This is a genomic window from Geodermatophilus sp. SYSU D00742 (assembly GCF_054049935.1).
Genome location: NZ_JBJGYJ010000008.1, coordinates 1 through 55,714 on the forward strand (window position 1 = coordinate 1; position 55,714 = coordinate 55,714).

Sequence of the window (55,714 nt, forward strand, 5' to 3'; positions counted from 1 at the left end):
CGCCGCCCCCCCCCCCCCCCCCCCCCCCCCCCCCCCCCCCCCCCCCCCCCCCCCCCCCCCCCCCCCCCCCGGCCGCGCCCCGCGCCGGCGGGAGTCGATCAGCACCGGCGCGGGCGCCCCGACCGGCGGCGGACAGTCCGGTCCGGTCGACGCCGGTCGGGCCGACCCGGTCGGTGCCGACCGGCGCCGACCGGTCCGGCCTGGGAGGCGGGGTCCGCCCGGGTGTGACAGGGCCGCCGCGGCCCGTGCCGGGCGACGCGGTGCCCCCGTCGCCGGGCCGTCCCGTGCGGGGGGGTTGCGGGAGGGCGGGCCGGCGAACGCGGTCGGGGCTTCGGCTGACCGCGCGAGCCCGCCGCCTCTCGGTGGTCCTGGCACTGGGCGTCGGGCTGGCCCTGGGGGCCTGGCTCGCCCCTCTGCTCGGCGGGGGATCCGACGACCTGCGGCTCGTGGGTGAGCGCAGCGTCGTCGTGCAGTCGGGGCAGACGGTGTGGTCCATCGCCGGTGACGTGGCCGGTGACGACCAGGACGTCCGTGCCGTGGTGGACGCGATAGAGGAGCTCAACGACCTCGAGGGCGCCGTCGTCATCCCCGGCCAGGTGCTGCGGCTGCCCTGAGCCCGCGCTGCCGGGTGTGGGCGTCGGCACCGAGCCGCGTCGATGCGACCGCCGGGCCAGGGAGCGACAAGACCGGCGCCTGATCTTCGTCAAGCCTGCGCGCCCCGTCGATGACGCTGGGCGCTTCCCTGGCGACCTAACGTCAGTGGCGTGTCAGGGATGTCGGCCAGCCGATCAGCGGTCTTCACGGAGCAGTCCCCGGGCGTCGAGGTGCACGTGGACGGTGCCTGGCGACCCGGCGTGATCCTGGGGTGGCGGCACGACTCCGGCGGCACGTGTGAGGTCTGGGTGCGCGTCACGGTCGCCGACAGCGAGCGGGAATCGTGGACCGGTCTGGCCGACCTCCGGCTGCCCGAGCCGCACCCCGGGCAGGCGGCGTCCCCGCGTGTCGAGCCGCGCGTCGCGACGGCCCCGCCGACGGTGTCGTGGAGCCGGGCCGCCGCCCGCGAGCGCCTGGTGGCGGGAGTCGCCTCCAGCCCCCGGTTGTCCGACACCGGGGAAGGGCCGACCGGCTCGGAGTCGCCGCGTCGCCGCCGCCGGCACGGCGGCGACGTCACCGCCGAGCAGCCGGTGGTGCGCGCCGACGTCACGGGCCGGCACCGGGCGCCGGCGGTCACGGGACGGCATCGCGCCACCGACGACCGGGCCGCCGACGACCGGGCCGCCGACGACCGGGCCGCCGACGACCGCGCCACCGACGACCGGGCCACCGACGACCGGGCCGCCGGCGAGGAGCCCCGCCCGAGCGCCGAGGCGGTGGCGGCGCCCACCCAGACGATGGTCGCACCGGTCCAGCGCCCCGAGCTCGACTGCCTGACCCGCCCCCTGCGATTGGGCGACCGCGTGCCGCGCCCGCGCCTCCCGCGTCCCGGCGACTCGGTCCGCGCCTGACCCACGGGTACGACGGCGGTGCGGGGACGCCGCCTGCGCCGCCCGCGCCGCGATCGTGTCGCGGCGTCGCGAGGACGGCCCTGCCGTCGACACGCCGTACACCCGTCCCACGGCGTCGCGCGACCGCGGCAGAGCGTGTCGCGTCGTGTCCCGGTGACCCGTGGGACAGGAGCGCGCTGCTGGTCACGGGCGGGTCTCGGTGGAACAGCTGCCGCGTGTCCCGGCTTGCAGATGTAGTGGGGGCCGTCCTAGGGTTCCCCTACATCTAGTAGTTGCACCGATGTAAGCCCGTCCACAGGCCGGTCCTCAGGTTCTCCCCGCGGCGTCCACCGGATGTCCCCAGGAGGGTCCACAGGCGGCCGGTGGAGCCGGCGTCGCCGACCGCCACGGTCGTCGCGCGGCGGGTGCGGTCGGGGCGGAGGGAGGGGAGACGCGGTGCGCTGCCCCTTCTGTCACAACCCCGACAGCCGCGTCATCGACTCGCGCGAGGCCGACGAGGGCGCGACCACGCGTCGTCGTCGCTCGTGCCCGGCCTGTGGCCGGCGGTTCACCACGGTGGAGGAAGCCGTCCTCGCGGTGGTGAAGCGGAGCGGCGTCAGTGAGCCGTTCAACCGCACCAAGGTCGTCGCCGGCGTCCGTCGGGCCTGCCAGGGCCGACCGGTCGACGAGGACCAGTTGCAGAAGCTCGCCCAGCAGGTCGAGGACGCCATCCGGGCCACCGGGGCCGCCGAGGTGCCCAGCAACGAGGTCGGCCTGGCCATCCTGCGACCGCTGCGGGAGCTGGACGAGGTGGCCTACCTGCGGTTCGCCAGCGTCTACCGCGCCTTCACCTCGCTCGAGGACTTCGAGAAGGAGATCACCGAGCTGCGGGCCCGGCACATCGCCGCCGGCACCCTGCCGCTCCCTGGGATGCAGCACGACCCGCCGGTCGTCCGCCGGCGGGGTGGGGGGCGGAGCCAGGCCGCCCCTGACGGCAGCGTCGCCGGCACCTGAGAACTGTCAGCACCACCCGTTAGAACAGAGTGCGGCTCTCTTCCCCAGCCGCCTTCTCCACCAGCACCACCCACATCAGAGGAGAGCTCCGTGACCGAGACCGAGGATCGCCTGTCGGGCCGCACGCGTCGCGCCACCAAGGCGCCGACCCGGGGGAAGGGCCTGAAGGTCAAGCGCGTCTTCACCACCGCCGGGGTGCACCCGTACGACGAGGTGGCCTGGGAGCGTCGGGACGTCGTCATGACCAACTGGCGGGACGGCTCGATCAACTTCGAGCAGCGTGGCGTGGAGTTCCCCGCCGAGTGGAGCATCAACGCCACCAACATCGTCACGACGAAGTACTTCCGCGGTGCCGTGGGCACCCCCCAGCGGGAGAGCAGCCTGCGCCAGCTCATCGACCGGGTGGTGCTCACCTACGGCCAGGCCGGCCGGGAGTACGGCTACTTCGCCACCGAGGGCGACGCGGAGATCTTCGAGCACGAGCTGACCTGGATGCTGCTGCACCAGTACTTCAGCTTCAACAGCCCCGTCTGGTTCAACGTCGGCACCAGCGCGCCGCAGCAGGTCAGCGCCTGCTTCATCCTCGCCGTCGACGACACGATGGACTCGATCCTGAACTGGTACCGGGAGGAGGGGCTGATCTTCAAGGGCGGCTCCGGCGCCGGTCTGAACCTCTCCCGGATCCGTTCCTCCAAGGAACTGCTGTCCTCCGGCGGCACCGCGTCCGGCCCGGTCTCCTTCATGCGTGGCGCCGACGCCTCCGCCGGCACCATCAAGTCCGGTGGCGCGACCCGGCGCGCGGCGAAGATGGTCGTCCTCGACATCGACCACCCCGACATCGAGGAGTTCGTCGAGACCAAGGCGCGCGAGGAGGACAAGATCCGCGCACTGCGCGACGCCGGGTACGACATGGACCTCGGCGGCAAGGACATCACCAGCGTCCAGTACCAGAACGCGAACAACTCCGTCCGCGTCTCCGACGAGTTCATGCGCGCGGTGGAGGACGGCACCGAGTTCGGCCTGCGGGCCCGTCTCGACGGCACGGTCATCGAGACCGTCGACGCCAAGTCGCTGTTCCGCAAGGTCACCCAGGCCGCCTGGGAGTGTGCCGACCCGGGGATCCAGTACGACGACACGATCAACGACTGGCACACCAACCCCGAGACCGGGCGGATCAACGCGTCCAACCCCTGCTCGGAGTACATGAGCCTGGACAACAGCTCGTGCAACCTGGCGTCGCTGAACCTCATGAAGTTCCTCAAGGACGACGGCACGTTCGACACCAAGAACTTCGTGAAGGCCGTCGAACTGGTCATCACCGCGATGGACATCTCGATCTGCTTCGCCGACTTCCCGACCGACCCGATCGGTGAGACCACCCGCGCCTACCGTCAGCTGGGCATCGGCTACGCCAACCTGGGCGCCCTGCTCATGGCGACCGGCCACGCCTACGACTCGCGCGGTGGTCAGACGCTCGCGGCGGCGATCACCTCGCTGATGACCGGCACCGCCTACCGCCGCTCGGCGGAGCTCGCCGGCATCGTCGGCGCGTACGAGGGCTACGCACGCAACGCCGACGCCCACGCCCGGGTCATGCGCAAGCACGCGGCGGCCAACGACGCGATCCGCCCGGTCGGCGCCGACGACGCCGACGTCCTCAAGGCCGCCACCGCCCAGTGGCAGGAGTGCCTGGAGATCGGCGGGGACGTCGGCTGGCGCAACGCGCAGGCCTCGGTGCTCGCCCCCACCGGCACCATCGGCTTCATGATGGACTGCGACACGACCGGCATCGAGCCGGACTTCTCGCTGGTCAAGTTCAAGAAGCTGGTCGGCGGCGGGTCCATGCAGATCGTCAACCAGACGGTCCCGCGGGCGCTGAAGAGCCTGGGCTACCAGGACGAGCAGATCGAGGCCATCGTCGAGTTCATCGCCGAGCACGGCCACGTCGTGGACGCGCCGAGCCTGCGCCCGGAGCACTACGAGGTCTTCGACTGCGCGATGGGGGAGCGGGCCATCTCCCCGATGGGCCACGTCCGGATGATGGCCGCGGTGCAGCCGTTCATCTCCGGCGCGATCAGCAAGACGGTCAACATGCCGGAGACGGCGACCGTCGAGGACGTCGAGAACATCTACTTCCAGGGCTGGAAGCTCGGCCTCAAGGCGCTGGCCATCTACCGCGACAACTGCAAGGTCGGCCAGCCGCTGTCCGACGCCAAGGCCAAGAAGGCCGAGGCCAAGGCGGAGGTCGCGGCGGCCGCCCCGGCGCCGCTGTCGCACCCGGTGCGCAAGCGGCTGCCGAAGAAGCGGACCAGCGTCACCACCTCCTTCAGCGTCGCGGGCGCCGAGGGCTACATGACCGCCGGCATGTACGAGGACGGCAGCCTCGGCGAGGTCTTCCTCAAGCTCGGCAAGCAGGGCTCGACCCTGGCCGGTGTCATGGACGCCTTCTCCATCTCGCTGTCGATCGCGCTGCAGCACGGTGTGCCGCTGGAGACCTACATCCAGAAGTTCACCAACATGCGCTTCGAGCCGGCCGGCATGACCGACGACCCGGACATCCGGATCGCCCAGTCGGTGATGGACTACATCTTCCGTCGCCTCGCGCTGGACCACCTGCCGGTGGACAAGCGGGCCAACCTGGGCATCTTCAGCGCCGAGGAGCGGGCCGCCCAGGTCTCCGGCTACGACACCTCGGCGTCGACCGCCACGGTCGTCGAGGAGGAGGAGGTCGACCTGGAGGCGCTGCGCGGCTCCGCGCCGACCGAGGGTCCGGCCAAGCCCGAGCCCAAGGCGGAGAAGCCGGTCAAGGAGGCCCACTCCTCGGCGGAGCTGCTCGAGCTCGTCACCGGGACGGCGACCGACGCGCCGCTGTGCATGACGTGCGGCACCAAGATGCGCCCGGCCGGCAGCTGCTACGTCTGCGAGGGCTGCGGCTCCACCAGCGGCTGCAGCTGACGATGACCGTCGTCCCCTCGGTGTGACTGAGTCAGAACGGCCCTCGAGGCCCGGTCTGCGACTCTGACCACCACCCGTGTCCCCCCGGAGTGCATCGCTCCGGGGGGACACGTGGTGACGCCCCGCCGAGTGGGTGGATGCAGTCCTCGTCGTGTCGGTGAGTCGCCGACCGTCACACGATGGCCCCTTCGCGTGGTTCTCCGCGCGGACGGTGACTCGCACCCCAAAGGGGACGTCACCAGGCCGAGCGGTTCCACCGCACTCTGCCCACCGAGTGGGCACACGTCCCGGCTCGACCCGCCACCACCCACGCACCACTGCTGGACGGCCACTCGGCGGCACACGGTTCCCCGCCGGTGAGGAACCGGCCGGGGCGCCGATCGATGGGCGCTGGAGAACCCCCCGCCGACCTCCCGGTGACGGCGCGCGCCGCTGCCCAGAGCCTCAGCGTTGCGTGGGTAGGAGACCCAGCTGCTGCATCAGGGTGAGGCGGTCGCTGACGTATCGGAGCTCGGTCACCCGTCCGTCCGACACCGTGGCGTGAGTGGCCCCGATGATGTCGACCGGACGCCCCGTCGGCTCCTGACCTTGCCAAGGGCCCGTGTTGGTGCCTGTCAACCGCCATCGCCAGGCCACCCGACCGGTGCCGTCCTCGACGAAGTGATCCCGCGTGAAAGTCGCATCCGGGAACGCCTCCGTCACCATGCGGAAGGTCTGCAGTTCCGCGTCCGGGCCGTGCAGCGGCCCCGGCATGGTGTTGAACTCCCACACCAGGTCCGGCGCGAGAAGTGCGGCGTATCTCGAGAAGTCCTTGCCGTCGTAGGCCTCGAACAGTTGCTGGAGGACCTGCATCGCCTCGGAGCCGGCCACGCGGTGAGTGTCGCGGGGCTCGGCGTCACCTGTCCACGGTCCCGGGCAGCCGAGCCGGCCCCCATTCGACCCCGGCTCCTGTCCGCTGCGCGGGCCGTCCACGACACGTCTGCGGCACGGCCTCCACGCCGTGGGTCCAGGGATCGTCGGGACGCCCCCAACCGACCGGGAGTCACGCATCGGGAACGTTACCGGCGCAGGGGTGCGGGACGACGACGCCACCGTGCCGTCCTCGCCAGGCGATACGGCTCCGCGGAGTCGCCCGGCCGGCACTCACCGGTCACTGCACTGGTCATGGACGCCGGAGGCCAGCACCTTGTCCCCGGTGGCCGGGTGCCGGCCCCGGCGCCCCGTGCCCGCCCGACGCGGGGAGGGGCGCCGACGCCTCCGGGTGGGGAGCCCGGACCCGTGGAGGAGCGGAGAGACACCTGCGGGCGACGCAGGAGCGGTGGGGCGGTCAGCCGACGGAGTCGGTGTCGTCGTCCGGCGACCGCCCCACCGTCGCTCAGACCACGACGGCGGCCAGCGACTCCGGCGCGAAGAGCTCCTCGGGCTCGTACCGCCGCGGCGAGAGGCCCTGCTCGTGGTGGTAGCGCAGGAAGGTGTCGAGCGTGGCGCGGTTGGCGTCCAGGCCGTAGGGCCACCAGTCCTCGCCCAGGGCCGACCGGGTGCGCTCCACCTCGGCCCACAGCCACGGCAGGGCGTACCGCAGCGCCGCCGTCTCGCCGATGCCGGCCAGCCCGGCGTCCTTGGCGGCGGCGCAGGCCTTGACCAGTTCCCGGGCCAGCCAGCGGTGCTGCTCGTGGACGTCCCGGCGGATCACCAGCGTGTGCATGATCGGGAAGATGCCGGTCCGGGCGTGGTACTGCCGCTCCACCTCCGCGGCGTCACCGAACAGCCGCCGGATCCCGCCCCCGCCCGGGGTGTTGAACGGCCCCGGGTTGCGGGCGCTGTAGACCGCGTCGAGCTCGCCGTCGAGCAGCAGCCGGGAGAGCGTGTCGGTCGGGCCGATCGGCGCGACGTCGACGTCCGGCGGGAGGTCGAGGCGCACCTTCTCCGTCCGGCCCGGCTCGTCCAGGCCGCCGGTGCGGTAGCGCACCGACTCGACCGGCAGGCCGTGGTGCTCGGCGAGGATCCCGCGGATCCACACCGACGCGGTGATCTGGTACTCGGGCACGCCGACGGTCCTGCCCGCGAGCTCGGCGGGGTCCTTGATGTCGGAGTGGGCCCGGACGTAGATGCCGCTGTGCCGGAAGGCCCGGGAGGGGAAGACCGGGACGGCGACGTAGGGCGCCCCCTTGCTCAGCGTCATGACGTAGCTGGACAGGGACAGCTCGGCGATGTCGAACTCGGCGAACTTGAGCATCCGGAAGAACGTCTCCTCGACCGGCAGGTCCAGGAAGTTCAGCTGCGCCCCGCCGACCTGGACGGTGCCGTCGCGCAGCGGCTGCATGCGGTCGTAGGCCTGGCAGGCCATCGTGAACACGGGCTTGGCCACTGGGGCTCCTTCGGTGGGGTCGGGTCAGCCGAGCTGGGCGGGCAGGACGAAGAGCAGGACCGCGGCCAGCGGCGCCACCACGATCATCGCCAGCCCGAAGGTGAGCAGCTTGCGCGAGACCGAGCGCTGCTGCTCCTCCGGGGCGCTGGCCACGACCAGGGCGCCGACCGAGGAGAACGGGCTGGCGTCGACGACCGTCGCCGAGAGGGCGATCGCGATGAGCAGCGCCGTGGGGGAGAGGTGCCCCAGGGCCATGAGCGGGATCGCCAGCGGCACGATCGCGCCGATCACCCCGGTGCTGGAGGCGAATGCCGACACCAGCGCGGCGACCCCGCACAGCAGCAGCGCGCTGACCACGGGGGAGCCGACGCCGGCGACGCCCTCGCCGATGCGGGTGATCGTGCCCGCCCGGTCCAGCACCTCGATCAACGTGACCAGGCCGCAGACGAGCAGGATGACGTTCCAGCTGATGTGCGCGGTGTTCTCCTTGCGCGGGAACACCGTGTGGACGACGACGGCGGCCACGATGGCGAGCATCCCGATGTCCCAGCCGAGGACCAGCGAGCCGAGCGCCACGAGGGCGATCGCCGCCAGCGTCGTCACCCGGGCCGCGTCCAGCCGGGGGCGGGCCGTCACCGGCGCCGTCGCGACGACCGTCGCCGCCCCGCCGCCGCCGGTCCCCGCCGACGGCGCGGACTCCAGCGGGCTGCCGCTGCCGTCGGTGGCGCGGACCGCGTCGTCCAGCCGGTCGCCGGTCGCGCGCAGGCCGCCCAGGACGAGGTACACGACGACGGCGAGGACGACGTTGAAGCCCAGGGTGGCCAGCCACAGGACGACCGGGCTGACGTCGAAGCCCTCGCCGGCCACGCTGGCGTTGGCGATGATGCCCAGGGTGGACAGGGGCGAGAAGGTGCCCGCGCCGACCCCGGTGACGACCATCAGGCCGGCCAGGAGCGGGCGGATCCCGAACTCGCGGGCCAGGCTGATGCCGATCGGCGCCATGATCCCGGCGGCGGCCTGACCCGGTGCGCCGGCCGAGGTGACCGCGGCGGTGACCGCGAAGAGCAGCAGCGGGACGACCCGCGCGTTGCCGCGCACCAGGCGGGCCATCGACATCACCAGCCACTCCGTCGTGCCGTTGGCCGCGGCGACGGAGAACAGGTAGGTGATGCCGAACAGCAGCATGAACAGGTTGGCGGGGAAGCCCGAGAGGACCGTGGGCAGATCCTCACCCAGTACCAGCGTGCCGAGGCCGAAAGCCCCGACCAGCGCGAGTGCGCCGATGTTGACCGTGCTGACGGTGCCGACGAGGAACACGGCGAGCAGCACGACGACAGCGAGGACGTCGATGGACACGTTGCCTCCGCAGACAGGCGTCCGGGTGCTCCGGACAGCAGGGGGGAGACGGGGCAGGCGGAGTGCCCGCACCCGCGGGAGGTGCCGGGGGTCGACTCCCCGGCCGCTGCTCCCATGGGACCCGGGTCACTGTGTCCCGGACAACACGTCTCCCTATAGTCGGGAGGATCGGAGGTGGTCCAGGTGGCCGGCACGGGGTCGCGCAGCGTCGCGTCGAAGGTCTGCGCGGTGCTCGACGCGATCGGTGGCGCCCCGGCCGGCCTGTCGGCCACCGAGGTGAGCCGGCGGACCGGCATGCCGTTGTCGACCGCGCACCGGCTGGTGCAGACGCTGGCGGCCTGGGGTGGCCTCGAGCGGCAGCCCGACGGGCGGTACCGCGCCGGGCTGCGCCTGTGGGAGGTGGCGGCGACGGCCCCGCGGGCCAGCGCGCTGCGGGACACGGCGCGGCCGTTCCTCGAGGACCTCTACGAGGCGACCCAGCAGAACGTCCAGCTCGCCGTCCGGGACGCCGGCGCCGCGCTCGTCGTGGAGCACTTCGCCACCCGGTCGGCCGTGCCGACGGCGACGCGCATCGGTGGCCGGCTGCCGCTGCACGCCAGCGGGGTGGGGCTGGTCCTGCTGGCGTGGGCGCCCGAGGAGGAGCAGGACGCCGTCCTCGCCGGCCCGCTCGAGCGGTTCACCGAGCGCACGGTGACCGACCCCGCCCGGTTGCGCCGCGTCCTGGCCGAGGTCCGCCGGTCCGGTGTGTCCGTGGCGACGAGCACGATGCCGCTGCCGGCGCTGGCGGTCGCCGCGCCGGTGGTGGGCAGGGGCGGGGTCGTGGTGGCCGCCGTGTCGGTCGTCGTCCCGCCCGAGGACACCTCGGCGCCCAGCTACGTCCCCGCGGTCATCGCCACCGCGCGCGGTGTGTCCCGGCAGCTGGCCGGCGTCCCGGTCGCGCTGCCGCGGTGACCGGCCCGGTCAGAGGCGGTCCTTCTGCCGGCCCCAGCCGAAGGCCGCCGTCGCCACGAAGAACAGCAGGCCGACGACGGCCAGCCAGAACAGGCCCTCCACGACGGCACCGATGACGGTGATGGCCAGCCAGACGACCAGCAGGAGCCCGAGGAAGCGGAGCACGGTCATCTCCCGGAGGACGGCGACGGAGACTGTCGTCCCCGACCCTAGGCCCTGACGGGCGCCCCACCAGGGCCGACCGGCCCCGTACGAGAGGAGTCCGCAGCGTGCCCGACGACCTCGACGCCCTGCTCGCCGCCGTCCCCCCGGAGGTGGCCGACCTCGTCCGGGCCTCCGACGAGCTGGTCCGGCGCACCGACCCGGACGTCGTCCGCAGCGTCTGGCCGCACCAGAAGACGGTCGGCTACGGCGTGGGGCCGAGGAAGGGGACCGAGCACTACGCCTACCTCGCCGTCTACGGGCAGGTCCTCAACCTCGGGTTCAACCACGGCGCCGCGCTGAACTCCGGCGGCCTGCTCGACGGCGCCGGGAAGTCCTTCCGCAAGCTGCGGGTCCGCGGCGTCGAGACGCTCCAGGACCCGCGGCTGGCCGACCTGCTGCGCGCGGCCCGGGCCGAACGACTCCAGGCCCTCGGCCGCCCCTGAGGCCGGGCGGCCCGGTCGCTGGTTGGATCGCGGGCATGGCCTTCCGCGCGTCCGATGCCCGCTACGACTCCATGACCTACCGGCGCACCGGCCGCAGCGGCCTGGACCTGCCCGCGATCAGCCTCGGGCTGTGGCACAACTTCGGCGACGACGTCCCGTTCGACCGGCAGCGCGACATCCTCCGCCGCGCCTTCGACCTCGGGATCACCCACTTCGACCTCGCCAACAACTACGGCCCGCCCTACGGCTCCGCCGAGGCCAACTTCGGCCGGCACCTCGCCGACGACTTCGCGCCCTACCGGGACGAGCTGGTCATCTCCACCAAGGCCGGCTACGACATGTGGCCGGGCCCCTACGGCCAGGGCGGGGGATCGCGGAAGTACCTCACCGCCAGCCTCGACCAGTCGCTGCGCCGGATGGGGCTGGACTACGTCGACATCTTCTACTCGCACCGCCCCGACCCGACCACGCCGCTCGAGGAGACGATGGGCGCGCTGCACAGCGCCGTCCGGGCCGGCAAGGCGCTCTACGCGGGCATCTCCAGCTACGGCCCGGAGGACACCGCGAGGGCCGCGGAGATCCTCGCCGACCTCGGCACGCCGCTGCTGATCCACCAGCCGTCGTACTCGATGCTCAACCGCTGGATCGAGACCGAGGGCCTGCTCGACGTGCTCGAGGACGCCGGCGCGGGCTGCATCGCCTTCTCCCCGCTGGCGCAGGGGATGCTGACCACCAAGTACCTCGACGGCGTCCCGGCGGGGTCGCGGGCCAGCCAGGACAAGTCGCTGTCCACCGACCTGCTCACCGACGAGGCCCTCACCCACGTCCGGGCGCTGGACGGGATCGCGCAGCAGCGCGGCCAGAGCCTGGCCCAGATGGCGCTGGCCTGGGCACTGCGCGACCCGCGCGTGACGACGGTGCTCATCGGCGCCAGCAGCGTCGGTCAGCTCGAGCAGAACGTGGGCGCCCTGGCGCAGCTGACGTTCTCCGACGAGGAGCTGGCCGCCGTCGACCAGCACGCCGTCGACGCCGGCATCGACATCTGGCAGGGGCCGCGCACCGGAGCCTGAGTGCCGGGTCGCAGCAGGAGGAGCGCCGGCACTACTTCCAGCGGTCGACGAACTCGATCGTCGCGGCGTCGACGTCCCCGGGGTCCGAGGCGCTCAGGAAGTGGCGGCCACCCTCGACGACGCGGAGCCGGGCGTCGGGACTGTTGACGAAGAGCTCGATCTCGTCCTGGGCATTGGCAACCGAGTAGACCGGGTCCGCCGTGCCGTGCATCCACAGGACCGGGCACCGAACGCCGTCCAGCCGGGCGTGCAGGCCGTCGCGGTCACGCAGGTTGATGCTGCTGATCCGCAGCCGCGCACGCCCGGCGTCGCCGGCGTAGTTCTCCTGATGCGTCCGGTGCCAGAACGTGCGCTCCCCGGCCGGCACGTCCTCGCCGAGGCCCTCGGCGAGGACGGCGTCGACCAACTCGACCGGGATCACCCAGTCGTCGCCGACGCTCGGGGCGAGGGCGTCGATGGCCGGTGTGCAGAACCCGATCCCGTCCCAGCACCCCAGGTCGCGGCTGCGCTGGCTCTCGTAGTCCATCGAGGTGCCGAGCGGGATGATGCCCTTCACGGTGCGGGGAGCCAGCATCGCCATGCGGGCCGCGATCCACCCACCCTGCGACGTGCCCAGGACGAACGCCTCGGGGATGCCGAGTGCGTCGAGGACCTGCAGGTTGGCGATGGCCGAGTCCCAGTAGGTGAACTGTTCGTACGCGGCGCGGGTCCGGCCGTGGCCGTAGGGCTCGAGCGCGAGCAGGTTCGCGGTGGCGGTGAGCTCCTCGTCGGCGAACTGGGGCCGGTACAACTCGACGGAGGTGCTGAACGAGTTGACCATGACCAGCGTCGGGAGCGAGGCGTCGTACGCCCCGCCGAGCCGGTAGCCGATGGTCGAGGTGCCGAGATGGGGCACCGTGATCGTCTCTGCGCTGCTCATGATCTCCCCCGGTCTCAGGGACGGGCGCACGGCAGGTCGGCCGGAGCGGGCTGGCGCTGGTCATCGTGGCCTCGGGGCTCGCGACCGGTCAACCGCCCGGCCTCCACGGGGACGGTCAGTGCGGCCGACCGGTGGTGCCCTCCTCGTCGCGGCCCACCCCCGGGTCGAGGGTGCGCTGTGCGATCGGCTCGGGTCCCTCGTCGAGCACCTCGGACGGGACGCCGAGGGCGGCGGTCGACGACTCCGGCGCGGGCTGCGAGGCGTGGGCGGCACGCCGCTCCGCGGGCGGGATCTCCACCGGCCCGGGCTTGTCCTCGGTCTCGTCCGAGCCGCTCGCGGCCACCGCCGCACCCACGGCCGCGGCGCCGGCGGCCACCGCGGCGACGCCGGCCGCGACCGCGGTGCCCGACACCCCGGCCCTGCCGCTGTCACCCCGCGAGGCCGCGGCGTCCTCGACGCCGGGGGTCCCGACGCCGGCGCCGGCGTTGATCGACCCGCGCCAGACGCCGGTGGGGTAGCCCTCGTCCTCGACCAGCGCCTTGAAGCGCTCGAGGTCGGCGCGGACCTGCCGCTCGACGACGCCCAGCGTGTCGCCGACCTGCTCGACGACACCCTCGGGCTCGTACTCCAGTGTCAGGTGGACCACCGTCGCGTTCGGCCCGGCCGCCTCGAAGCGCACGGCACCGGCGTTGGTCGCGCCGCTGGTGGCCGCCCAGGCGATCCTCGTGTCCGGGACCTGCTCCAGGATGGCGGCCTCCCACTCGCGGCGGACGCCGGCGATCTCCGCGACCCAGTGCAGCCGGCGGTCGTCGAGCTGGCGCACCTCGGTGACCCCGCCCATGAAGTGCGGGAAGTCCTCGAACTGCGTCCACTGCCCGTAGGCGGTGCGCAGCGGGACATCGGCCTGGATGGAGCGCTCGACCCTCGTCGTCATGGGGACCCCCTCGTCGCCGGACCTGGACCCCGGGTACCCCTCCCGCCCGCGCTGATGCGCGCCTCAGCGGCGGCGGCCGGCCACCACCGCGACGACGACCACGCCGCCGAGCGCGACCAGCTGCAGGGCCGGTGCCGCCAGCGGCGCCACCAGGAGCAGCCCGCCTCCCGCGGCGGCCCCGGCCACGAGACCCAGGATGATCTCCACGCTGGAGCGGACCTCGCGGAAGCCGCGTCCGGAGACCAGGCGCATGACCACGGTGGTCAGCGTGCCGGTGAGGTAGGTGGTGGACATGCCGGAGACGCCGAAGCGCTGCACGACGCTGCTCTGCACGCCCAGCGCCGCGGCCATCGCGAACAGCAGGACCTGGGTCAGCACCGGCCCCGGCTCCGCGCCGGTGACCCACCAGCCGACCGCGTAGCCGGCCAGCAGGACCAGCTCCACCACCAGGCCGACGGTCACCGGCCGCGGCCACACCGCGTCGTCCGGCCGCGGGGAGCCGGCCAGCCGGGCGCCGAGGGCCGCGCCGGCGCAGAAGGCGAGGATCGCCCCGCCCGAGGCGATGGCCAGGGCGCCGTCGGCGGAGCTGGCCGACACCCCGAGGATCACCAGGTTGCCGGTCATGACGCTGGTGAAGGCACCACCCAGGGCGAGCAGGCCGATCGCGTCGGTGGCGCCGCTGACCACGGCGAGGGCGACCACCAGGACCTGGCGGAGCCCGGTGCCGACACCCCCGGCCGGGCGCAGCGGCGGTGCGGACGACGGGGCGGTGGAGACGGCGGACACGTCGGTTGAGTCTCCGCACGGACGACGTCCACCGCGTTGGACGAACTGCCCACGGAACCGCTGCATCCATGTGCACTGTGACCCTCATGTGAGGGGGTGTGGCGCTCCTAACTTCGTCGTCACACAGCCACCGCTGGAGACCGACCGGAGAAGGCGAATCACATGACCCAGATGCTCGACCGCACCGAGCTGCTCAGCCCCGAGGACTTCCGCGTCGCCCTGCAGGACGCGATCAAGGGCCGCGAGGCCAAGAACGCCTCCTTCAGCAAGGCCTGGGCCGACGGCAAGCTGGAGCGCCACCACTTCGCCCGCTGGGCCGAGAACCACTACACCTACGTCGGGCCGTTCGCCGACTACCTCGGCTACATCTACGGCAACACCCCCGACCACATGACCGACGCCAAGGACTTCCTCCTCCAGAACATGTACGAGGAGGAGCTGGCCGACATCCGCCACACCGACCTGCTGATCCGCTTCGGCGAGGCGTGCGGCACCACCCGCGAGGCCATCGAGGACCCGGACACGGCCAACGCCGTCACCCGCGGCCTGCAGGCCTGGTGCTACGCCACCGCGATGCGCGAGCACTACGTCGTCGCCACCGCCGCGCTGGTCGTGGGCCTGGAGTCGCAGGTCCCGAGCATCTACAAGAAGCAGATCGTCCCCCTGCGCGAGGTCTACGGGTTCACCGAGGACGAGATCGAGTTCTTCGACCTCCACATCACCTCCGACGAGGTGCACGGTGAGCGCGGCTTCCAGATCGTGCTCGAGGGCGCGACCACCCCGGAGCTGCAGCAGCGCTGCCTGCAGTTCGTCCGGTGGGGCGCCGAGATGCGCTACGCCTACACCCGGTCCCTCTACGACACCTACGTCGCCGAGGACCTCGGCGCCGCCTGAGCGACCGCCGAGCGGAGTGCCACGCGCGCGGGATCCGCGCCGTGGCACTCCGCTCGACCGCCCCGATTCCCACCGCGCCGCCGGCCGCACCCGGCACCCTCCCCGCACGCCCTCGACCGGAGGCCCTCCGTGAGCCAGCCCACGAGCCCCGCGACCGTCCCCGCTCCCTCTCCCGGTGGGTGGGTGCACGTGGCCGAGATGACGGACCTCGCCCGCCGCAAGCGCAAGCAGGTCACCGTCGGCGGTTGCCCGATCGCCCTGTTCCTCGTCGACGACGAGGTGTTCGCGATGGACGACGTCTGCGTCCACAAGGAGCGATTCCTGACCAAGGGCACCCTGCTCAACGGTCAGGTCATCTGCCCCGGCCACCAATGGCGGTTCGACCCCCGCACCGGTGAGGCCGAGGACCAGGACGGCCGCCAGGCAACCTACGCCGTGCAGGTCACCGACGAGGGCGCGATCCTCCTCGACCCCGAGCCCGTCACCCCGCGGCGCGAGAGCGCGCCCGACGCTCCCGCCTGAGGTGCATCCCCATGACTGCTGAACAGACCCTCGTCGTCGTCGGCGGCGGCCACGTCGCCGCCGCCACCGCCAAGGCGGTGCGCCGCCGCGGCTTCGCCGGCCCCGTGGTCGTCCTCGGCGACGAGCCGGTCGGCCCCTACCAGCGCCCCATGCTCTCCAAGGAGCGGCTGACCGGCCCCGGTGAGGCCGGCCTCTGGTTGCTGGACCCTGCGTGGTGCGCCGCCAACGACGTCGAGATCCGCACCGGCACCCCGGTCGAGCGCATCGACGCCGCCACCGGCCAGGTGCTGCTCACCGGCGGCGGGGCCGTCCGCGCCGACCTCGTGGTGCTGGCCACCGGTGGCCGCCCGCGGCAGCTGCCCGGCCTCGACGGGGACCGCGTGCACACCCTGCGCTCACTCGCCGACAGCGACCGGCTGCGCGACCGGCTCGTGCCGGGCCGCCGCATCGGCGTGCTGGGCGGTGGCTTCCTCGGCACCGAGGTCGCCGCGGCCGCCCGCAGCCGCGGCGCCGACGTGGTCGTCCTCGACCGCGACCCGGTCCTGCTCACCCGTGTGCTCGGTGCCGACATCGGCCGCGCGCTGACCGACCTGCACGCCCGCCGCGGGGTGGAGTTCCGGCTCGGGCAGCCCATCGAGGCGGTCACCGCTCGCCCCGACGGCGTCTCCCTCACCCTGCCGACCGGCACCGAGACCGTCGACGACCTCGTCGTCTGCATCGGCATCGACCCCAACATCGAGGTGGCGCTGGCCTCCGGCCTGGCCGTCGGCAACGGCGTCGAGGTGGACGCCTACGGCCGCACCGGCATCCCGACGGTCTTCGCCGCCGGCGACGTCGCCGCCCACGACCACCCCCGCTACGGCCGGGTCCGCGTCGAGCACGCCGACGTCGCCCAGCAGCAGGCCGCCGCCATCGGTTCCACGCTCGCCGGTCGGCCCAGGACCTTCGCCGACCCGCACTGGTTCTGGACCGACCAGTACGACGTCAACGTGCAGGGCCTGGGCCTGGGCGGCATCCGCCCCGGCGACGAGGTCGTCGTCCGCGGGGACGTCGCCGCCCTCGACGGCAGTGTCTTCTGGCTGCGCGACGGGGTGGTCGTCGCCGCGGCCGCCGTCGAGCGCGGCGAGGACGTCTCCGTCGCCCGTGAGCTGGTCGACCTCGCCGTCCCCGTGGACGCGCAGCGGCTGGCCGATGAGTCCGTCGAGCTCGAGGAGCTCCTGGAGTTCGAGGAGGTGCCGGCCTGATGGACCCCCGCACCGTGCGCAACCTGGTCGACGGCCAGTGGGTGGAGTCGGTCACCGGCCGGGTCCGCGAGCGTCGCGACCCCGGCGACGACCGCCGTGTCGTCAGCGTCTTCCCCGAGTCCGACGCCAAGGACGCCGACGCCGCGGTCTCCGCCGTCCTGGCCGGCTGGTCGGAGTGGGCCGACACCGCCCCGGAGAAGCGGGGCCGGGCGCTGGAGCGGGCCGCCGACGTGCTGGAGTCCCAGCGCGACACGCTCGTCGAGGAGCTGGTCCGCGAGGAGGGCAAGACCCGCGCCGAGGCCACCGTCGAGGTCACGCGCACCCCGCTGAACCTGCGCTTCTACGCCGGCGAGGCGCTGCGGACCGCCGGGCAGACCCTGCCCACCGGCGACGGCAGCCTGGTCTTCACCAGCCGCTCCCCGGTCGGCGTCGTCGTCGCGATCACGCCGTGGAACTTCCCGCTCAACATCCCCTCCCGCAAGCTGGGCCCGGCCCTGGCCGCGGGCAACGGCGTCGTCTTCAAGCCCAGCGAGGTCACCCCGCTGCTCGGCCAGCGCCTGGTCGACGCGCTGCTCGAGGGCGGGGTGCCGGCCGGCGCGCTCGCCGTCCTGCACGGCGGGGCCGAGGTGTCGCAGGCGCTGGTCGCCGACGACCGGCTGGGCGCCATCACCTTCACCGGCTCGACGGCGGTGGGGGAGTCCATCCACCGGGTGGTGCGGGCCAGCCGGCGCACGCAGCTGGAGATGGGCGGCAAGAACCCGGTCGTCGTCCTGGAGGACGCCGACCTCGACCGCGCCGCCGGCCTCATCGCCAAGGGCGCCTTCGGCCTCTCCGGCCAGGCCTGCACCGGGACCAGCCGGGTGCTGGTCCACCATGCGGTGCACGACGCGCTGCTCGAGCGGGTCGCGGCCGAGGCCGCCGCGCTGCGGCTCGGTCACGGCCTCGAGCCCGGCGTGGACGTCGGTCCGCAGGCCACCGCACGGCAGAAGGAGACGGTGCTCGGCCACGTCCACCGGGCGGTGGACGACGGCGCCCGGCTGGTCGTCGGCGGCCCCGGCGACCCGGCCGAGGACGACCCCGCCCTCGCGCACGGCCACTTCGTGCGGCCCACGGTCTTCGCCGACGTCGACCCCGCCTCGGCGCTGGCCACCGAGGAGGTGTTCGGCCCGGTGCTGGCCTTCCTGCGGGTCGGCTCGTTCGACGAGGCGATCGCGCTGGCCGGCGCCACCCGCTACGGGCTGTCGGCGGCCATCGTGACCGCCGACGTCGGCCGCGCCCTCCGGTTCGCCCGGGAGGTTCCCGCCGGTCTCGTGAAGATCAACCAGACCACCACCGGGCAGGCGATGAACGCACCGTTCGGTGGGCTCAAGGACAGCAGCACGCAGACCTCGAAGGAACAGGCAGGAGAAGCGATGATGGCCTTCTACACGGTCGACAAGACCGTCTACCTGAGCGCATGACCGAGAACCGGCCCCTCGCGGCCACCGACGAGGAGCTGGCGGCGGCCAGCACGGAGTGCGCCTTCGTGCGCGTCTGCCGCGCCGGGCAGGTGCCCAACGGCTACGTGCGCCGCTTCTACGCCGAGACCGAGCACGGCCAGGTGGAGCTCGCCGTTGCCCGCCTCGACGGCAAGGCGTACGCCACCAGCAACTACTGCACCCACCTGGACTGCCTGCTCAGCTCGGGCAAGCTGCAGGACGACGGCATCCGCTGCTCCTGCCACAACAGCGTCTTCGAGCTCGAGACCGGCAAGCCGATCGCGCCCCCGGCCACCGAGGCCATCCGCACCTACCCGGTGCGCGAGGAGGAGGGCCAGGTGCTCGTCGGCCTCTCCGAGCGCGACGTCCTGGAGGGCGGCCCGCGGCGTCGCCGGCCACCGGCGGCGGAGTAGATGGCCGGCGCGGGGGGCACCTGGTCGCCGGAGGACGAGGCCGGGCGCGGGCCGACGATCGCCGCGGACGGCATGGTCACCAGCAGCTCACCGGTGGCCAGCCAGCTCGGTGCCCGGGTGCTCGCCGACGGCGGGACGGCGGTGGACGCGGCGCTGGCGATGACCGCGATGGCGTGGCTGTCCCTGCCGGGGCAGTGCGGCATCGGGGGCGACGCCTTCGCCGTCGTCCGGGAGCCCGACGGCACCGTGTGGACCGTCGGCGGCAGCGGCTACGGCCCGGACGGCGCCACCGCCGAGAGGTACCTCGACGAGGGGCTGACCGCGCTGCCGATGGGTGGCGCCCGGGCGGTCGCCACCCCCGGCGCCCTCGCCGCGCTGCACACCCTGCACTCCCGCGGTGCCACGCGCTCGCTGGCCGAGCTGTGGGCGCCGGTCGTCGCCGCCGCCCGGGCCGGCCTGCCGTGCACCGTGAAGAACCGGGCCGACATCGCCGAGCACGCCGGCTCACTGGCCGCCGACGAGGGGCTGCGCCGCTGGCTGCTGCCCTCCGGTCGGGTGCCGGCGGTCGGCGACCGGCTGCCGGCCCCCGAGCTGGCCGACAGCATCGAGCTGCTGGCCGCCGACCCCCTCGCGCTGTACTCCGGGTCGCTGGCCGAGCAGTCCGTCGCCCTGCTGCGCGCCGGCGGGGCGCCGTTCTCCGGGGAGGAGTGGGCGCTGGGCGCGCACGCGCCGGCGGAGCCGTCGATCACCGCCCGCTACGGCGATCTGGTGCTCCACCAGACGCCGCCGCCCTCGCCGGGGTGGATGGTCCTGCAGCAGGCCGGCCTGCTCGACGGCCGGCTGCTCGACCTGCCGACGCTCGGCGTCGACGCCGTCCACCTGATGGCGCTGGCGGCCCGGCGGGCCTTCCGGGACCGCTACGAGTCCTGCGCCGCCGACACCGACACCTGGCGCTCGCTGCTCACCGCCGACGCCCTGGCCGCCGCCCGTGCCGGGCTGGAGCACGAGCCGCTGGTCGCCGGTGGGGTCGGCATGGCGGGGGACACCACCAGCTGCGTCGCGGTGGACGCCGACGGCCGGGCGGTCAGTGCCATCTCCTCGCTGGCGTTCACCTTCGGCGCCCGCATCTCCGTCCCGGGCACCGGCATCGCGCTCAACAACCGGCTCGGCCGCGGCGCCTACCTCGTGCCGGGCCACCCCAACGCCCTCGCGCCCCGCCGCAAGCCCCTGCACACGCTCAACGCCTGGGTCCTCACCGACGAGGCCGGCCGGCTGCGGCACGCCGGCAACACCCCCGGCGGCGACGGCCAGGTGCAGTGGAACACCCAGGTCATCTCGCACCTGGTCGACGGCGGCCTCGACCCGCAGGCCGCGGTGGCCGCGCCCCGCTTCACCGTGCACCCGGGCAGCGACGCCGACGCCCTGGGTGCCCCGGAGACGCTGCAGTGCGAGACCCGGCTGGGTGCGGCCACGCTCGCCGGCCTGGCCGACCGCGGCCACGACGTCCGCGCGAGCGGGGCGTGGGACGCCGGCGGCAGCGCGCTGGTCGTCTCGCTGGACGAGGCCCGCGGCGTGCTGGCCGGCGGCGCCGACCCGCGGCAGGACGGGGTGGCGCTCGGTGTCTGAGCCCGGGCGGACCGCCGTCCCGCCGCAGGGGGACTACGTCCCGGCCGTCGTCCACGGGGACCTCGTGTGGACCGCGGGGATGACGCCGCGCCGGTCCGGGGAGCTGGTGGTGCGCGGGGTCGTCGGTGCCGACGTCGACCTCGCCGCCGCGCGCGAGGCCGCCGGCCTGGCCGCCGGCAACGCGCTGACCGCGATCGCCGAGGCCGTCGGCGACCTCCGCGGGGTGCGCGCGCTCAAGCTCACGGTGTTCGTCGCCGCCGTCGACGGCTTCACCCAGCACCCGGCGGTCGCCGACGGCGCCTCGGCGGTGCTGCGGGAGCGACTCGGGGAGCGGGGCGTCGTGGCCCGCAGCGCGGTCGGCGTCCGCACGCTGCCCTCGGGCGCCCCCGTCGAGGTGGAGCTGGTCGCCGCCGTCGGTGTCCCGGCCTGACCGCTGCACCTCCACCGATGCGCGGGAAACGCCCCATCCGGACGTCCGGACGGGGCGTTCCCCGCGCGATCGCGCGTCAGACGAGCGCGGACTCCTGCGCCACTCAGACCAGCGCCGGGTCCTGCGCCACTCAGACCAGCGCCGGGTCCTGCGCCACTCAGACCAGCGCCGGGTCCTGCGCCACGTGCTCGGCGAAGGCCTGCAGCGCCGCGGCGCCCACCGCCTTGTCCTGCTCGCCGTTGCCGCCGCTCACGCCGACCGCACCCACGATCTGGCCCTCGTGCACGATCGGGAAGCCGCCGACGAAGACCGCGAACTTGCCCGGGAGCATGTGCGCGATGCCGAAGGCCTCGTTGCCCGGCAGCGCCGGCCCGTTCGGCGGCTCGTTGAACAGGTGCGTGGCCCGCTCGTGGCCGGCGGCGGTGAACGCCTTGGCCATGGAGATCTCCACGCCGGTCAGCCGGGCGCCGGGCAGCCGGTGCAGCGCCAGCACGTTGCCGCCGTCGTCGCAGACGCAGATCGTCTGCTTGACGCCGATCTCCTCGGCCTTCGCCCGGGCGGCCGCCAGCATGGGCAGGGCGTCATCGAGGGTGATGCGGAAGACCTGGTGCACGGGGTTCTCCTCCTCCGGCCCGCGGGCCGGGTCGACGGCTGCCGTCCCCCGCGGGAGTAGGGGCGGCGGAACCCCACCCTCCGCGCTGGACGGCGGTACCGGCAATGGTGAGACTGCCGTGGCAACCCGGTGCGAGCTTGTGCACTCTGACCGAAAGGACCCGTGGTGCCGCACGCCCACTCCGACGACGCGCTGACCCTCGCCCGGCTCCTCCAGGAGCCGGCGCTGCGACGGGCGCGCATCCACGCCGGGCGCGCCGGGGCGGTCACCCGGCTGGACTGGGTGACCCCGTGGTCGGTCGCGCTGACCCAGGAGGAGCCGCTCACCGGGGTGCTGGTGCACGCCCACGCCCGACAGCTGGCCGAGTCCGGCTCCTCGCTCGCCGACGCCGCCGCCCGGCTCGCGGAGTCGGGCGCGGCGGCGCTGCTGGTCGACGGGCACGCCGCCGAGCCGGCCGACGCCGCGGCCGCGGCCCGGCTGCCGCTGGTGACGATGGCCGACGCGGTGCCCTTCGCCGTGCTCAACCGGCTGGTCGCCGACCTCACCCTGGCCCGCGAGACGCACGTGCTCCGGTACGGGCTGGCCGTGCACCGCGCGCTGGCCGAGCTGCTCTACCGCGGCGCGGAGCTCTCGGCGCTGTGCAGCCAGATGGCGCGGATGTCGCAGCGCCCGGTCGCCGTCTTCGACACCCAGGGCCAGCTGGCCGCCCTGGAACAGCGGCAACCACGCACCGTGGAGGCCCCCGAGCTGGTGGCGGCGTTCACCGCGCAGGCCGAGACGCTGGGCACCGCCGCTGAGCCGACCGAGCTGCACCCCCGGCTGGCGCCGTTCACCCTCGGCGGGCGGGAGCTGTCCTGCGTGCTGACCCCGATCGTGCTGGGCGGCCGGCACGACGGCTGGATCCTGCTGCTCGAGGAGACCGACGACCCGCACCCGCACGACCTCGCCGAGCACCGGGTCCTCGTCGAGCAGGCCGCACCGATCATCGGCACCGAGATGCTGCGGCTGCGCAGCGTGCGGCGGGCCCAGGAACAGGCCCGCGGCGACTTCGTGCACGGTCTCCTGCACGGCCGGTTCGGCACGGTCGAGGACATCAGCGCCCGGGCCACGCACTACGGCTTCCCGGTGCGGTCGTGGTTCGGCGTCGTCGTGGCCTCCGGAGTCACCACGCCGGCCGACGTCGACGCGCCGGGGCGGCTGCAGGCGCTGGCCGGCCAGGCCGCGCGCCTGCTGCCCGAGCAGGAGCGGCACACGCAGGCGGCGATGGTCGGCGACGTGCTCGTGGTGGTCCGCGAGGCGGCCCGCCGGGGCTCCATGAGCACCCCGGACGCCGCGATGGACGCCGTCGCCGAGTACGCGGCCGCGCTGCACCGCTGGCTCGGCGGGCGCAAGGACCAGGGCGGTCGGCCGGTCCGCGTGGCCTACGGCCGCCCGGTGGTGGGCGCGCTGGCCATCCCCGACAGCTACCGGGAGGCCCGCCTGGCCCACGGACTGCAGGGGCGACTCGGGCTGCGGCCGGTGTGCGGGTACCAGGAGCTGCGGGTGCACGCCGTCCTCGAGGACGTCGCCGCCAGCCGCACCGGGAGGTCCTTCGCCTCCGACGTCCTGGCGCCGCTGCGGGACGCGAGCGCCGGTGACCTGGAGGCCACGGTGCTGGCCTACGTGGCCGCCGGTGGCAACGTCAACGCCGCCTCCCGCGACCTGCACATCCACCGCAACACGATGCTCTACAAGCTCGACCGGGCGTCGCGGCTGCTCGGCATGGACCTGCGGCAGGCGGAGAACCAGTTCACCGTCTGGCTGGCGCACACCCTCGACCTGCTGGCCGACACCAGCGCCGAGGTCGACCGGGTGGTCGGCCCCGACTGAGGCGGCGGGGTCAGCCGTGCTCGACGAGGGCGGCGAGCCGGTCCAGCGACAGCCGCCAGCCGGTCTCGTTGTCCGCGGGGGAGACGCCGCCGGGCAGCCCCTCGTGCACGGCGACCAGCTCGGTGCCCCCGTCGGCGTCCCGCAGCGTGATGGTGGTCGTCATCTCGCCCTGCAGGGCGGGGTCGTCGGTCTCGAACTCGTCGACCTCGACGACCAGCTCGTCCGGGACCAGCCGCGTGAACCGGCCGCGGTAGGTGTCGGTGTGCGCGGTCGTCTTGCCCACGGCGTCGGGCGCGTCGTAGGTGAGCGAGATCCGGAGGGCGCCGCCCTCGGCGCCGGTGAACTGGTGGACGGTGGAGGTCATCCCCGGCGGCACCTTCCACCGGGCGACGGCGTCGGCGTCGACGAGCGCGCGGTAGACGGCCGGACGCGGTGCGCGCAGGTGGCGGCTGACCCGGGTCGTGCTCACGGGCTGCATGGTGCCCGACGCGGCGGCCTGGTGGTGACCGATCTGACCGCCCGGCGCGGCACCGGTGTGCGAACCTGGAGGTGGGTCCGCAGCCGGACTCCCGGACGAGTGACGCCGTACCCGGACAGCGACAAGACGGCGTTCCAGGAGATCCCCGTGTACTGGTTCGTCCTCGTCCTGTCCGGTGTCCTCGAGGCCGTGTGGGCCACCGCCCTCGGCCGCTCGGAGGGCTTCACCCGCCTCGCGCCGACCGTCGTGTTCGCCGTCGGCCTCGCCGGCAGCATGGCCGGCCTCGCCTACGCGATGCGCGGCCTGCCGATCGGCACCGCCTACGCCGTCTGGGTGGGCATCGGTGCCATCGGCACCGCGGGCTACGCCATGTGGACCGGACAGGAGCCGGTCTCGGTGGTCCGGGTGCTGCTGCTCGCAGGCATCGTCGGCTGCGTCATCGGGCTCAAGGTCACCCACTAGCGCCCCCCGGGCCGGCGCCGCGCGACGCCGGCCCGCTGGGCGCCCGCTCAGCCGGCCGCGGCCGCCGCGGGAGCCAGGGCGGGCACCCGCAGGTGGTGGTCGGTGCGTGCCTGGTACCGGGCGGCCACCCCCAGCACCGTGGGGACGTCCCGGCCGGCGACCTGCAGCCCGACCGGCCGGCCGTCGGCGGTGGACCCGCACGGGACGCTGACGACGGCGGACCCGCACCAGCTGAACGGTCCGCACAGCCGCATGAGGGTGCCCACGACCGGCGAGCGCCCGGCGTCCCCCGGCCGGAAGGCGCACTCCTCGACGGTCGGCGCGGGCACCGCCGTGGTGGGCAGGACCAGCACGTCGACGTCCTCCAGCGCCGCACGCAGCCGCGACTCCAGGCCCTCGAGCGTCCGGACGGCGGCCTCCCGTTCGCGCTGCGTGATCCGCTCGGCGAGGGCGAGGTAGGAGGCCACCTCCTCGCCGTAGTGCTCCCGACGGCCGGGGTACCAGCCCGCCGCCCGGTGCACGGCGAGGAAGTCCGACAGCACGTACACCGTGCGCGGCGCGCTCCACGACGGGAAGGGCGGGACGTCCACCGGCACGGGGACGGCCCCGTCCTCCTCCAGCACCCCGACCGCCGCCTCGACCGCGGCCAGCACCTCGGGGTCGACGTCCCCGAGCGCCGCAGGCGGCACCGTGCCGACGCGCAGTCCGGTCACCGACCCGGTCAGCGGGCACGGCGTCGCCCCGAGCACCGAGAAGAGGACGGCGAGGTCCTCGGCGTCGCCCGCGATGGGCCCGCAGGTGTCGAGCCTGGGGGAGAACGGCAGGCACCCGCCGGTGGGGACGTCGGCCGGCCGCGGCCGGAGCCCCGACACCCCGCACAGTGCCGCCGGGACGCGGATCGAGCCGCCGGTGTCACTGCCCAGTGCGGCCGGGACCTGCCCCGACGCCACCGCCGCCGCGGAGCCGCCGCTGGAGCCGCCGGGGATCCGGGAGAGGTCCCACGGGTTGCGCGTGGGCGGGGTCGTGACACCGTGCGCGAACTCGTGGGTGGTCGTCTTGCCGAGCACGAGCGCGCCTGCCGCACGCAGCCGGTGCACCGCCGGGGCGTCGCGGGGCGCCGGCCGGTCGTCGGTCACCAGCGAGCCGCCGCGGGTGGGGTGCCCGCGCACGTCGATGAGGTCCTTGACCGCGATCGGCACGCCGTGCAGCGGCCCCCGGAACCGGCCGCGGGCCGCCTCCTCGGTGAGGGCCGCGGCCTCCTCCCGCGCCCGCTCCTCGTCGACCGAGACGAACGCCCGGACGGCCGGGTCGACGGCCCGCACCCGGGCCAGCGACGTCTCGAGCACCTCCAGCGGCGACACCCGCCCGGCACGGACGTCCCGGGCGGTGCCGCGGACCGTCGCCCGGCTCACCAGATCACCGCGGCGACGACGACGCTGAGGACCAGGCCGGTCACGACGGGGACGAAGAGCTTCCTCGCCAGCGTGGTGACCGGGACCCCGGTGAGGCCGGCGACCGCGATCAACGACGACCAGATGATCAGCGTGCCGCCGCCGGTCCACCCCGCTGCGTTCTGCGCGATGGCCGCGAGGGTCGCGGCGTCCGCGCCGGTCGAGGCGGCGAACGCGTCGGCCATGGACCCGGTGAACGGCAGCCCGGCCCAGCCGGAGCCGTCGAGGCCGATGAGCATGCCGGCGATCAGCATCGCGAACATGACCACCACGGAGTTGTCCGGGATGAAGCGCTCGCCGCTGGAGATGACGTCGAAGAGGAAGCCCGGGGCCTCGGCGTCCTCGGGCAGCAGCATGATCCGACCGGCGAAGTCGGAGATGCCCACGAGCACGAACCCGGCCACCGGGATCACCACGCCCATCGCGCGGAAGGCGAAGAGCAGGCCGTCGACGAAGTGCTCACCGGCCCGCTCCAGGCCGTTGCCGCCCGAGGAGGTCGTGACGCCGAGCATGAGCAGCAGGGCCAGGCCACCGACCAGCGCGGCACCCCAGCCGGGCTCGACCTCGGGCACCAGGTCGGTGACCTTGCCGAGCAGCAGGTAGGCCACCAGGGCCGCGAACGCCAGCGGGACGGCGACCGCGTACAGGCGGGCGTGCCGGGTCCGCAGCGGGGCGGCGGTGCCGCCGTCGTCGTCCCCGGCGGAGTCGCTGCCGCCGAGCGGCCCGTGCCCGTTGCCGCTCGCGGGGCCGTGCCCGTTGCCGCCGAGCATCCCGTGCCCGTTGCCGCCCGCCGGCCCCGGACCGTTGCCCGAGCCGGTGCCGCCGACGACGTCCGTCGCGGTGGCCGTGCCGCCCGAGGCCACCCGCAGCGGCTCCCCCTTGGTCGTGAGGGCGGCCCCGACGGTCGCCGGGATCTCGGCGAGGCTGACCGTCCGGGTCCTCGGCGTCGTCGCCGTCGGGCTCCCGGCCGCCCCGTCACCGGGCAGCACGCCGCTCCGGGAACCGCGACGCACGTGCAGGAACCAGGTCATCGTGAGGGCCACGACGCCGACGACCAGGCTGAGCACGAGCGCCTTGTCGGCGATGTCGCCGGCGGGTACCCCGGCGCCGCCGGCCGACAGGCTCGGTGCGACGCCGATGACGTAGTCGGAGGCGAGCGCCATGCCCTGCCCGGCGATCGCGATCGCCATCGCCGCGCCCAGCGGGGAGAGCCCGGCGGCGATCGCCGCGGGCAGCAGGGTGGCGGCGACGAGGGCCAGCGTCGGCGTCGGCCAGAAGACCAACGAGAGCAGGTAGGTGACGACGAACAGGGCGACGTAGGAGACCGGCCCGTTCTTCATGAGCCGGGCCAGCGGCGCGATCATCCGCCGGTCGGCCCCGACCGCCCGCAGCGCGCCGAGCAGCGCGGTCACGACGGTCAGCACCAGGAAGATGCTCAGCAGCTCGGTGGTCGCCACCATGCTGGCGCTGAACACCGAGCCGAGGCCGTTGAGGAAGTCCCCGGTGAACAGCCAGGTCGTCACGAACGTGGCGATGATCGCGGGGACGATCACGTTCTTCCGCAGCAGCATCACGACGATCAGTGACGCGACTCCCGCCATGTAGACCCAGTGAGCGGCCGTCAGCTGCATGGTGCCTCCCGGTTCGTGCACGAGGCCCGGCCGCCTGGAGTGGCCGACCGTGCCGGACGGTGGACAGGGCCACCGCGACTCCGGTGACCGTTCGCCGAAAGCTAGCGGCGTCCGTGACCTAGATCACCAGCACGGTGCCCAGCGCTGACCACGCAATTTGTGCAGGGTGCCCACCCGGAGCGCCCGGCGGCGTCAGCCTGCGGTGAGCTGCGGAGCCGGTCGGCCGGCGGGCGCGTCGGGTACCTCTCGTCCGGCGAAGCTGAGCGCCAACCCGGCCACGGCGACCGCCGCGCAGCCCCCGAACAGCCAGCCGAGCGCGTGGGGGTAGGTGGCGGCGACCCCGGCCGCGCCGACCGAGGCCCCGACGAACCGCATCATGTTGAACAGCCCGAGTCCGGCACCCCGCTGGCCGGCCGGCGAGCGCGTGGCGCCGCTCAGCGACGGCGTCTGCACCAGCGCGACCCCGAGTCCGGCCACCACCAGGACGACCGCGATCGGCGGCACCGCCGTCGCGCCCGCGCCCAGGAGCACGCCGAGGACGACGGAGACGGCGAACAGCACGCCCAGACCGGTCCGCAGCACCGGTCGTGGACCGATCCGGTCGGCCAGCAGGCCGACCAGTGGTGCCGAGGCCGCCCACACCACCGGCAGCAGGAAGACCAGCAGACCGGTCGCGGTGCCCGACAGCCCGGCGACGCCGGTCAGGTGCAGCGGCACGGCCACGAGGACGGAGAACAGCGTCACCTGCTGGACGAAGACACCGGTGGCGCTGCGCAGCCAGCGGATCTCGACGAGCAGCCGCGGGTCGATGAACGGCTGCGCACGGCGCAGCCCGGAGACGACGAAGGCGGCCAGCGCCGCGACCCCGAGGGCGACCCCGGCCAGCGGCACCCACCCCGGGACGCCGTCCTGGGGAGCCGCGGTGACCGCCGCCATCAGCGCGGCCACGCCGAGGGTGAGCGAGCCGACCCCGGGGACGTCGATGGGGGCGCGCGCCCCGCCGTCCCGGGGGACGACGCTGACGGCGAGGACCAGCACCGCCACGGTCACCGGCACCAGCGCCCAGAAGATCGACCGCCAGCCCCACGCGTCGGCGAGCAGGCCACCGACCGGCGGCCCCACGGCCTGGCCGATGCCGTTGGCCGTGCCCCACGCGCCCATCACCCGGTTGCGCCGACTGGCCGGCCAGCACCGGGCGAGGGTGCCCATGACCGCGGTGGGGACGGCGGCGCAGCCGAGTCCCTGCACTGCCCGGCTGGCCACGAGCGTGGGCAGCGTGGGCGCGAGCGCGGCGCCGACGGTGCCGACGAGGAGCACCGCCAGGGCGAGCACCAGGGTGCGGCGGCGGCCGAGCCGGTCACTGATCCAGCCGGTCAGCGGCATGGCCACGGCCAGCACCAGCACCGACGCGGAGGCGACCAGCACGCCCTGGCTGACCGGGGCGCCGTAGTCGTCGGTGATCTGGCGCAGCGGCACGTTGACCACGTTGTTGCTGACGGTGCCGAGGAACGTGGCGCCGAGCAGCGCGGCGAGCAGCCAGCCGGCCCGTGGGGGTGCCTCGGACCCGGCTGCCGCGGTTCGGTCGTGCTGCGTCGCGGTGCCGGTCACAGACGTCCTCCCCGTTCACGTACGGGGAACAGCCTGCCAACGTGCCTTGAACGCGGCCACGGCAGGCTGCACATTCGGAGGTGGGGCGAGTGTGCACTTCGTTCATGGACGGCGTCTGCGCGGTCGGGGAGCTTTTCCCACCAACACATTGGGCTCACCCGTAGGGGCGTCGATGCAACTCACAGCAGCGCACTGGGTCTTCCTGGCCGGGGTGGTCGTCATCCTCGCCACGATGATCATGCGCAAGAACATCGTGGTGCCGGCAGTGGTGGCCACGTTCCTCACCGCCCTCGTGTGGTCGGGGAGCCTCGCGACCGGTCTGTCGTCGGTCTTCAACGCCAGCCTCACCGCAGCCACCAGCCTGTTCAACATCTTCCTGATCATCGCCATGGTCACCGCGATGCTGCGGTCCCTGGAGGGGCTCGGGTCGGACAAGCGGATGGTCACGCCCTTCCGCCGGGTCATGCGCAACGCGCACCTGTCCTGGTGGACGCTGGTGATCGTCACGTACTTCATCTCGCTGTTCTTCTGGCCCACCCCCGCGGTGCCGCTGGTCGGGGCCGTGCTGGTGCCGGTCGCCATCCGTGCCGGCCTGCGGCCGCTCGCGGTCGGCTTCACCATCGCGATCGCCGGGCAGGGCATGGCCCTGTCGTCCGACTACGTCATCGGGGTCGCGCCGCAGCTGTCGGCGACGGCGGCCAACGCCGACCCGATGGTCGTGGCCGACCGGGCCTTCGTGCTGTCGTTGATCGTCGGCGGTGTCGCGCTGGCCATCGGCTACGCGATGGAGATCCGCAAGATGCGGCGGCCCTCCGACGAGCTGCTCGCCGAGTGGGAGAGCACGGCAGACCGGCGCAGCGGCACGGCCGACGCCGAGGCGGTCGAGGCCGCCGCTGAGGGGGGCCCGGCTGACGGCGCCGGCGGACCCGGTGGTGGGCTGCCGACGGACGGCACCGGTGGCGGCGGACCGTCGAGCGGCGGTCAGCGGGAGCTCGTCGGCGTCGGCGGCACCGCGCCCACGGCGCCGCGGGATGAGGCCCAGGTCATCGCCCAGCGGCTGAGCAAGGGGCGGGCGCTGATCGGCACCCCGGCCGGGGGCCCGGTTCCGCCCGAGCAGCACACCATCACCCCGGTCGAGAGGCCGCTGGCGTCCAAGGCGTTCGCCCTGCTGGTCCCGCTGGCGTACCTGACCCTGATCGTCTACCTGGTCGTGGCCAGCGTCTCGGAGTCCGTGCCGGATCTCCAGGGTGGTGACGCGGCGGCCCTGGTCGGCGGTATCGCGCTGCTGGTCATGTTCGGCGCGGCGTACGCCCGCAGCGGGAACAAGTTCCTGGAGACCTCGGCCGACCACATCGTCGACGGCCTGGTGTTCGCCTTCAAGGCGATGGGCGTCGTCCTCCCCATCGCCGGCTTCTTCTTCCTCGGCAACAGCGAGTTCGCCGCCTCCATCCTGAGCATCCCGGAGGGCCAGACCGCGCCGAACCTGCTGTTCGACCTCGTGGTGGCCGGTCAGGACCAGCTGCCGGCGAACGCCCTCCTCACCGCGTTCGGCGTCATGGTCGTCGGCGTCGTCGCCGGTCTGGACGGCTCGGGCTTCTCCGGCCTGCCGCTCACCGGCGCGCTGGCCGGCTCCCTCGCCGAGGGGGCGGGGGTCAGCAGCCCGACGCTGGCGGCCATCGGGCAGATGGGCAACATCTGGTCCGGCGGCGGCACACTGGTCGCATGGTCGTCCCTGCTCGCGGTCGCCGGCTTCGTCCGGGTACCCGCGGTGGAGCTGGCCCGCCGCTGCTTCCTGCCCGTCATGGCCGGCCTGGCGGTCGCGACGGTGCTCGGGGTGCTCGTCTTCGGCTAGCGCCCGGCCGCACAGCAGCCCCGGACCGCACGCGGTCCGGGGCTGCCGTGCGTCCCGGGGTCAGGCGTGCAGGTGTCGCGACGAGGTGCTGAAGACCTGCCGCCACACCACGGCGAGCGCGCGGACGGCGTAGACCGCGGCCACCAGCGGGCCGAGCACCTCCCACACGAGGGGGGCGTCCCACACGAGGGGGAGCACCCCGAGCACCGCGACGATCAGGGCGGGGCCGGCGAGCGTCTTCGCCAGGGGCGTGCGTTCCTGCATGACCGCAGTGTTCCCCGGCGGTGACCGGCGTGTTGCCGCGGAGGCCGCTCTCCCGCCCGGCTGTGGGCACTCTCACGCCCGCGCGGGCAGCAGCCCCGTCAGCGATGCCCCGCTCGCTAGCCTGCGGACACCGAGCCCCGGTGAGGGGAGGGGACGCTCCGTGCACACCCCAGCGCTCGTCGGTCCCGCGGTGGTCTCGGCGGTCGAGCTACCGGCCCTGACGTTCGACCGGAGCGTCGACGTGGGTGCCTTCCTCGCCTTCGTGACGTTGGTCGCGGGCTTCCTCGCCTGGGTCTACAAGACCGTGAAGGAGTGGCGGAGGGACGCCATGAGGGAGGCGCAGAACGGAGCCCTGAGACTGCTGCTGAAGATCCTCAGGGAGCGCTACGCGCGCGACGGCGAGCCGGTCACCTTCCTCGAGCTCCGGGCGGACTTCGAGCGGCCGGAGCGGAAGGCCGAGCGCAAGGCGTACACGGGTCGGGACTTCCGGTTCACCGGCGATCCCCACTTCGAACAGGCCGTCTACGCGCTGCACTGGGAGTTCAAGGTCGACTTCGCCCCCGGAGACAGGATCCTCTTCCGTGCCCATCGGGACGAGCCCGTGGCGCACCCCCGCCTGGAGGTGCAGCTGCCTGCGACCACCGTCCTGCAGACCTTCGAGAACGCGCTGGCGGACCCGGGCGTGAGCGGGTTCGAGCTCGAGACCCTCGGGCGCCTGGCCGCTGCGGCCGATCCGGATCGCACGGTCCGGGTCATCCGGGACGAGATCGCGGCAGCCGACGGTGACGCCGGACGATGCCGGCACCTGCTCGGCCTCACGGCGCGTCTCCGGGGGTGGTGACGGGCCGGACCCGGAGGTCGAGCCGGCCGTCACGCCTGCGCGGGCAGCAGCTCCGTCAGCAGTGCCCGCACCCGGTCCTCGATCTCGTCCCGGATGGGCCGGACGGCGTCGACCCCCTTGCCGGCCGGGTCCGCCAGCTGCCAGTCGAGGTAGCGCTTGCCGGGGAAGACCGGGCAGACGTCGCCGCAGCCCATGGTGATGACGACGTCGGAGGCCTCCACCGCCGCAGGTGTCAGCACCTTCGGCCGCTGGTCGGTGATGTCGATGCCGACCTCCGCCATGGCCGCGACGGCCGCGGGGTTGACCTGCTCGGCGGGCAGCGACCCGGCCGAGCGGACCTCGACGGCGTCCCCGGCGAGGTGCCGCAGCCAGCCGGCGGCCATCTGGGACCGGCCGGCGTTGTGCACGCAGACGAACAGGACCGACGGCGTCATGGGGTGACCTCGGGGGGAACGGTTCCGGCGGAGGAGGAGGTGATCTCGGCGAGCAGGCCGCGCACCCGGGCGTCGAGGTCGTCGCGGATCGCGCGGACCTCGTCGAGGGGTCGGCCGGCGGGGTCGTGGACCTGCCAGTCCAGGTAGCGCTTGCCGGGGTACACCGGGCAGGCGTCGCCGCAGCCCATGGTCACCACCACGTCGGCGGCGCGGACGACGTCGTCGGTGAGCGGCTTGGGGAAGGCGTCGGCCAGGTCGACGCCGACCTCCGCCATGGCCGCGACGACGGCATCGTCGATGTCGGGGGCCGGTCGCGACCCGGCGGACCGGACGTGCACCTGGTCGCCGCCGTGGTGCGCCATGAGGCCGGCGGCCATCTGGGAGCGCCCCGCGTTGTGCACGCAGACGAACAGGACCTCCCAGACGTCGCGGGCGATGGCGCCCTCCGCCTGGGCGAGCGCGGTGAGGCGCTCGGTGGCCAGGCGCGCGGTGAGCAGTGGCAGGTGCGCGCCCACGGTGGCGGTGGCCGCCAGGGCGACGAAGGACTCGTGGACGTAGCGGTCGATCGTCTCCCGGGTGAAGACGCCGGTGAGGCGATCGGCCAGCTCGTCGGTCAGCCGGGTCAACGTGGCGTCCGCGGCGAGCAGGCCGCGCAGCCCGTGGAGGTGGCTGGTCATGCAGGGGTCCGATCGGGTCGAGTGGGCTCGTGGCCGGGGGGGAAGCGGCGCGCGGCCCACAGGGCCACGTAGACGAGGGCGACCAGGACCGGCACCTCGATGAGCGGCCCGACGACGCCGGCCAGCGCCTGGCCGGACGTGACGCCGAAGGTGCCGATGGCCACCGCGATGGCCAGCTCGAAGTTGTTGCCGGCGGCGGTGAACGCCAGCGTGGCCGTCTTGGCGTAACCCAGGCGCAGCCGCATCCCGAGCAGGAAGGAGCCGCCGAACATCAGCGCGAAGTACGCCAGCAGGGGGAGGGCGATGCGGGCGACGTCCCACGGCCGGGAGGTGATCGCCTCGCCCTGCAGGGCGAAGAGCATGACGATCGTGAACAGCAGTCCGTAGAGCGCGACCGGCCCGATGCGCGGGAGGAAGCGGCCCTCGTACCAGTCCCGGCCCTTCCGGCGCTCGCCGACCGTCCGCGTGAGGAAGCCCGCCAGCAGCGGGATGCCGAGGAAGACCAGCACCGACAGCACGATCGCCCAGACGCTGAACTCCGCGGACGTCGTCGGCAGGCCCAGCCAGCCGGGCAGCACCTGCAGGTAGAACCAGCCCAGCGCGGCGAAGGCCAGGATCTGGAACACCGAGTTGACCGCCACCAGCACCGCGGCGGCCTCGCGGTCGCCGCAGGACAGGTCGTTCCAGATCAGCACCATGGCGATGCAGCGGGCCAGGCCGACGACCACCAGGCCGGTGCGGTACTCGGGCAGGTCGGGCAGCAGCAGCCACGCCAGCGCGAACATCAGCGCCGGGCCCACCAGCCAGTTGAGCACCAGGCTGGCGGCCATCAGCCGCCGGTCGCCGGTCACCCGGTCCAGCTCGGAGTACCGGACCTTCGCCAGCACCGGGTACATCATCAGGACCAGCCCGACGGCGATCGGCAGGCTGACGTTGCCCACCTCCACCGCCGACAGCGCGTCGTCCAGGCCCGGCACCCAGCGGCCGAGCAGCAGGCCGAGCGCCATCGCCGCCACGATCCAGACCGGCAGGAACCGGTCGAGGGTGGACAGCCGCCGCAGCACCGGCGCCTCGGGCGGCGCCACTGCGGTCTCGCCGACGACGTCGCTCACGCCGGCACCGCCGCGGTGTCGAACAGCCCGGCGACGGCGGCCAGCGCCTCGCGGCGCACGGCGTAGTAGACCCACACGCCGCGCTTCTCGCGGTCGAGCAACCCGGCGGAGTGCAGCACCTTGAGGTGGTGGCTGATGGTCGCCTGGGTCAGGTCGAAGGCGTCGTTGAGGTCGCACACGCAGGCCTCGCCGGTGGCGCTCGAGGCAATCAGGCTGACCAGGCGCAGCCGCACGGGGTCGGCCAGTGCCTTCAGCAGGGGGGCGACCTGCTCGGCCTGCTCGGCGGACATGGCCGTACCGGTGAGCGGCGTGCAGCACGCCAGGCCGGGGTCACTCATCGGGTCTCCTCCGGTGGACATCGCCGCCCATCGTAACGACATCCGTCATATTGACAAACGTCGATGTCTGGTGGTCCCCTGGACCGGGACATCGACACCTGTCGATGTCCGCGCCTTGAGGAGGTCTCCCGTGTCCCGTGTCCAGCTCGCCCTCCGCGTCGCCGACCTCGACGCCGCCGTCGACTTCTACTCGCGGCTGTTCGGCACCACCCCAGCCAAGCGTCGCCCCGGGTACGCGAACTTCGCCGTCGCCGAGCCGCCGCTGAAGCTGGTGCTCCTCGAGGGCGCCGCCGGTGAGCCCACCCGCATGGACCACCTGGGCGTCGAGGTCGCCTCGACGGAGGAGGTCTCCGCGGCCACCACGCGGCTGGCCGGGGCGGGACTGGCCACGCGGGTCGAGGACCGGACCACCTGCTGCTACGCCGTCCAGGACAAGGTGTGGGTGACCGGACCCGGCGGCGAGCCCTGGGAGGTCTACACGGTCACCGGTGACGCCCGCCCGGACCTGGAGGGGGAGAAGGCCCTCGAGCTCTCCGCCGTCGGCGGCGACGGCAGTTGCTGCGTGCCCGGCGAGGACGGAGCCGGCGTCGCCACGTGCTGTTGACCGGCCACCCCCCGGGGCCGGCCGTGGCAGGGTCGGCCCCGTGGACCTCGACGACGTCGCCGACGAGCTCTACGAGGTGCCGCCCGAGGAGTTCACCGCGCTGCGCAGGCAACGCCAGCACCGGGCGAGGGACGACGGCGACCGCCCGCTGGCCAAGGCGATCGGCGCGCTGCCCAAGCCCTCGGCGGCGGCCTGGGTGTGCAACCTGCTCGTGCGCGAGCACCGCGCGGAGATCGAGGGCCTGGTCGAGCTCGGCGGGATGCTGCGGGTGGCGCAGGAGAACCTCGCCGGCGACTCGCTGAAGGCGCTCAACCGGCAGCGTTCCCAGCTGCTCACCGCCCTCACCCGGCAGGCCAGTGCCCTGGCCCGGGAGCGCGGCCACCGGGTCAGCAGCTCCGTCGAGGCCCAGGTCGAGGACACGCTGCGCGCGGCCATGGCCGACCCCGAGGCCGGGGAGGCGCTGCTGTCCGGCCGGCTCACCGCACCGATGTCCTACAGCGGCATGGGGACGACGGGCGTGCGGCCGGCACTGCGGCTGGTCGCCCCACCCCGCCCGGAGACGCCGGCCGCGCCGACCCGGGCCCGCGGGGGAGACGCCGCCGAGCGTCGGCGGCAGCGGGAGGAGGCCACCGCGGTCGCCGCGGAGACGCGCGCCGCCGCCGAGGAGCAACGGCACCGGGTCGACGACCTCGACGCCCGCCGGGCCGACCTGCAGGCGCGCGTCCAGGAGCTCGCCGACGAGCTGGCCCGGCTCGAGCGCGAGGCGGCGGAGACCGGCGAGGAGCTCCAGCGCGCCGAGCGGCACCGCCGGACCGCCGAGCGCCGGGCGACCGAGGCCGCCGCCGCCCGTGACCGCGCGCTGGACCACGTCGCCGAGCTGGAGGCGGAGGGCTGAGTTCCCCCGTGCCGCCGTCCGGGAGGACCCGCCGAGACGGGCGGGCCGGCGCTGTCAGCCCATCGTCTTCTGGCCGTCGAGGGACTCCCGCAGGATGTCGGCGTGCCCGGCGTGCTGGGCGGTCTCCGCCACGATGTGCAGGAGGACCCGGCGGGCCGACCGGACCGCGCCCGGCTGGAACCACGGCGCCTCCGGGAGCGGGTGGGTGGCGTCGAGGTCGGGCAGCGTGCGCACCAGCTCGTCGGTGCGCCGGGCCACCTCCTCGTAGTGGGCGAGGAGCCCCTCCAGCGTCTCGTCCGGCCCCATCCGGAACTGCTCGGCCCACGCCGCCATCTGCTCCGCGTCGTCCGGACCGGGCATGGACGAGGGGCCCTCCAGGACGAACCGCACCCAGCCCGCCTCCTGCGCGGCGACGTGCTTGACCAGCCCGCCGAGGGTGAGCTCGCTGGCCGTCGTCCGCTGCCGGGCCTGCTCGTCGGTGAGCCCTCGGACCGTGTGGCGCAGGAAGTGCCGGTGGGCGGCGAGGGTCTCCAGCAGGTCCGCCCGCTCGCCGGTGAGGGTGCCCGTCGTGCTGGTCATGGTGTCCGCCTTCCGTCTCGGGTCGTCGGTCACGGACGACGTTAGGGACCATCGGTGCCAGTTCCTGTCCGCGATCGACGGGATCCTGGCGGCATGGCGGACACCGGGAACCGCACCCTGCGGCTGCTCTCCCTCATGCAGAACCGGCGGCACTGGGCCGGCGCCGAGCTGGCCGAGCGGCTCGGGGTCTCGCTGCGCACCCTGCGGCGCGACGTCGACCGGCTGCGCGACCTCGGCCACCCGGTCGAGGCCCGGCCGGGGGTCGACGGCGGCTACCGGCTCGCGCCCGGCGCGGCGCTGCCGCCGCTGGTCCTCGACGACGAGGAGGCCGTCGCGCTCGTGGTCGGCCTGCAGGCGGCGGCGCAGAGCGCGATCGCGGGGACGGCGGAGTCGTCGGTGCGCGCGCTGACCAAGGTGGTGCAGGTGCTGCCGCCCCGGCTGCGCCGCCGAGCCGACGCGCTGCGGGCGGTCACCGAGCCGGCCGGGTGGCGGGACACCCCGGCGGTCATCGACCCGGAGGTGCTGACCACCGTCGCGCAGGCCTGCCGCGACACCGAGCGGCTCGCGTTCGGCTACACCGCGGCGGACGGGACCCCGACCGAGCGCGAGGTGGAGCCCGCCCGGCTGGTCCCGCTCGGGCGGCGCTGGTACCTGGTCGCCTACGACCTCGACCGCGGCGGCTGGCGGAGCTTCCGGCTGGACCGGCTGAGCGGGCCGCGGCCCACCGGGGCCCGTTTCGCGCCGCGGCGGCTGCCGGCCGAGGACGCCGCCGCCTTCGTGCGGGCCGGGATGGGGCCGTGGGCCGCGCCGGTGGCCGTGGAGGCGGTGGTCGCGGCCCCGGCCGACCGCGTGCGGGCCCGCATCGGCCGCTGGGCGCGGGTGGTCGAGGAGGGGCCCGCGCGCAGCCGGGTGCACCTGGAGACCGACAGCCTGGACTGGCCGGCGTTCGCCCTCGGCTCGCTGGGGGCGGAGTTCACCGTGGTCACCCCGCCCGAGCTGCGCGGACTCCTGGGGGAGTGGGCGGACCGGTTCGGCCGGGCAGCGGTCGGTATCGATTCGGTCTCGGCTGGCCCCGGTGTCGAGGGCCCCGTGACACGGGGCTGACAGGCTCCCTCAACCCGACCGTGCGACCGAGGATGGTGCCCGTCCATGCGACCCGCCCGCGTGCTGCTCCGCTCCACCGCCCTGTGCTCCGCCCTGCTGCTGACCGTGACCGCCTGTGGTGGTGGCGACGACGGCGGCGGTGGCGGTGGCGGAGGCGGCACCGACGGCGAGGCGCCCCGGATCGCCGCGGTCTTCTCCGGGACGACGACCGACGCCGACTACACCTTCCTGGGCCTCGAGGCGCTGCAGGCGGCCGAGGCCGAGTACGGCGCGGAGACCACCTACTCGGAGAGCGTGGCGGTGCCCGACGCGCAGCGGGTCCTGCGCGAGTACGTCGCCGACGGCTACACAGTCATCTGGACCCACGGCAGCCAGTTCTACGACGCCACCGTCGCGGTCGCCGAGGAGGCGCCGGACGTCGTCTTCATCGCCGAGCAGGACACCCAGCCCGAGGACGTCCCCGAGAACGTGTGGGTGCTCGACCGGAACTTCCACCTGGCCTTCTACCCGCTGGGCGTGCTGGCCGCGGCGACCACGCAGAGCCAGCAGATCGCCTACCTGGGCGGGGCCACCCTGCCGTTCAGCTACTCCGAGGTGCACGCCGTCGAGCAGGCGTTGGAGGACGTCGGGTCCACCGCGACGCTCACCCCCGTGTGGACCGGTGACCTCAACGACCCGACCCGCGGCCAGCAGTTCACCAGCCAGCTGATCGCCGGCGGCGCCGACGTCGTCCTCGGCTCGCTGAACCTCGGCATGGTCGGCGCCTTCGAGGCGGTCAAGGCCGAGCCCGCCGGCGCGGTCCGGATCACCGCGAAGTACACCGACAAGTCCGACCTGGCCCCCGACCACTACCTCACCTCGGTGCTCTACGACTTCAAGGTGATGCTCGACGAGATCCTCGGCCAGGTGCAGGACGGCGAGACCGGCGGCTACCTCGGCATGACCTTCGAGCAGGGCATCTCGCTGCAGCCGCCGGCCGGCGTCGACCAGGCCGTGGTGGACCAGGTCGACGAGGTGATCGCGGGCCTGAGCAGCGGCGAGATCGAGGTCGAGCGCGACGTGACCCCGGTCGAGTGACGACGGCGGAGCAGTCGCGGGCGGGGGGACCACCCCCGCCCGCGGGACGGGTGCCGCTGTCGATGAGCGGCGTGACCAAGTCGTTCGGGTCGGTCCAGGCGCTGGTCGACGCGGACTTCGAGCTCGCCGCCGGTGAGGTGCACGGCCTCGTCGGCGGCAACGGCGCCGGCAAGACCACCCTCATGAACGTCCTGTACGGCCTGTACCGGCCCGACGCGGGGACCATCCGGGTCGACGGGCAGGAGGTGCACGTCCGCTCACCGCGCGACGCGATCGGGCTGGGCATCGGCATGGTGCACCAGCACCTGCTCCAGGTGCCCGCGTACACGGTGGTGGAGAACGTCGTCGTCGGCACCAGCGGTGGCTCGGGCGGGCTGCGCGGGGCCAGCCGGCGGATCGCCGAGCTCTCCGACCGCTTCGGCCTGGCCGTCGACCCGCGGGCGCGCACCGACCGGCTGTCGGTGGGGGCGCGGCAGCGGGTCGAGATCCTCAAGGTGCTGTACCGCGGGGCGCGGATCCTCGTCCTCGACGAGCCCACGACCAACCTGACGCCCCAGGAGGTCGACGCGCTGTTCGCCTCGCTGCGCGAGATCGTCGCCGAGGGCACCAGCGTCGTGTTCATCTCGCACAAGGTGCGCGAGGTGCTGGCCATCTGCGACCGCATCTCCGTCATGCGCGACGGCCGCCGGCTCACCACGGTCCGCCGGGAGGAGACCGACGCCGCGGGCGTGGCCGGCCTCATGGTCGGGGAGCTGGCCGACGAGCAGTCCACGGAGGTCGCCGCCGCGCTGGGCCTGTCCCCGGTGGGGACCGCCGTGGCGGACGCGCCGGAGCACCCGGCCACCGGGTCGGCGGTGCGGCTGGCCGTCTCGGCGCTGGAGGTCGACAACGACCACGGGGTGCCGGCGCTCCACGGACTGGACATCGCCGTCCGGTCGGGGGAGGTCCTCGGCGTGGCCGGCGTCGCCGGCAACGGCCAGGTCGAGCTGGCCGAGGCGCTCGCCGGCGTCCGCCCGGTGCGCTCCGGCAGCGTGACCGTCGACGGCACCGAGCTAGCCGGGCGGCCGACGTCGCGCTGGCTGGCCGCCGGCGTCGCCTACGTCCCCGAGGACCGCCACCGCGACGGCATCCTCGGCGCGGCGTCGGTCACCGACAACCTGCTGCTGGGCTCCCAGCGCGACCCCGCGTTCCGCCGTGCCGGGCTCATCGACTGGCGGGGCGTGCGCGAGCACGCCCGGCGCACCATCGAGCGCTACTCGATCCGGACACCGGGGCCCGACGCCCCCGCGGCCAACCTCTCCGGCGGCAACATCCAGCGGCTGGTGCTGGCCCGGGCGTTCGAGCGGGAGCCGTCGGTGCTGGTCCTGCAGAACCCCACCCGCGGGCTGGACCTCCGCTCCACCCGCTTCGTCTACGACCGTGTCGAGGAGGCCCGCGACCGCGGCTGCGCCGTCGTGCTCATCTCCGAGGACCTCGACGAGCTGAGCCTGCTCGCCGACCGCATGGTGGTCCTCTACTCCGGCCAGGTGGTCGGTGAGCGCGCCCGCGGGGACTTCGACGCCTACGCACTCGGCCGGCTGATGGCCGGCGTCCGGGAGGACGCATGAACGCACCCCGTCACGGCGCCCCGCCGGCGCTCCGCGTCCCCGCGGGGGGCCCGGCATGAGCACCCCCACCGTCCCGGTGCAGACCGACGCACCACCTGTCCCGCTGCACGGCGGCCTGCGGGTGCTGCGGGACCTGCTGCCCTACGTGCTCGCCCTGGTCCTGGCCTTCGTGGTCTCCGGGGTGGTCATGGCGGTGCTCGGGTACGACGCGTTCGGCGCGTTCACCACGATCCTGTCGACGTCGTTCAAGACGACGTTCGGCTTCACCGAGACCCTCACCAAGTGGGTCACCGTCGTCCTGCTGGCGCTGGCGTTCACCATCCCGCTGGCCGTGGGGCGGTTCAACATCGGCGGCGAGGGCCAGCTGCTCGTCGGCGGCACCGCCGCGGCCGGCGTCGGCATCGTCTACGCGGACCTGCCGGCGGCGGTGCTGCTGCCGCTCGTGCTGGTCGCCGGCGTGCTCGCCGGGCTGGTGTGGGCGGGCATCGCCGCGCTGCTCATGGGCCGGTTCGGGGTCAACGAGATCCTCAGCACGGTGCTGCTGAACTTCGTCTCCTTCCAGGTGCTCGACTACGCCGCCACCGAGGTGTGGGCCGACCCGGCCGCCGGCGTCGCGGCCACCCAGACGGTCGGGGAGCCGGCCGAGCTGCCGGTGCTGGGCGGCCCGCCCGGCGTGCACGCCGGCATCCTGCTGGCACTGGTGGTGAGCCTGGCGAGCATCGTCGTCACCCGGCGGACGGCGGCCGGCTTCGAGCTCCGTGCCGCGGGCACCAACCCGCGGGCAGCGGCCATCAACGGCATCCGCGTCGGCCGCGTGGCGGTGGTCGCCCTCGTGGTCGGCGGCGCGCTGGCCGGGCTGGCCGGTGCCATCGAGGTCTCGGGCGTCCACGGCCGGGCGATCGAGGGCATGCAGGCCAACTACCTGCTGCTGGGCATCATCGTCGGGCTCATCGCCCGGGGGAACGCGCTGTGGGTGCCCGTCGTTGCCTTCGGGATCTCGATCCTGGAGGTCGGCGCGAGCTCCATGCAGCGCACGGTCGGGGTGCCGGCCGAGATGGTCCTCATCATCGAGGCCCTGATCCTGATCTTCCTGCTCCTGTCCGACGTCATCGCCGGGCGACTCGCGCGGAGGGCCGCGGCATGACCGAGTTCGAGACCCTGGCCCAGCTCACCGTGATCGCCACGGTGCCCTACCTGCTGGCCTCGCTCGGCACGATGCTGGGCGGGCTGGCCGGCGTCTTCAGCGTGTCGCAGGAGGGCGTCATGGTGCTGGGCGCCTCGGTGGGCTTCCTCGTCAGCTACGGCGTCGGCAGCAACACGGTCGGCATCCTCTGCGCCGCGGCCGTGGGCGCGTTGTTCGGGCTCGTGCTCGGCTGGGCGACGACGTCCCTGCGACTGGACCAGTTCGTCATCGGCCTCGCGCTGTTCTTCGCTGCGACCGGACTGGCGGGGCTGCTGTTCCGCGTGGTCGTCGGGGAGACGGGGTCGCAGCCGCTGATCCAGACGCTGCCCCGGCTGGAGATCCCGCTGCTGAGCCAGATCCCGGTGCTCGGCACCGTGCTGTTCTCGCACAACGTGCTGGTCTACCTCGCCGCGCTGGTCGCCGTCGGGCTGTACGTCTTCCTGTACCGCACCCGCGCCGGCCTGGACCTCCGTGCGGTGGGGGAGAACCCCAAGGCGGCCGACAGCCTCGGCATCGCGGTGGCGCGCACGCGCATCTGGACGGCGACCGCCGGGGGTGCGCTCATGGCCGTGGCGGGCGCCTACCTGCCGATGGTCTTCACCGGGACGTTCACCGAGGGGATCATCGGCGGCCGCGGCTGGCTGGCCATCGCGCTGACCTTCTTCGGCGGGTGGCGTCCGCAGTTCATCGCCGCGGGTGCGCTGTTCTTCGCCGCGATGGACGTCATCGCACTGCGGGCCGAGGTGGGCGACGTCGGCATCCCGAGCCAGGTGCTGCTCGTGGTGCCGTACGTGGCGACCCTGCTGGTGATGATCTTCGCGTTCCGCTGGGCGCGGGTGCCGGCGTTCCTGGGTCGCAACTACGACCGGGAGAGCCGTACCGCCTGAGCCCGACGTCCGGCCCGGCCACCCTCCCGGTGCGCCGGGCCGGACCGGCGGGGAGTGTCGTACCCCCGGCCTAGCGTGCGAGGCGTTCCAGCACAGAGGGAGCGTCCCGGGGAGGCCGCCATGACCCGCACCGTCACCGACCTCGACGACCTCGACCTGGCGATCGCCGTCGCCTCCATCGCCCTCGGCGTGGCCCGCAGCGCGGAGGCGCACTGCCCGTCGGCGGAGAACGCCCGGCTGGTCGAGGAGGCCCGGGCGTCGGTGGACGCGCTGCTCGACGAGCGCCTCGCCACCGCCGCCTGACCCGCCGTGCCCGGCGTGTGCCCACCGGACCGGGGAGCGTGAGCGCCGCACCGGGTCCTGGGCCCGTGCCCACACGCCCGTCGCGGTCGCCCCGCGCGCTGCGGCCCGAGCCGGCTGTTCCTAGCCTCGGGCCATGAGCGAGAGCGCGAGCACGTCCAGGGTCGCCATCATCACCGGTTCCGAGTCCGGCATCGGCCGGGCGACCGCGGTCGCGCTCGCGCAGGCGGGCTGCGACGTCGGCGTCACCTGGTACCGCGAGGAGGCCGCCGCGGAGGCGACCGCCGAGGAGGTCCGGGGCCTGGGCCGGCGGGCCGAGGTCCGGCACCTCGACCTCACCCGGCTGCCCGGGGCCGCCGACGTCGTCGACGACCTGGCCGAGGCCCTCGGCGGGGTCGACGTCCTGGTGAACGACGCCGGCACCGGCCACATGTCGACCGTCCTCGACACCGACTTCGCCACCTGGCGCGAGGTGCTGGCCACCGACCTCGACGGCGCGTTCCTCTGCCTGCAGCGGGCCGCGCGCCGGATGGTGGCCGCCGGCCGCGGCGGGCGGATCGTCAACATCACCAGCGTGCACGAGCACCAGCCCCGGGTCGGGGCGGCCGCCTACTGCGCGGCCAAGGGCGGCCTCGGCCTGCTCACCCGGGTGGCCGCGATCGAGCTGGCCGAGCACGGCATCACCGTCAACGCCGTCGCCCCCGGCGAGATCGCCACCCCGATGACCGGCCAGGAGGACGAGGACCCGACCGCGCCCGGGCACGAGCGCCCCGGTGTCCCGCTCCGGCGTCCCGGCGACGCCCGCGAGGTCGCCGCCGTCGTCGCCTTCCTCGCCTCGCCGGCGGCCGGGTACGTCACCGGCGCCTCGTGGGCCGTGGACGGCGGCATGCTGCAGATGGGCCCGATGGCCGGTTCACACATGGACGGCGACGACTGGCGCCGCCCCTGACGCTCACCCGGCGAGCAGGTCCATCAGCTGTCGCCGGTCCGGGCCCGGCGCCGGCGGGGGCGGTGGCGCGTCCGCGTACCGCGAGAGCCGCTCCTGCATGCCGGGCCGTGACAGCACCTCCTGCGGGAGCGCGAGACAGGTGACGATCTCCACGAGTCCCCGGAACACGTCGGCATCGTGCATGGCGGCGGTGGTCAACAGCAGCTGCCGGGGGTCGGGAGGCGGGGGTTCCTGGCCCTGACGGAGGGCGTCCATCTCGGCGATGCGCGCCCGGTCGGCGGCGATCTGGTTGCGGTAGAACGGGGTGACCTGCCGCTCGGTGGTCGTGTCGAAGGCGCGCACCAGGCCACCGGGGTCGTCGAGGTGGTCACGGACCGCGGCGCGGAGCACCTGGGCGTGCACCGAGCCGACCGACAGGCCCCGGCCCGCGGAGGGGTTGGTGCAGGCCCACGCGTCGCCCACGGCGACGAAGCCGGTCACCACCGGCTCGTCGTCGAGGACGAAGCGGCGGTAGCAGTCGAGGACGCCGGCCATCGCCAGCACGTCGGTGATCGGCCGTCCGTCCAGCCAGTGGGCCTGGAGCGGGCAGGCGGCCACCACCCGGGTGAACGCGGCCGGGTCGCGGAGCGCCTTGAGCGCGGCGTCGCGGGTCGCGGAGAACACCGTCACCGACCAGGTGTCGTTGTCCCCGGGGAGGGTGAGCAGCGAGACGCTGCCCAGAGGCACGAGCGCGCGGCCGATCCGCCGCGGCCGTTCCGGGCCGGTGAAGTACCGCGTGTAGTAGACGAAACCGCTGTCCTCGCGCTCCAGGTACGGAGGACGAGCGCCGACCTCGGCCAGCCAGTCCGCGCTCGGCGTCCGGCGTCCCATCGCGTCGACGACCAGGTCGGCGTGGATCTCGTCCCCGGCCGACGTGCGCACGCCCGCCGCGTGGGGGACGCCGGGCAGCGCGGAGGGACCGGGCAGCAGGCCGGTGGCCCGGACGCCGCGGCGCACGGCGACGCCGGGGTGCTCCCGGCCGGCTGTCGCGACGGTCGCCTCGATCACGGGGCGCCGGCCGGTCACAAAGCGGATCCGCTCGTCGTCCTCCCGCGGGGTGCGGTCGTCGATCGACGGGGGGAGCGGGTCGAGGTAGTCCTCCCACGTGCACCCGGCCGCCAGCAGCCGGTCGGTCAAGCCGGGCAGCTCGGCGTCGGCGACTGCCCGGAACCGGGAGAACAGGTTGTGCGGCTGGCGGAACTGGGCGACGCCCGTGCGGCGCCAGTCGTCCCAGGCGTCGACCGGCGTCTCCGGCGGATCGCGGGGATCGGCCTCCAGGACGGTCACCTCGTGGCCGTCGTCGGCGAGCATCATCGCCGTCGACAGGCCGATGACGCCTCCGCCACAGACCACGATCGCTGCCATGCCGGCCTCCCAGGACGGACCCGGCCACCGTCTCCCGCAGGCGGCGGGATCGACAGGGCCGGAGGGCCCCGAGCCGGGGCTGCCTCAGGCGGAGCGGCGGCTGCGCCGCTTGTGCCGGTAGAGGTCCGCGTCGGCGCGCAGGAGGAGCTCCGAGAGGGTGTCGCCGGGGCCCGCGGTCGCCGTGCCGGCCGACCAGGACGCCGGGTGGCTGGCCTGCAGGCGGGCGATGAGCTCGGCGGCAGAGCCGGCATCGGTCGAGGGGAGGCACAGCACGAACTCGTCACCGCCGTAGCGGCCGAGGAGGTCGGCGGTGCGCAGTTCGCTGCTCCATGCCCTGGCCAGCGACTGCAGCAGGGCGTCGCCGGCGCTGTGCCCCTCCTCGTCGTTGACGGTCTTGAACCCGTCGAGGTCGAGGACGGCGATCGTCAGCGGCTCGTCGGTGCGCTGGGCGTGGGCCAGGCTCCGCTCGGCGCCGGCCACCCACGCGCGCCGGTTGGCCAGCCCGGTGAGCGGGTCGGTGCCGGCGGCCCGGTGCAGCGTCGCGGAGATCCGGGTCTGGGCCTCCACGAGGGCGGCGACGGTGACCATGGTGGTCAGCCACGGCAGGACGATGCCCGACGGCGCGGCCGCGACCGCGCCGGTGGTGGTGACCACCAGCAGGTACAGCGCGTGCGCGCGGGCGGCGTTGCGCGGCAGGTAGTGGGCCGTGTAGACGGCGAGCGCGACCATCGACGGGCCCAGCCCGACGACGCCCACGGCGGTCACCGACCGCCACGCCAGGACGGCGATGAGGGTGGCCATGACCGCCACCGCGAGGTGCACCTCAGCGGCGCCCAGGCGCCGGCGGCCGAACCACAGCAGACCCGAGCCCCCGCACCCGACGGCGGCGAGCGCCCAGAGCAGCCCGACCGGTGTCTCGGTGGTCAGCGGGTGCACCGCACCCAGGAGGCACAGCACGCCGCTGACCCCGTACAGCAACGACAGCAGAGCCGTCCCCACCGGTCGGTCCGCGAGCATGTCAGTCCCCCGTTCGTCCCGGTCAGCATCGGCGCGGACGGTGACGTTCCGCAGTGCGACGGCAGGACGTGCCCCGATCGGGGGAGACCGGCGGGCACCCGGCCGGGGGACCGGGGCCGCCGGAGGTCACCCGCCGGTGAGCTCGGTGGGCACCGTGACCACGTCGACCATCGCCCCGCGCCGGGAGACGGTGACCGGCAGCGGCTGCCCGATGGCGTCCTCGAACAACAGTCGCTGCAGGCTCTGCGCCTCCGCGACAGGACGGCGGCCGGCCTCGAGCACCAGGTCGCCGGCCTTGAGTCCGGCCCGGTCGGCGGGGGAGCCGGGGACGACGTCGACGATCCGCAGCCCCCGCCGGCGTCCCGTCCGCTCGGCCAGCGGAGCCGGCAGGGGCGCGGGGGTGCTGACCAGGCCCAGGTAGGCCCGGCGCACCCGGCCGTCCCGGACCAGCGCACCGACGATCCGCCGGGTGGTGTCGTTCACCGGCACCGCCAGACCCAGGCCCCAGCCCGCGACGGCGGTGTTGATCCCCACGACGCGGCCCGCGGAGTCGGCCAGCGCGCCGCCGGAGTTGCCGGGGTTGAGCGCGGCGTCGGTCTGGATCACGTCCTCGACCACGCGCGCGGTCCGCCCGTCGCGGGTGGGCAGCGACCGGCCCAGCCCGCTCACCACCCCCGCGGTCACCGAGCCGGCCAGTCCCAGCGGATTGCCCACCGCGACGACGAGCTGGCCCACGCGCAGCTCGGTGGCGTCGCCCAGCTCCGCCGGGGGAGGGGTCGCCGTCCGGGCGCGGACCACGGCGAGGTCGGACAGCGGATCGGCGCCGACGACGTCGACGTCGGCCTCGCTCCCGTCGGCGAACACCGCCCGGCCGTGCCGGGCGCCGCCGACGACGTGGGCGTTGGTGAGCAGGAGTCCGTCCCCGGGGACGACGACCGCGGAGCCCGCGCCGCCGCGGCCGCCGGGCGCGGTGACCTGCAGGGCCGCCACGTGCGGGGTGAGCTCGGCGGCGACGGCGGTGACGATGCGGGAGTAGGCGTCGAGCGCCGCGGTGTCGGGATCGGGGGCCAGGGACATGTGGCCACCTCCTTGCTTACGCGATTACAGCTCCAGTGAACTCCTCCGCGGGGTCGTTCCGCAGCGGTCATGCCGTGGGCGGACAGCGCCCCGATACTGGGCCGGTGACGGTCTCGGCGGCCGCGCGCCGGGAGGCGGCGGAGCAGGCGTGGGCGGGGCTGCGGCCCCGGGTGGGGCAGGACGCGGTCGCGGCGCTGGGGGAGGCCGGGGCCGACGCGTTCCTCGCCCGCGCCGACCTGGCGGTGTACGACGTCCACGAACCCCTGGCGATCCTCTACGGGCCGGCGGCCGACGAGCTGTTCGCGCGCTCGCTGCGCGTCGTCCTCGCCGCCGCGGCGGAGCGGCCCGAGCCGCTGCGCCGGCTGGACCGGCGGCGGGAGATCGACCCCGCGTGGTTCCAGCGCGCCGGGGTGCAGGGCTACGTCTGCTACGTCGACCGCTTCTGCGGCACGCTGGACCGGCTGCCCGGGCACCTGGACCACCTGGCCGAGCTCGGCACCACCTACCTGCACCTCATGCCACTGCTGCGGCCGCGTCAGGGCGAGAACGACGGCGGGTACGCCGTCGCCGACTACCGGTCGGTCGACCCCCGGCTGGGGACCATGGCCGACCTCGAGGCGGTCGCCGCGGCCCTGCACGAGCGCGACATGAGCCTGTGCATCGACCTCGTGCTCAACCACACCGCGCGGGAGCACCCCTGGGCGCAGGCCTGGCTGGCCGGCGACCCCGCCCGCGCCGGCTTCTACACGGCCTTCCCCGACCGCACGATGCCCGACGCGTACGACGCGACGATCCCCGCGGTCTTCCCCGACCGGGCGCCGGGCTCGTTCAGCTGGGTGCCCGAGGCCTGCGGCGGGGCCGGCGGCTGGGTGTGGACGACGTTCTGGCCGTACCAGTGGGACCTCGACTACACCAACCCCGAGGTCACCCTCGCGATGCTCGGCGAGATCGTCTGGCTGGCCAACCGCGGGGTCGACGTCTTCCGCATGGACGCCGTGCCGTTCATGTGGAAGCGGCTGGGCACCAACTGCCAGAACCAGCCGGAGGGGCACAGCCTCCTGCAGCTGCTGCACGCGCTGACCCGGGTGGCCGCCCCCGCCGTGGTGTTCAAGGCCGAGGCGATCGTGTCGCCCGACGACCTGGTGCCCTACCTCGGCGGCCACGACCGCTTCCGGCCCGAGTGCGAGCTGGCCTACCACAACCAGCTCATGGTGCTGCTGTGGAGCAGCCTGGCCACCCGGGACGCGCGGCTGGCCCGCACCGCGCTGCGCCGGATGCAGCCCATCCCGCCGACCTCGACGTGGTGCACCTACGTGCGCGGGCACGACGACATCGGGTGGGCGGTCGCCGACGAGGACGCCGCGGCGATCGGCGTCGACGGCTCCGGCCACCGACGCTTCCTCAACGACTTCTACTCCGGCCGCTTCCCCGGGTCGTTCGCCCGCGGCGCGCTGTTCCAGGAGAACGAGGCGACCGGCGACGCCCGGGTGTCGGGGTCGGCGGCCTCGCTGTGCGGCATCGAGGCCGCGCTGGAGGCCGGCGACGACGCCGCGCTCGACGCCGGGATCCGCCGGCTGGTGCTCCTGTACTCGGTGGCCTACGCCTTCGGGGGGATCCCGCTGCTGTACATGGGCGACGAGCTCGCGCAGCGCAACGACACCGGCTACCTCGACGACCCCGCGCGGGCGCCGGACAACCGCTGGATGCACCGCCCGCCCATGGACTGGGCCGCCGCCGCGCGCCGCGACGACCCGGCCACGCTCGAGGGGTGCGTGTTCGCGGCCCTGCGCCGGCTCGGCGAGGTGCGGCGCTCGCTGCTGGCGCTGCGCGGCGGCGTCGAGTCGGTCGTGCTGGACGCCGGCGACGACGCGGTGCTGGCCTGGTCGAGGCGGCATCCGCGCAGCGGCACCTTCGTGGGGTTGGCGAACTTCTCCCCGGAGCCGCGGACCGTGGACGCCGACACCGTCACCGGGTTCGGCACCTTCGACCAGGTGCACGGCAGCGACGGTCCGCTGCAGGTGGTCGAGGGCCGGTTGGTGGTCCCCGGCCTCGGCTTCGCCTGGTTCGCCGAGCCGTGACCGGCCCGGGGGGCCAGGAGACCGCCGCGCCCGCCCACCCGGCGCCCGCCCACCCGACACCGGCGGGGGCGACCGTCGGCGTCGAGGAGGAGTTCCACCTCGTCGACCCGGACACCTACGCCCTCGCCCCGGCGCCGGAGGTCGCCGCCGCGGCCCTGGCCGGGACGGCCGGTGCCCACGTCCACGCCGAGATCGCCACCACGCAGCTGGAGACGGCGACCGGCGTCTGCACCACCCTCGCCGGCCTGCGGGACGAACTGGCCGCGACCCGCGCCGAGGCCGCGGCGGCCGCCGCCCGTGCCGGGGTCCTGGTCCTGGCCGCCTCCACCCACCCGTTCGGCTCCTGGCGTGACCAGCCGATGACCCCCGAGGCGCGGTACGACGAGATGGTCCGCCGCTGGGCCGTCCTCGCCCGCCAGCAGGACATCTGCGGCTGTCACGTGCACGTCGGCGTCCCGGACCTGGACACGGCGGTGGCCGTGATCGACCGGGCCCGGCCGTACCTCCCGGTGCTGCTGGCGATGACCGGCAGCTCGCCGTTCCACGACGGCGTGGACACCGGCTACGAGAGCTTCCGCACCCCGTGGTGGTCGCGCTGGCCGAACTCCGGGCCGCCCGAGCACCTGGGCACTGCCCAGCGCTACCTCGCGCTCGTCGAGGCCATGGTGCGCGGCGGCGTCATCGGCGACGGCCGGCACCTGTACTGGGACCTGCGTCCCTCGACCCGCTACCCCACGGTCGAGTTCCGCCTCGCCGACGTGTGCACCTCGCTCGACGACGCCGTCCTGCACGCGGGCCTGGCCCGCTCACTGGTGCGGGTGCTGGCCGGCCGGGCCGAGCGCGGCGAGCCCTTCCCCGAGGTGCGCCCGGAGCTGCTCCGCGCCGCGCGCTGGCGGGCGGCCAAGGACGGCCTCACCGGGGAGCTGTTCGACCCCGCGCGCGGCGAACCGGTGCCGGCACGGGCCGCCGTCGACGCGTTCGTCGCCGAGCTCGCCGACGACCTGCGGGCGCACGGCGAGGAGGACGAGGTGGCCACCCTGCTCGACCGGCTGTGGGCGCGTGGCACCTCCGCCGTCCGCCAGCGGCGCACGTGGGAGCGCACCGGTGACCTGCGCGCGGTGGCGGCCGGGGTCGTGCGCGAGGGCGCCGCCGGAGGCGGTGCCGCGGCCGGCTCCTGAGCGCATGAGTGGCCGCGGGGTGCCCGGGTACCGGCACGCCCATGACCGAACCCCGACCCCTCGCCCTCGTGACCGGAGCGTCCAGCGGGATCGGCCTGGAGCTGGCGAGGCAGTTCGCCGGCGCGGGCTTCGACCTCATCGTCAACGCGGAGGACGCCGAGCTGACCACCGCCGCCCAGCAGCTGCGCGAGAGCGGGACGACGGTCCAGGCGGTGCAGGCCGACCTGCGCACCGCCACCGGGGTCGAGGCGCTCTGGGCCACGGCACAGGCCGCCGGGCGGCCGGTCGCGGCCGCCGCGCTCAACGCCGGCGTCGGCAAGGGCGGGGCCTTCGTCGACAACCCGATCGAGGACGAGCTGGCCATCATCGACCTCAACGTCACCTCGACCGTCCGCCTGGCCAAGCTGGTGCTGCGCGACATGGTCGCCCGCGGCGAGGGCCGGGTGCTGTTCACCTCCTCGATCGCCTCGACGATGCCCGGGCCCTACCAGGCGGTCTACAACGCCTCGAAGTCCTTCGTGCAGTCGTTCGCCGAGGCGCTGGCCACCGAGCTCCGCGACACCGGGGTCACCGTGACGTCGCTGATGCCCGGCCCCACCGACACCGAGTTCTTCGAGCGCGGAGACCTGCTGGACACCAAGCTCGGCCAGGGCCCCAAGGACGATCCCGCCCAGGTGGCCGAGCAGGGCTTCAAGGCCCTCATGAAGGGCGAGGAGAAGGTGGTCGCCGGCTCGCTGCTGACCAAGGCGCAGGCCGCGGCGAACGCGGTGCTGCCGGACAAGCTGAAGTCCGCCGGCCACGCGAAGATGGCCGAGCCCGGGAGCGCGGAGTAGCCCGGTGGTCCAGGACCTCCGCGGGCTGGCCCGCCCGCTGCGGGACCCCTCGGATCTCGACCCGCTGCTCGAGCGGGTGGGGGACGCGCGGATCGTGGCCGTCGGCGAGGCCAGCCACGGCACGCACGAGTACTACGCGTGGCGGGCGGCGCTGACCCGCCGGCTGGTCGAGGAGCGTGGCTTCGGCCTGGTCGCGGTCGAGGGCGACTGGCCCGACTGCTACCGGGTCAACCGCAGCGTCAAGCTCCGCCCCGGGGCCGACGAGGACCCCCGCGACACCCTGGACACCTTCGCGCGCTGGCCGACGTGGATGTGGGCCAACGACGACGTCGTCGACTTCTGCCGCTGGCTGCGCGGGGTGAACGCGACCCGCCCGGAGGACCAGCGGGTCGGGTTCTACGGCCTCGACGTCTACAGCCTCTGGGACTCGATGCACGAGCTGGTCGGCTGGCTGCGCGAGCACGAGCCCGAGCACGTGGCGAAGGCGACGCAGGCGCTGGCCTGCTTCGAGCCCTTCGGTGAGGACGGCGCCGAGTACGCCTTCGCCGCCCGCTTCGCGCCCACCACGTACGAGCAGACGGTCGTCGAGCTGCTGCAGCACCTGTGCGAGGAACGCGGCCGGCAGGCGCCCGCCGGCGATCCCGAGGCCCACCTGTCCGCCGAGATGAACGCCGCGGTCGTGGCCGGGGCCGAGCGCTACTACCGGGCGATGGTCGGCGGCCGGGCGGAGTCGTGGAACGTCCGCGACGTGCACATGGCCGACACCCTCGACCGCCTCCTGGAGCACACCGGCGGGAAGGCCGTCGTCTGGGAGCACAACACCCACGTCGGCGACGCCCGGGCCACCGACATGGCCGGTGCCGGGATGGTGAACGTCGGGCAGCTGCTGCGCGAGCGGCACGGCACCGACGACGTCGTCCTCGTGGGGTTCGGGAGCCACCGAGGTGGTGTCATCGCCGGCTCGGAGTGGGGCGCGCAGATGCAACGGATGGAGGTGCCCCCGGCCCGGGCCGGCAGCCTGGAGGCGCTGCTGCACCAGGAGCTGGGGGAGGACGCGCTGCTGGTCTGGTCGCCGGGCGGACCGCTCCCGGCAGCACTGGACCGGCGGCTGGACCACCGGGCCATCGGGGTGGTCTACCGGCCCGAGCGCGAGCGGTGGGGCAACTACGTGCCCACCGTGCTCGGGCAGCGCTACGACGCGTTCCTGTACCTGGACACCAGCCGGGCCCTGGACCCGCTGCACCTCGAGCGCCCCGGCGAGCACGTGCCGCCGGCCGCACACGCGGTCTGATGGCCGGCGTGCGCCGCGCCGCGGACGGCCGGCTGGACAGCAGGCCCGTGGCCCGGCCGGCGGCGAGGGCGTACCCGGAGGGCGTCCGCACGCTGGACCTGGGCCCGCACGCGGAGGCGCGGCTCGTCGTCCCCGCCGGTGACCACCGCCCCAGACCGCTGCTGGTGTTCTTCCACGGCGCCGGCGGGACGTCGGCCCAGAGCCTCGCCGCCGTCGGCGACCTCGCCGCCGCGCGGGGGGCGCTGGTGCTGGCCCCGTCGTCGGTCGCCGCCACCTGGGACCTCATCGCCGGGGGCCTCGGTCGCGACGTCGCCGTGCTGGACGCCGCGCTCGAGCAGGTCTTCGCGCGACACCCGGTCACCGGGGTGGCGGTCGCCGGTTTCTCCGACGGCGCCTCCTACGCGCTGTCCCTCGGGCTGGCCAACGGCGACCTCGTCGACGCCGTCCTGGCCTTCTCCCCGGGCTTCGTCGCCGCCCCCGCGCACCGGGGCACCCCGCGCATCTGGATCTCCCACGGCACCGGCGACCGCGTGCTCCCGGTCGACCGCTGCGGCCGGCGGGTCTCCCGGGAGCTGTCCGCCGCGGGGTACGACGTCACCTACGAGGAGTTCGACGGCGGCCACGTCGTGACCCCCGACCTGGTGACCGCCGCCCTCGGCTGCTGGCTCGGTCCCCCGGGGTGAACCGGACCCGCTAGGCGGAGCGGCGCTCGGTGAGGTCCTCGGTGGTGTGCTCGACGTCCTTGGGACCGCCGGTCTTCGACACCGCGAAGTCCGCGCCGAGGTGTTCGAGGGCCAGCCGGCCGTAGACCTGCTGCTGGGTGGCGACCCGCTCGGCGCGGCCGCGGCCGAGGAAGCTCACGATCCAGTGCAGGACGGCGGTGAGGCGGCTCTTGAACCCGACGATGTAGGCCAGGTGCACGACCAGCCACATCAGCCAGGCGAGGAAGCCCTCCATCTTGATCTTGCCGACGTCCGCCACGGCGGAGAACCGGGAGATCGTGGCCATCGAGCCCTTGTCCCGGTAGCGGAACGGGCCCTTGGGGGCGCGGCCCTCGAGCCGGCGGACGATCGCGTCCGCGGCGTACCGCCCGCCCTGGATGGCGACCTGGGCGACGCCGGGCAGCCGGTCCAGGCTCATCATGTCGCCGACCACGTGCACCTCGGGGTGGCCGGGCAGGGTCAGGTCGGGCTGCACGGAGACCCGGCCGGCGCGGTCGATCTCGGCGCCGGACTGCTCGGCCAGCTGCTTCCCCAGCGGGCTGGCCTGGACACCGGCGGCCCAGATCTTGGTGGCGGCCCGGATGCGGCGCACCTGGCCGTCGCCGTCCTTGACCTCGATGCCGTTGGCGTCGACGTCGGTGACCATGGCGCCCAGCTGCACCTCGACGCCGATCTTGTTCAGCTGGCGGCGGGCCCGGTCACCCAGCTTCTCGCCGAACGACGGGAGCACGGCGGGGGCGGCGTCGAGCAGGATCACCCGCGCCTGGGTCGGGTCGATGGAGCGGAAGTCGCGGCGCAGCGTGCGGTGGGCCAGCTCGGCGATCTGGCCGGCCATCTCCACGCCGGTGGGCCCGGCGCCGACGACGACGAAGGTCAGCAGCCGGTCGATCTCGGCCTGGTCGGTGGCCAGCTCGGCCAGCTCGAAGGCGCCGAAGATGCGGCCGCGCAGCTCCAGGGCGTCGTCGACGCTCTTCATGCCGGGGGCGAACTCGGCGAACCGGTCGTTGCCGAAGTAGGACTGCCCGGCGCCGGCGGCGACGATCAGCTCGTCGTACGGGTGCACCGTGGTGCGTCCCAGGATGGTCGAGGTGACGGTGCGGGCGGCCAGGTCGATCTTAGTGACCTCACCGAGGACGACCCGGGCGTTCTTCTGACCGCGCAGGACCTCGCGGGTGGGCGGGGCGATCTCGCCCTCGCTGAGGATGCCGGTGGCGACCTGGTACAGCAGCGGCTGGAACAGGTGGTGACTGGTCTTGCCCACCAGCGTGATGTCGACCGGGGCCCTCTTCAGCGCCTGGGCGGCGAACAGGCCACCGAACCCGGACCCGACGATGACGACCCGAGGCCGGCCGGAGGTGGTGGTGCCGACGGGTGCGGTCTCAGGTGATGTCGTCATGATGAATCAGTCTCCCACTCCGGCTCTCCTGACCGTGCGCGGCTCCACGCGACGCGGGCCACAGTCTGGCGCACTACCCGCCGGTCGGCGCCCCACGCGGGGAACCGGTAGACCGTTGCGGTGTCCACCCCCGCCCCCCGGCTCGTGTTCGTGCCCGGCCTCGGGCTCGACGCGCGCTCCTCCGCGCGGCTGCGCGCACGGCTGCCCGGTGACGTCGTCGTCCTCCCCGGCACGGGCCTGCCCGGTCCGGTGCCCCCGGTCGACGAGCTGGCCGCGCGGCTGCGCGCCCGGCTCGGCGCCGGTCCGGTGCTGCTGGTCGGGCACTCGCAGGGCTGCCAGGTGGTGGCCGCGGCGGCGCGGGACCCGAGGGTCGCCGGGGTGGTCCTGCTCGGGCCCACGACGGACCCACGGCTGCGGGCGTGGCCGGTGCTGGTCGGACGCTGGCTGCGGACGGCGGCGCGCGAGCCGTGGGCGCAGGTGCCGCTGGTGCTCGCCCAGTGGCTGCACACCGGTCCGCGCGCGATGTGGCGGCTGTGGCGGGTCGCGGCGCCGGACCGGATCGAGGTCCGGGTGCGTGCCCTGCGCGTCCCGGTGACCGTCGTCCGCGGCACCCGCGACCGGCTGTGCCCGCACGACTGGGCGGCTGCCGTGGCCGCTGCCGCGCCGGTGGGCCGGCTGGTCGAGCTGCCCGGTGCCGCGCACATGACCGTGCACACCCACTGGGAGGCGGTCGCCGCCGTCATCGAGGGGGAGAGTGGCGTGCTCGTGTCACGATGACGGCGTGGCGCACACATCTGCATCCGCCGGGGCGC

56 protein-coding genes and 1 riboswitch (1 of these 57 cut by a window edge) are annotated in these 55,714 nt (G+C 74.4%); of the genes, 34 read left to right on the top strand and 22 right to left on the bottom strand.

Going from position 1 to position 55,714, the window contains the following annotated elements; genetic code table 11:
- Positions 1 to 362 precede the first annotated feature (362 nt).
- The 4 genes from ACI78V_RS07575 to ACI78V_RS07590 all read left to right on the top strand — a co-directional run bounded on the left by ACI78V_RS07575 (position 363) and on the right by ACI78V_RS07590 (position 5,453).
- On the top strand, positions 363 to 614 hold the full coding sequence (locus ACI78V_RS07575; RefSeq protein WP_456850221.1) for a LysM peptidoglycan-binding domain-containing protein: 252 nt from the start codon (positions 363 to 365) through the stop codon (positions 612 to 614).
- A gap of 150 nt (positions 615 to 764) precedes the next feature.
- Positions 765 to 1,505, top strand: a complete 741-nt coding sequence (locus tag ACI78V_RS07580; protein ID WP_456850222.1) for a hypothetical protein — start codon at positions 765 to 767, stop codon at positions 1,503 to 1,505.
- A gap of 435 nt (positions 1,506 to 1,940) precedes the next feature.
- Complete coding sequence (gene nrdR / locus ACI78V_RS07585; protein WP_456850223.1) at positions 1,941 to 2,498, top strand: transcriptional regulator NrdR; 558 nt, start codon at positions 1,941 to 1,943, stop codon at positions 2,496 to 2,498.
- Positions 2,499 to 2,588: 90 nt separating this feature from the next.
- Positions 2,589 to 5,453 (top strand): vitamin B12-dependent ribonucleotide reductase, encoded by a 2,865-nt coding sequence (locus tag ACI78V_RS07590; RefSeq protein WP_456850224.1) that lies wholly within the window; start codon positions 2,589 to 2,591, stop codon positions 5,451 to 5,453.
- A gap of 444 nt (positions 5,454 to 5,897) precedes the next feature.
- On the opposite strand, the gene ACI78V_RS07595 is transcribed toward ACI78V_RS07590, so the two are convergent.
- The 3 genes from ACI78V_RS07595 to ACI78V_RS07605 all read right to left on the bottom strand — a co-directional run bounded on the left by ACI78V_RS07595 (position 5,898) and on the right by ACI78V_RS07605 (position 9,177).
- Positions 5,898 to 6,323, bottom strand: a complete 426-nt coding sequence (locus ACI78V_RS07595; protein WP_456850225.1) for an ester cyclase — start codon at positions 6,321 to 6,323, stop codon at positions 5,898 to 5,900.
- A 505-nt stretch (positions 6,324 to 6,828) separates the two neighbouring features.
- Complete coding sequence (locus ACI78V_RS07600; protein ID WP_456850226.1) at positions 6,829 to 7,821, bottom strand: hypothetical protein; 993 nt, start codon at positions 7,819 to 7,821, stop codon at positions 6,829 to 6,831.
- Positions 7,822 to 7,845: 24 nt separating this feature from the next.
- Positions 7,846 to 9,177, bottom strand: coding sequence for an SLC13 family permease (locus tag ACI78V_RS07605; protein WP_456850227.1), 1,332 nt, complete (start codon positions 9,175 to 9,177; stop codon positions 7,846 to 7,848).
- A gap of 183 nt (positions 9,178 to 9,360) precedes the next feature.
- On the opposite strand from ACI78V_RS07605, the gene ACI78V_RS07610 reads away from it, so the two are divergent.
- Entirely contained in the window at positions 9,361 to 10,128 is a 768-nt protein-coding gene (locus ACI78V_RS07610) for an IclR family transcriptional regulator (protein WP_456850228.1), read from the top strand.
- Positions 10,129 to 10,137: 9 nt separating this feature from the next.
- On the opposite strand, the gene ACI78V_RS07615 is transcribed toward ACI78V_RS07610, so the two are convergent.
- The gene (locus ACI78V_RS07615; protein ID WP_456850229.1) at positions 10,138 to 10,299 is read right to left on the bottom strand and encodes a hypothetical protein; all 162 of its coding nucleotides are present in this window, start codon (positions 10,297 to 10,299) and stop codon (positions 10,138 to 10,140) included.
- Between the two features lie 98 nt (positions 10,300 to 10,397).
- Between ACI78V_RS07615 and ACI78V_RS07620 the strand changes: the two genes are divergently transcribed.
- A complete protein-coding gene (locus ACI78V_RS07620; RefSeq protein ID WP_456850230.1) occupies positions 10,398 to 10,775 on the top strand; it encodes a hypothetical protein in 378 nt (125 codons plus the stop codon).
- Positions 10,776 to 10,810: 35 nt separating this feature from the next.
- A complete protein-coding gene (mgrA, locus tag ACI78V_RS07625; RefSeq protein WP_456850231.1) occupies positions 10,811 to 11,845 on the top strand; it encodes an L-glyceraldehyde 3-phosphate reductase in 1,035 nt (344 codons plus the stop codon).
- A 31-nt stretch (positions 11,846 to 11,876) separates the two neighbouring features.
- On the opposite strand, the gene ACI78V_RS07630 is transcribed toward mgrA, so the two are convergent.
- The 3 genes from ACI78V_RS07630 to ACI78V_RS07640 form a co-directional block, all read right to left on the bottom strand.
- On the bottom strand, positions 11,877 to 12,764 hold the full coding sequence (locus ACI78V_RS07630) for an alpha/beta fold hydrolase (RefSeq protein ID WP_456850232.1): 888 nt from the start codon (positions 12,762 to 12,764) through the stop codon (positions 11,877 to 11,879).
- Between the two features lie 115 nt (positions 12,765 to 12,879).
- The gene (locus tag ACI78V_RS07635; RefSeq protein ID WP_456850233.1) at positions 12,880 to 13,698 is read right to left on the bottom strand and encodes an SRPBCC family protein; all 819 of its coding nucleotides are present in this window, start codon (positions 13,696 to 13,698) and stop codon (positions 12,880 to 12,882) included.
- Between the two features lie 63 nt (positions 13,699 to 13,761).
- Positions 13,762 to 14,484, bottom strand: coding sequence for a DUF1275 family protein (locus ACI78V_RS07640; protein WP_456850234.1), 723 nt, complete (start codon positions 14,482 to 14,484; stop codon positions 13,762 to 13,764).
- Positions 14,485 to 14,646: 162 nt separating this feature from the next.
- Between ACI78V_RS07640 and ACI78V_RS07645 the strand changes: the two genes are divergently transcribed.
- The 7 genes from ACI78V_RS07645 to ACI78V_RS07675 all read left to right on the top strand — a co-directional run bounded on the left by ACI78V_RS07645 (position 14,647) and on the right by ACI78V_RS07675 (position 21,091).
- Complete coding sequence (locus ACI78V_RS07645) at positions 14,647 to 15,378, top strand: TenA family transcriptional regulator (protein ID WP_456850235.1); 732 nt, start codon at positions 14,647 to 14,649, stop codon at positions 15,376 to 15,378.
- Positions 15,379 to 15,507: 129 nt separating this feature from the next.
- Complete coding sequence (locus ACI78V_RS07650; protein ID WP_456850236.1) at positions 15,508 to 15,900, top strand: Rieske (2Fe-2S) protein; 393 nt, start codon at positions 15,508 to 15,510, stop codon at positions 15,898 to 15,900.
- 11 nt (positions 15,901 to 15,911) lie between these two features.
- Positions 15,912 to 17,144, top strand: a complete 1,233-nt coding sequence (locus ACI78V_RS07655; protein WP_456850237.1) for an NAD(P)/FAD-dependent oxidoreductase — start codon at positions 15,912 to 15,914, stop codon at positions 17,142 to 17,144.
- Entirely contained in the window at positions 17,144 to 18,604 is a 1,461-nt protein-coding gene (locus ACI78V_RS07660; protein ID WP_456850238.1) for an aldehyde dehydrogenase family protein, read from the top strand. Before ACI78V_RS07655 ends, ACI78V_RS07660 begins: the two co-directional genes overlap by 1 nt.
- Positions 18,601 to 19,035, top strand: coding sequence for a Rieske (2Fe-2S) protein (locus ACI78V_RS07665; RefSeq protein ID WP_456850239.1), 435 nt, complete (start codon positions 18,601 to 18,603; stop codon positions 19,033 to 19,035). Before ACI78V_RS07660 ends, ACI78V_RS07665 begins: the two co-directional genes overlap by 4 nt.
- Positions 19,036 to 20,661 (top strand): gamma-glutamyltransferase family protein, encoded by a 1,626-nt coding sequence (locus ACI78V_RS07670; protein WP_456850240.1) that lies wholly within the window; start codon positions 19,036 to 19,038, stop codon positions 20,659 to 20,661.
- The gene (locus ACI78V_RS07675; RefSeq protein ID WP_456850241.1) at positions 20,654 to 21,091 is read left to right on the top strand and encodes a RidA family protein; all 438 of its coding nucleotides are present in this window, start codon (positions 20,654 to 20,656) and stop codon (positions 21,089 to 21,091) included. Before ACI78V_RS07670 ends, ACI78V_RS07675 begins: the two co-directional genes overlap by 8 nt.
- A gap of 157 nt (positions 21,092 to 21,248) precedes the next feature.
- Here the strand turns inward: ACI78V_RS07675 and ACI78V_RS07680 are convergent, their stop codons facing one another.
- On the bottom strand, positions 21,249 to 21,704 hold the full coding sequence (locus ACI78V_RS07680) for a GlcG/HbpS family heme-binding protein (RefSeq protein WP_456850242.1): 456 nt from the start codon (positions 21,702 to 21,704) through the stop codon (positions 21,249 to 21,251).
- 165 nt (positions 21,705 to 21,869) lie between these two features.
- On the opposite strand from ACI78V_RS07680, the gene ACI78V_RS07685 reads away from it, so the two are divergent.
- On the top strand, positions 21,870 to 23,573 hold the full coding sequence (locus tag ACI78V_RS07685; protein WP_456850243.1) for a PucR family transcriptional regulator: 1,704 nt from the start codon (positions 21,870 to 21,872) through the stop codon (positions 23,571 to 23,573).
- Between the two features lie 10 nt (positions 23,574 to 23,583).
- Here ACI78V_RS07685 and ACI78V_RS07690 read toward each other — a convergent pair whose 3' ends face one another.
- On the bottom strand, positions 23,584 to 24,051 hold the full coding sequence (locus ACI78V_RS07690) for an SRPBCC family protein (protein ID WP_456850244.1): 468 nt from the start codon (positions 24,049 to 24,051) through the stop codon (positions 23,584 to 23,586).
- A gap of 70 nt (positions 24,052 to 24,121) precedes the next feature.
- Positions 24,122 to 24,187: riboswitch (guanidine-III (ykkC-III) riboswitch) on the top strand.
- 11 nt (positions 24,188 to 24,198) lie between these two features.
- Between ACI78V_RS07690 and ACI78V_RS07695 the strand changes: the two genes are divergently transcribed.
- Complete coding sequence (locus tag ACI78V_RS07695) at positions 24,199 to 24,513, top strand: DMT family transporter (protein WP_456850245.1); 315 nt, start codon at positions 24,199 to 24,201, stop codon at positions 24,511 to 24,513.
- A 47-nt stretch (positions 24,514 to 24,560) separates the two neighbouring features.
- Here ACI78V_RS07695 and ACI78V_RS07700 read toward each other — a convergent pair whose 3' ends face one another.
- From ACI78V_RS07700 to ACI78V_RS07710, 3 genes are all read right to left on the bottom strand, one after another.
- Positions 24,561 to 25,925: an amidase gene (locus ACI78V_RS07700; protein WP_456850246.1), complete on the bottom strand. Its 1,365-nt coding sequence runs from the start codon at positions 25,923 to 25,925 to the stop codon at positions 24,561 to 24,563.
- Positions 25,922 to 27,595, bottom strand: coding sequence for a hypothetical protein (locus ACI78V_RS07705; RefSeq protein ID WP_456850247.1), 1,674 nt, complete (start codon positions 27,593 to 27,595; stop codon positions 25,922 to 25,924). The genes ACI78V_RS07700 and ACI78V_RS07705 overlap by 4 nt, the downstream gene beginning before the upstream one ends.
- A gap of 192 nt (positions 27,596 to 27,787) precedes the next feature.
- The gene (locus tag ACI78V_RS07710) at positions 27,788 to 29,203 is read right to left on the bottom strand and encodes an MFS transporter (RefSeq protein WP_456850248.1); all 1,416 of its coding nucleotides are present in this window, start codon (positions 29,201 to 29,203) and stop codon (positions 27,788 to 27,790) included.
- Positions 29,204 to 29,375: 172 nt separating this feature from the next.
- Between ACI78V_RS07710 and ACI78V_RS07715 the strand changes: the two genes are divergently transcribed.
- Entirely contained in the window at positions 29,376 to 31,055 is a 1,680-nt protein-coding gene (locus ACI78V_RS07715) for a hypothetical protein (RefSeq protein ID WP_456850249.1), read from the top strand.
- A 60-nt stretch (positions 31,056 to 31,115) separates the two neighbouring features.
- Here the strand turns inward: ACI78V_RS07715 and ACI78V_RS07720 are convergent, their stop codons facing one another.
- Positions 31,116 to 31,319 carry a hypothetical protein gene (locus ACI78V_RS07720; protein ID WP_456850250.1) on the bottom strand — a complete coding sequence of 68 codons (204 nt, stop codon included), beginning with the start codon at positions 31,317 to 31,319 and terminating at the stop codon, positions 31,116 to 31,118.
- Positions 31,320 to 31,479: 160 nt separating this feature from the next.
- Here ACI78V_RS07720 and ACI78V_RS07725 point away from each other — a divergent pair, with 160 nt between their 5' ends.
- On the top strand, positions 31,480 to 32,160 hold the full coding sequence (locus ACI78V_RS07725) for a hypothetical protein (protein WP_456850251.1): 681 nt from the start codon (positions 31,480 to 31,482) through the stop codon (positions 32,158 to 32,160).
- A 29-nt stretch (positions 32,161 to 32,189) separates the two neighbouring features.
- On the opposite strand, the gene ACI78V_RS07730 is transcribed toward ACI78V_RS07725, so the two are convergent.
- From ACI78V_RS07730 to ACI78V_RS07745, 4 genes are read right to left on the bottom strand one after another with little or no spacing between them, the layout of a single operon-like run.
- On the bottom strand, positions 32,190 to 32,594 hold the full coding sequence (locus tag ACI78V_RS07730; protein ID WP_456850252.1) for an arsenate reductase ArsC: 405 nt from the start codon (positions 32,592 to 32,594) through the stop codon (positions 32,190 to 32,192).
- A complete protein-coding gene (locus tag ACI78V_RS07735) occupies positions 32,591 to 33,271 on the bottom strand; it encodes an arsenate reductase ArsC (protein ID WP_456850253.1) in 681 nt (226 codons plus the stop codon). Before ACI78V_RS07735 ends, ACI78V_RS07730 begins: the two co-directional genes overlap by 4 nt.
- Positions 33,268 to 34,383 carry an ACR3 family arsenite efflux transporter gene (gene arsB, locus ACI78V_RS07740; protein WP_456850254.1) on the bottom strand — a complete coding sequence of 372 codons (1,116 nt, stop codon included), beginning with the start codon at positions 34,381 to 34,383 and terminating at the stop codon, positions 33,268 to 33,270. The genes ACI78V_RS07735 and arsB overlap by 4 nt, the downstream gene beginning before the upstream one ends.
- Positions 34,380 to 34,721 carry a metalloregulator ArsR/SmtB family transcription factor gene (locus ACI78V_RS07745; protein WP_456850255.1) on the bottom strand — a complete coding sequence of 114 codons (342 nt, stop codon included), beginning with the start codon at positions 34,719 to 34,721 and terminating at the stop codon, positions 34,380 to 34,382. Before ACI78V_RS07745 ends, arsB begins: the two co-directional genes overlap by 4 nt.
- Before the next feature lie 130 nt (positions 34,722 to 34,851).
- Here ACI78V_RS07745 and ACI78V_RS07750 point away from each other — a divergent pair, with 130 nt between their 5' ends.
- Positions 34,852 to 35,325 (top strand): ArsI/CadI family heavy metal resistance metalloenzyme, encoded by a 474-nt coding sequence (locus tag ACI78V_RS07750; RefSeq protein WP_456850256.1) that lies wholly within the window; start codon positions 34,852 to 34,854, stop codon positions 35,323 to 35,325.
- A 40-nt stretch (positions 35,326 to 35,365) separates the two neighbouring features.
- Positions 35,366 to 36,220, top strand: a complete 855-nt coding sequence (locus ACI78V_RS07755; RefSeq protein ID WP_456850257.1) for a hypothetical protein — start codon at positions 35,366 to 35,368, stop codon at positions 36,218 to 36,220.
- Between the two features lie 54 nt (positions 36,221 to 36,274).
- Here the strand turns inward: ACI78V_RS07755 and ACI78V_RS07760 are convergent, their stop codons facing one another.
- Positions 36,275 to 36,799: a DinB family protein gene (locus ACI78V_RS07760; protein ID WP_456850258.1), complete on the bottom strand. Its 525-nt coding sequence runs from the start codon at positions 36,797 to 36,799 to the stop codon at positions 36,275 to 36,277.
- 93 nt (positions 36,800 to 36,892) lie between these two features.
- Here ACI78V_RS07760 and ACI78V_RS07765 point away from each other — a divergent pair, with 93 nt between their 5' ends.
- From ACI78V_RS07765 to ACI78V_RS07795, 7 genes are all read left to right on the top strand, one after another.
- Positions 36,893 to 37,903, top strand: coding sequence for a helix-turn-helix transcriptional regulator (locus tag ACI78V_RS07765; RefSeq protein WP_456850259.1), 1,011 nt, complete (start codon positions 36,893 to 36,895; stop codon positions 37,901 to 37,903).
- A gap of 45 nt (positions 37,904 to 37,948) precedes the next feature.
- On the top strand, positions 37,949 to 38,980 hold the full coding sequence (locus ACI78V_RS07770; protein ID WP_456850260.1) for a BMP family protein: 1,032 nt from the start codon (positions 37,949 to 37,951) through the stop codon (positions 38,978 to 38,980).
- A 62-nt stretch (positions 38,981 to 39,042) separates the two neighbouring features.
- Positions 39,043 to 40,587 (top strand): ABC transporter ATP-binding protein, encoded by a 1,545-nt coding sequence (locus ACI78V_RS07775; protein WP_456850261.1) that lies wholly within the window; start codon positions 39,043 to 39,045, stop codon positions 40,585 to 40,587.
- A 55-nt stretch (positions 40,588 to 40,642) separates the two neighbouring features.
- Positions 40,643 to 41,731, top strand: coding sequence for an ABC transporter permease (locus ACI78V_RS07780; protein ID WP_456850262.1), 1,089 nt, complete (start codon positions 40,643 to 40,645; stop codon positions 41,729 to 41,731).
- Entirely contained in the window at positions 41,728 to 42,657 is a 930-nt protein-coding gene (locus ACI78V_RS07785; RefSeq protein ID WP_456850263.1) for an ABC transporter permease, read from the top strand. The genes ACI78V_RS07780 and ACI78V_RS07785 overlap by 4 nt, the downstream gene beginning before the upstream one ends.
- A 120-nt stretch (positions 42,658 to 42,777) precedes the next feature.
- Complete coding sequence (locus tag ACI78V_RS07790; RefSeq protein WP_456850264.1) at positions 42,778 to 42,960, top strand: hypothetical protein; 183 nt, start codon at positions 42,778 to 42,780, stop codon at positions 42,958 to 42,960.
- Between the two features lie 133 nt (positions 42,961 to 43,093).
- Positions 43,094 to 43,906 (top strand): SDR family oxidoreductase, encoded by an 813-nt coding sequence (locus tag ACI78V_RS07795; RefSeq protein ID WP_456850265.1) that lies wholly within the window; start codon positions 43,094 to 43,096, stop codon positions 43,904 to 43,906.
- A gap of 3 nt (positions 43,907 to 43,909) precedes the next feature.
- Here ACI78V_RS07795 and ACI78V_RS07800 read toward each other — a convergent pair whose 3' ends face one another.
- The 3 genes from ACI78V_RS07800 to ACI78V_RS07810 form a co-directional block, all read right to left on the bottom strand.
- Positions 43,910 to 45,310 carry an FAD-dependent oxidoreductase gene (locus ACI78V_RS07800; RefSeq protein WP_456850266.1) on the bottom strand — a complete coding sequence of 467 codons (1,401 nt, stop codon included), beginning with the start codon at positions 45,308 to 45,310 and terminating at the stop codon, positions 43,910 to 43,912.
- 84 nt (positions 45,311 to 45,394) lie between these two features.
- On the bottom strand, positions 45,395 to 46,327 hold the full coding sequence (locus ACI78V_RS07805) for a GGDEF domain-containing protein (RefSeq protein WP_456850267.1): 933 nt from the start codon (positions 46,325 to 46,327) through the stop codon (positions 45,395 to 45,397).
- A 126-nt stretch (positions 46,328 to 46,453) separates the two neighbouring features.
- Entirely contained in the window at positions 46,454 to 47,404 is a 951-nt protein-coding gene (locus ACI78V_RS07810; RefSeq protein ID WP_456850268.1) for a S1C family serine protease, read from the bottom strand.
- Between the two features lie 104 nt (positions 47,405 to 47,508).
- Between ACI78V_RS07810 and ACI78V_RS07815 the strand changes: the two genes are divergently transcribed.
- Genes ACI78V_RS07815 through ACI78V_RS07835 form a run of 5 tightly spaced genes read left to right on the top strand, consistent with a single transcriptional unit; the run spans position 47,509 to position 53,467 of the window.
- Complete coding sequence (locus tag ACI78V_RS07815; RefSeq protein ID WP_456850269.1) at positions 47,509 to 49,482, top strand: alpha-amylase family protein; 1,974 nt, start codon at positions 47,509 to 47,511, stop codon at positions 49,480 to 49,482.
- Entirely contained in the window at positions 49,479 to 50,660 is a 1,182-nt protein-coding gene (locus tag ACI78V_RS07820; RefSeq protein ID WP_456850270.1) for a carboxylate-amine ligase, read from the top strand. The genes ACI78V_RS07815 and ACI78V_RS07820 overlap by 4 nt, the downstream gene beginning before the upstream one ends.
- Positions 50,661 to 50,701: 41 nt before the next feature.
- Complete coding sequence (locus ACI78V_RS07825; protein WP_456850271.1) at positions 50,702 to 51,493, top strand: SDR family NAD(P)-dependent oxidoreductase; 792 nt, start codon at positions 50,702 to 50,704, stop codon at positions 51,491 to 51,493.
- Positions 51,494 to 51,497: 4 nt separating this feature from the next.
- On the top strand, positions 51,498 to 52,784 hold the full coding sequence (locus tag ACI78V_RS07830) for an erythromycin esterase family protein (RefSeq protein ID WP_456850272.1): 1,287 nt from the start codon (positions 51,498 to 51,500) through the stop codon (positions 52,782 to 52,784).
- Complete coding sequence (locus ACI78V_RS07835) at positions 52,784 to 53,467, top strand: alpha/beta hydrolase (protein WP_456850273.1); 684 nt, start codon at positions 52,784 to 52,786, stop codon at positions 53,465 to 53,467. The genes ACI78V_RS07830 and ACI78V_RS07835 overlap by 1 nt, the downstream gene beginning before the upstream one ends.
- Positions 53,468 to 53,477: 10 nt before the next feature.
- Here ACI78V_RS07835 and ACI78V_RS07840 read toward each other — a convergent pair whose 3' ends face one another.
- Positions 53,478 to 54,902, bottom strand: a complete 1,425-nt coding sequence (locus ACI78V_RS07840; protein ID WP_456850274.1) for an NAD(P)/FAD-dependent oxidoreductase — start codon at positions 54,900 to 54,902, stop codon at positions 53,478 to 53,480.
- Between the two features lie 120 nt (positions 54,903 to 55,022).
- Here ACI78V_RS07840 and ACI78V_RS07845 point away from each other — a divergent pair, with 120 nt between their 5' ends.
- Together ACI78V_RS07845 and ACI78V_RS07850 are read left to right on the top strand one after the other, a co-directional pair.
- The gene (locus ACI78V_RS07845; protein ID WP_456850275.1) at positions 55,023 to 55,679 is read left to right on the top strand and encodes an alpha/beta fold hydrolase; all 657 of its coding nucleotides are present in this window, start codon (positions 55,023 to 55,025) and stop codon (positions 55,677 to 55,679) included.
- Between the two features lie 4 nt (positions 55,680 to 55,683).
- A protein-coding gene (locus tag ACI78V_RS07850; protein WP_456850276.1) for an ROK family protein crosses the window boundary here: on the top strand, positions 55,684 to 55,714 show its 5' portion. 1,136 nt of this gene lie beyond the right edge of the window; only the first 31 of its 1,167 coding nucleotides appear in the window; its start codon is at positions 55,684 to 55,686; its stop codon lies off the right edge, out of view.

Coding starts and splice junctions, on each gene's coding strand:
- ACI78V_RS07615 (WP_456850229.1), bottom strand. CDS start 10,299: ATGACCGTGCTCCGCTTCCTCGGGCTCCTGCTGGTCGTCTGGCTGGCC.
- ACI78V_RS07835 (WP_456850273.1), top strand. CDS start 52,784: ATGGCCGGCGTGCGCCGCGCCGCGGACGGCCGGCTGGACAGCAGGCCC.
- ACI78V_RS07810 (WP_456850268.1), bottom strand. CDS start 47,404: ATGTCCCTGGCCCCCGATCCCGACACCGCGGCGCTCGACGCCTACTCC.
- ACI78V_RS07805 (WP_456850267.1), bottom strand. CDS start 46,327: ATGCTCGCGGACCGACCGGTGGGGACGGCTCTGCTGTCGTTGCTGTAC.
- ACI78V_RS07760 (WP_456850258.1), bottom strand. CDS start 36,799: ATGACCAGCACGACGGGCACCCTCACCGGCGAGCGGGCGGACCTGCTG.
- ACI78V_RS07635 (WP_456850233.1), bottom strand. CDS start 13,698: ATGACGACGAGGGTCGAGCGCTCCATCCAGGCCGATGTCCCGCTGCGC.
- ACI78V_RS07825 (WP_456850271.1), top strand. CDS start 50,702: ATGACCGAACCCCGACCCCTCGCCCTCGTGACCGGAGCGTCCAGCGGG.
- ACI78V_RS07730 (WP_456850252.1), bottom strand. CDS start 32,594: ATGACGCCGTCGGTCCTGTTCGTCTGCGTGCACAACGCCGGCCGGTCC.
- ACI78V_RS07645 (WP_456850235.1), top strand. CDS start 14,647: ATGACCCAGATGCTCGACCGCACCGAGCTGCTCAGCCCCGAGGACTTC.
- ACI78V_RS07655 (WP_456850237.1), top strand. CDS start 15,912: ATGACTGCTGAACAGACCCTCGTCGTCGTCGGCGGCGGCCACGTCGCC.
- ACI78V_RS07705 (WP_456850247.1), bottom strand. CDS start 27,595: ATGCAGCTGACGGCCGCTCACTGGGTCTACATGGCGGGAGTCGCGTCA.
- ACI78V_RS07670 (WP_456850240.1), top strand. CDS start 19,036: ATGGCCGGCGCGGGGGGCACCTGGTCGCCGGAGGACGAGGCCGGGCGC.
- mgrA (WP_456850231.1), top strand. CDS start 10,811: ATGGCCTTCCGCGCGTCCGATGCCCGCTACGACTCCATGACCTACCGG.
- ACI78V_RS07785 (WP_456850263.1), top strand. CDS start 41,728: ATGACCGAGTTCGAGACCCTGGCCCAGCTCACCGTGATCGCCACGGTG.
- ACI78V_RS07800 (WP_456850266.1), bottom strand. CDS start 45,310: ATGGCAGCGATCGTGGTCTGTGGCGGAGGCGTCATCGGCCTGTCGACG.
- ACI78V_RS07840 (WP_456850274.1), bottom strand. CDS start 54,902: ATGACGACATCACCTGAGACCGCACCCGTCGGCACCACCACCTCCGGC.
- ACI78V_RS07775 (WP_456850261.1), top strand. CDS start 39,043: ATGAGCGGCGTGACCAAGTCGTTCGGGTCGGTCCAGGCGCTGGTCGAC.
- ACI78V_RS07630 (WP_456850232.1), bottom strand. CDS start 12,764: ATGAGCAGCGCAGAGACGATCACGGTGCCCCATCTCGGCACCTCGACC.
- ACI78V_RS07660 (WP_456850238.1), top strand. CDS start 17,144: ATGGACCCCCGCACCGTGCGCAACCTGGTCGACGGCCAGTGGGTGGAG.
- ACI78V_RS07735 (WP_456850253.1), bottom strand. CDS start 33,271: ATGACCAGCCACCTCCACGGGCTGCGCGGCCTGCTCGCCGCGGACGCC.
- ACI78V_RS07795 (WP_456850265.1), top strand. CDS start 43,094: ATGAGCGAGAGCGCGAGCACGTCCAGGGTCGCCATCATCACCGGTTCC.
- ACI78V_RS07745 (WP_456850255.1), bottom strand. CDS start 34,721: ATGAGTGACCCCGGCCTGGCGTGCTGCACGCCGCTCACCGGTACGGCC.
- ACI78V_RS07715 (WP_456850249.1), top strand. CDS start 29,376: ATGCAACTCACAGCAGCGCACTGGGTCTTCCTGGCCGGGGTGGTCGTC.
- ACI78V_RS07770 (WP_456850260.1), top strand. CDS start 37,949: ATGCGACCCGCCCGCGTGCTGCTCCGCTCCACCGCCCTGTGCTCCGCC.
- ACI78V_RS07780 (WP_456850262.1), top strand. CDS start 40,643: ATGAGCACCCCCACCGTCCCGGTGCAGACCGACGCACCACCTGTCCCG.
- ACI78V_RS07790 (WP_456850264.1), top strand. CDS start 42,778: ATGACCCGCACCGTCACCGACCTCGACGACCTCGACCTGGCGATCGCC.
- ACI78V_RS07765 (WP_456850259.1), top strand. CDS start 36,893: ATGGCGGACACCGGGAACCGCACCCTGCGGCTGCTCTCCCTCATGCAG.
- ACI78V_RS07690 (WP_456850244.1), bottom strand. CDS start 24,051: ATGCAGCCCGTGAGCACGACCCGGGTCAGCCGCCACCTGCGCGCACCG.
- ACI78V_RS07665 (WP_456850239.1), top strand. CDS start 18,601: ATGACCGAGAACCGGCCCCTCGCGGCCACCGACGAGGAGCTGGCGGCG.
- ACI78V_RS07720 (WP_456850250.1), bottom strand. CDS start 31,319: ATGCAGGAACGCACGCCCCTGGCGAAGACGCTCGCCGGCCCCGCCCTG.